Here is a 56,211-nt window from a genome sequence, read left to right as displayed (position 1 = left end):
CCCTTCGGTTCGGAATCGAGGAGGAGTACTTCGTCGTCGACCCGGTCTCCCGCGCGGTCGTCCCCCGCGCCGCCGCGGTGGTGCGGCGCGCGGGTGGGACGCTCGGCGACCGCGCCTCGACCGAGCTGATCGCCTTCCTCGCCGAGGCCAAGACCTCTCCCTGCGACGATCTGGACAAGCTGACCGAGCAGATCCACGCGATGCGCGCGGCGATGGCCGCCGCCGCCGAGGCCGAGGGGGTGCGGCTGGCCGCGACCGGCACGCCGGTGCTGGGCGAGCTGGTGCCGCCGCCGATCGCGGCGGGCGGCCGGTACGCCGACAGCCTGGCGACCTACCGGGCGTTGGACGACGAGCAGTGCATCGCCTCCTGCCACGTGCACGTCGAGATGCCCGACCTGGACCACGCGGTGCGGGTGAGCAACCACCTGCGGCCCTGGCTGCCGACGCTGCTGGCGCTGGCCGCCAACTCCCCCTACTGGGCGGGCCGCGACACCGGCCACGTCTGCTGGCGGGTCATGGCGTGGGCGCGGTGGCCGGTGGCCGGTCCCCCGCCGTTCTTCCGGTCAACCGCGCACTACGAGGAACTGGTCGCCGTGCTGCTGGGGTGCGGGGCGTTGATGGACGCCGGCACGATCTTCTGGGACGTGCGGCCGTCGGCGCGGTTCCCGACGCTGGAGGTCCGGCTCGGGGACGTCGCGCTGACCGCCGACGAGGCGGCGCTGTTCGCCGCGCTGGTCCGGGGGCTGGCGCAGGCGGCGCTCGGCGACGTCGAGGCGGGCCGTCCCGCGCCCGACCCGGCCCCCGAGATGCTGCGGGCCGCGTACTGGCTGGCGGCCCGTTACGGGCTGGCGGGCGACGGCGTCGACGTGTGCACCGGACGCCCCGCCCGGTTCGCCGACCTGGCCCGCGCCATGATGGCGCGCGCCGCGCCCGCGCTGCGCGACAACGGCGACCTGGCGCGCGTCCGCGCCGGGCTGCGGTCCCTGCTGACGCGCGGGACCGGCGCGGACCGGCAGCGCGCCGCCTACCGCGACCGGGAACGGTTCTCCGACGTGGTGGACGCCGCCCTGCTGCGCCCCTGACATTCCGTCCCGAAGTGCCGGTTTCCGGGGTTTTCCTCGGGGTAGCGGTCACGGTGACGACGGCTCACGCGGGGGTCTCCGTACCGCGAGGGGAGGTCCCGCGTCGCCTTCTGTCACCGGAAGTGCGTACTCTCGACAAGGTGTCCCCGCAGACTCCCCCACCCGAGGTGACGAACCCATGATGACCCGGTCGGCCCCACTGACCGGTGCCCCGTTCGTCCATCCGGCGCTGTTCTACGGGAACGATGACGAGTACCTCGCCGGGACCGTGCCGTTCCTGAGCGCCGGGCTGGCGGACGGCCAGCCGGTCGCGGTCGCGGTGCCCGGACGCCAGCTGACGCTGCTGCGCGACGCGCTCGGCGCGGACGCCGTGCGGGTCGTGTGGCTGGACATGACCAGGGCCGGGCGCAACCCCGGCCGCATCATCCCCGGCGTGCTGCGCGCGTTCGCCGACCGGCACCCCCGCGACCGGCGGGTCCGGATCATCGGCGAGCCGATCTGGCCGGGCCGCTCGGCGCTGGAGTACCCGGCCTGCGTGACCCACGAGGCGCTGATCAACCTGGCGTTCAGCGGCCGCCGGGTCTCGATCCTGTGCCCCTACGACACCAAGGGGCTGCCCGAGCCCATCCTGGAGGACGCCCGGGCGACCCACCCGACCCTCCTGGACCGGGACGGGTCCCACGACAGCGACGCCTACGCGCCCGAACGGATCGTCGCCGCCTACAACCGGCCGCTGCCCGCTCCCCCGGCGGACGCCAACCGGCTGCGCTTCGACCACGACGCGCTGCCGCGGGTCCGGCAGTTCGCCCGCGACCACGCCGCCGCGCTCGGCCTGTCGGCGCGCCGCGCCGACGACCTGGAGCTGGCGGTCAACGAGCTGGCCGCCAACTCGATCGTCCACGCCGACGGCACGGGCACCCTGCTGGTCTGGGCCGAGGGCGGGCAGGTGGTCTGCGCGGTCCGCGACACCGGGACGATCACCGATCCGCTGGTCGGGCGCATCCCCGCCGAGCTGGCGACCAACGGGGGGCGCGGCCTGCTGATGGTCAACCACATCGCCGACCTGGTCCGGCTGCACACCGGCCCCGAGGGCACCGAGGTCCGCGTCTACCTGTCGTCCTAGGGCCCGTTCCGACGCGGGCCTCGACCACGCACGCGAGCGCGTTCCCTGACCTGCGGGCCCGAAGCCGGAGGCGAGGGCTTGGAGACACGCCCTAGTCGCGCGCCGCCCGGCCGATGCCCGCCAGGGACTCCCGCAGCAGCGCGGCGCGGCCGGTCGCGGCGGCGTACTCGGCGAGCGCCGCGCACAGCATCACCGCCAGCACCCGCGCCGCGTCCTCCCGTTCCCGGGCCACCGGTCCGTAGGCCTCCAGGAACGCCCGCCGGGCGGGCCCGGCGAACCCGCCGTAGGCCAGCGACAGATCGACGGCGGGGTCGGCCAGGCACAGGTCGCCCCAGTCGATGACGCCGCACGCCCGGCCCTCCCCGTCGACCAGCAGGTGCCGGACGTGCAGGTCCCCGTGGCTGACCACGGCCGGGCCGGAGGGCTCCGGCATCGTCCGGGCGGCGTCCAGCAGGGCCTCGACGGCGCGGTCGCGCTCCCAGGCGCCCCGCCGGGCCAGGCGGCCGAGGCGTTCGGCGGCCCGGGCGGCCCGTTCGGACGGGACACCCCGCCGGATCGGGTCGTACGGCAGCCGGTCGCCCAGCTCGGCCGCCAGGTCCGGGGCGTGCAGGGCACGCAGGAACGCCCCGGCGTCCGCCGCCGCGCGGGCGCGCCGGTCCTGCGGCAGCCCGCTGTCGGCCAGCTCCCGGCCGGGGATCATCCGCGCGCCCCAGAACGGCCAGGGGAACTCCGGGGACGGTTCCCCCACCAGGTCGGGGACCGGGACGGGCAGCGGCAGCCGCCCGGCCAGCGCGGGCAGCACGGCGATCTCGCGTTCGACGCCGGGGACCGCGACGGCGCGGCGCGGGAAGCGGAACAGCCGGTCGCCGACCTGGAAGACGGTGTTGTCCCAGCCGGTGGCCAGCGGTCGCGCCGGGACGCCGCGCAGCCGGGGGAACCGCGCGCCGACCAGGGCGGCGGCCTGCGCGGGCGTGGTCTCGCGTTCGGGGGCCCATTCGGCGTTCATCGCGCGAGGTTAACCGGGCCCGGCCCGGCAGCTATTGGACGGATGGTCTACTCTGGCCCGGGCCGGTGGGTTACCGGCAGGTAGGCAGTGCGATGTCGAGGCGGTGTGCGTTGGGCGGGAACACGAACTTCGGGGGCGGGGTCGTCGTGGTGACGGGTGCGGCGCGCGGGCTGGGCGCGATGCTCGCCCGCGGCGCGGCGTCGGCCGGGGCGCGGGTGGCGCTGCTCGGGCTGGAGCCCGAGCGGCTGGCGGCGGCGGCCCGCCGGTGCGGGCCCGGCGCGCGGTGGTGGGAGGTGGACGTCACCGACCCCGAGGCGCTGGCCCGGGTCGCCGCCGAGGTCGCCGCGCACTACGGCCGGATCGACGTGGTGGTCGCCAACGCCGGGATCGCCACCGGCGGCCCCGTCGAGCACTCCGACCCCCGCACCTTCAACAAGGTGATCGAGGTCAACCTGCTCGGCAGCGTCAACACCGCCCGGGCCTTCCTGCCCGCGCTGCGCGAGAGCCGGGGCCACTTCTTCCAGGTCGCGTCGCTGGCGGCGCTGACCGCCGCGCCGATGATGGCGGCCTACTGCGCCAGCAAGTCGGGCGTGGAGGCGTTCGCGCACAGCCTGCGCGCCGAGGTCGCCCATCACGGCGTGACCGTCGGGATCGGCTACCTGAGCTGGACCGACACCGAGATGGTGCGCGGCGCGGACCGCAACGCGGCGCTGCGCGAGATGCGGGCGGGCCTGCCGTTCCCCGCCAACCGCACCTACCCGCTCGGGCCCACGGTGGCGCGGCTGCTCGCCGGGATCGCCGCGCGCCGCCCGCACGTGTACGGGCAGGCGTGGCTGCCCGCCATGCAGGTGGTGCGGGCCGCGCTGCCCGCGACCGTCACCCGGCAGGCGCGCCGGATGATGCCCCGGCACGAGGCCGCCTGGCTGGCCGCCGGGGCGAGCAACGACCTGGTCGGCGCGGGCGGGGCGGCCGCCGCGCGGACCGGCGGCTGACCCCGCCCGCGGGCGCGCTCGCCGGAGCGTTGCAGTGACCTGACTCGCCCGCTGCGAACGCCCGTGAAGCGGTAGCGTTTTCCTGGTCCATTGACCACTATTGTTCGATCATCGTGTCGTCCGCGATCCGGCGGCCGACGCGAGGGACGACGCGAGGGCGGGAGTGGATGTGACCGGGACGGCCGGAGCGCCGGGAGGACCCGTGACGGCCGCATGGGCTCCCGGTGCGCTCGAGGGCGGTGGGCTCGGCCGTCTGCTGCTGGTCGAGGACGACGCGGGCGACGCCCTGCTGATCGAGGAGTTCCTGGCCGACAGCGGGCTGCGCGCCGAGCTCACCTGGGTGCGCTCGCTGGCGCAGGCCCGCGAGGTGCTGGCCGGCGGCGATTCGCCCGGCTGCGTGCTGCTGGACCTGCACCTGCCCGACGCCCAGGGCCTGGAGGGGCTGCACGCGATGCTGGCCGCCGCGCCCCGCGCGGCGGTGATCGTGCTGACCGGGCTGGCCGAGGAGGAGGCGGGCCTGACCGCCGTCGCGGTCGGCGCGCAGGACTACCTGGTGAAGGGGCAGCTGGAGCCCCAGTGGCTGGGCCGGGCCATCCGCTACGCCGCCCAGCGCAAGCAGGTGGCGCTGTCGGCGGCGGAGCTCCAGGCCGAACGGCTGCGCGCGGCCGAGAACGCCCGGCTGGAACGCGGCCTGCTCCCCCGCCCCCTCATCTCCAGCGACCGGCCCGACGTGGTGACCCGCTACCGTCCCGGCCGCGCGCACTCGCTGCTGGGCGGCGACTTCTTCGACGTGGTGGAGTCCGCCGACGGCGCGCTGCACGCGGTGATCGGTGACGTGGCCGGGCACGGCGCGGCCGAGGCCGCCATGGGGGTGTGCCTGCGGGTGGCCTGGCGGTCGTTCGTGCTGGCCGGGCTGAGCGGCGCGCGGCTGGTCGGGCTGCTGGAGGACCTGCTGCTGGCCGAACGCGACGACACCGAGGCGTTCGTCACCCTCACCAGCGTCACGCTGCCGCCGGAACGGGACCGCGCGCTGATCGTGCGGGCCGGGCATCCGGGGCTGCTGTGCTACGACTCGGCGGGCGGGGTCCACCTGGTGGAGCCGCCCGGCGGGATCGCCCTCGGCATGGTGCCGGGCCTCGGCGGCTGGTCCGAGGAGGAGGTGCCGCTGCCTCCGGGCGGCGGCCTGGTGCTGTTCACCGACGGGCTGTTCGAGGGCCGGACCGGTCCGGACGGCGAGCGGCTGGACCTGACCGGGCTGCTGGGGCTGGCGCGCGCCGCCGCCGGGCCCGGCATGGACTCCGAGGCGTTCGTGGACGCGCTGGTGGACGGGGCCGAGGCCGCCTCGGCCGACCACGACGGCCTGGAGGACGACGTCGCCGTGATCCATCTGGGCTGGCGCCGGCCCTGACCGCCGCCGGGCCCGGGGAGGGGTCCGGATCAGGGGCGCAGTTCGGCGATCAGGCGCGCCCACCGCGGGCCGATGCGGTCCAGACGGTATTCCTCGGCGGTGCGCAGCGCGCGTTCGCCGAGGCGGTCCCGCAGGTCCGCGTCGCCCATCACCCGGCGCAGCGCCGCCGTGAGCGCGGCCACGTCCTCGGCGGGCACCAGCAGCCCGTCCTCGCCATCGGTGATCATCTCGGCGGGGCCGGTGGGGCAGTCGAACGCCACCACCGGCAGCCCCTTGCTCATCGCCTCCAGCACCACCATCGGCATCCCCTCGAACCGCGAGGACAGCACGTAGACGGCGGCCCGTTCCATCTCCGCGCCCAGTTTCGCGGTGCGCCCGCCCACCTCGGCCCGTCCGGCCAGCCCCCGGTCGGCGACGCGTTTGCGCAGCTGGTCGCGCATCGGCCCGGCGCCGAAGATGCGCAGCGTCCAGTCCGGGTACTCGGCCGCCAGCGGCGCGTAGGCGTCCAGCAGCAGGTCGAACCCCTTCTGCCGGGTGTAGCGCCCGGCGGCCAGCAGCACCTTGTGCTCGCGCCGGGACGGGCCGCCGCCGAGCTCGGGCAGCGCGTTGGGCACGACCTCCAGCCGGGTGGGCGCCCCGGCCAGGGCGGCGGCGTACTCGGCGCGGGTGCGTTCGGTCAGCACCGCCAGCAGCGCCAGCCGCCGGTAGGCGCGCTCCAGCCGGCGGCGCAGCGCGGGCCGGTAGGAGGCCAGGTTCATGTGGTCCTGCCCGACCGCCGCCGTGCCGCGCGGCGCCAGCTCGGCGACCAGCAGGTTGAGCGAGGGCCGGGTGCCGATCACCACGTCCGGGGGCCGCCGCCACAGCGCGCGCAGCAGCAGCAGGTCGGCGCGCAGGTTCATGGAGCGGAACGAGGCGTCGTCGACCGGGGTCAGCAGGCTCGGCACCCGGGCCAGCAGCCGCCCCGTCCGGCCGGCCGGCGGGGTCAGCCGGTCGTCGGCGACGACGATCCGGACGCCGTCGGCCACCGGGAAGAACGGGGTGGCGCGGCGGTTCAGCACGCTGACGATCTCCACGTCGTGCTCGCGGGCCAGGTGACCGCTCAGGTTGAGCACGGTGCGGATGGTGCCGCCGCTGCCGTGGGCGTGCTGGAGCAGGAACCGCACGCGCGGGCGGTCCCCGCGGCGGGGAGCGGGGCGCAGCAGCGCCACCGGCCGCAGCGCCCACAGCGCGGTCCGCCGCAACGCGTAGTGGGCCGGTCTCAGTCCTCGCCGCGTCAGGCGGCGCGCGCTCCCCTGCGTATCCATGATGTGCCCGTTCCCCGGGGAACGGGGTCTTCCCCGGGGGCGCCGTGGAAAAATCCGGTCAGCCGGTGGTGACGGTGCGGTCCAGCGCGCTGCCCTTCACCCACTTGGACCAGGGCATCTGGTAGTAGCTCCAGCCGTTGTTCCACGCCAGGCCGCGCTTGCTGCCGGTGATCACGACCACGTCACCGCGGTTGGTGACGCCGTAGTACCAGGCGGCGATGGGCGGCGGCATGTTGACGCAGCCGTGGCTGGCGTTGACGCGGCCGAACGCCCAGTAGCGGTCGGGGCTGGCGTGCAGGTACTCGCCCGAGTCGGAGATGCGCACCGCGTGCGGCAGCTTCAGGTCGTAGTACTCGGGGTGCTTCTTGTCGGTGACGCCCATCCACGCCGACGTCATCCGCTCGACCAGGTGCTTGCTCATGGTCAGGTGGATGCCGCTGGTGGTCAGGTAGGTGTCGACGCCGTTGCGGACCCGGCCGCCCTTGCCGGCACTGATCTTCCACTGCTTGCGGACCTTGCCGTTGACCTTCATCACGGCCCGCTTGGTCTTGGTGCTGACCGTGGTGATCTGCGAGTTGCCGATCTTGAAGGAGCGGGTGAAGTCGTTGGTGCCGTAGACCTTCGCGCCGGCCTTCACCCCGGCCAGCTTCGCCTTGAGGCTGACCCGCTGGTTGGGCTTCCAGTACTGGCCGTTCTGCGTCCGGAAGATCACCTGGGTGTCGCTCACCCAGTACCAGGCGCCGACGGCGGGCTTGGTGGACCTCACCTCCAGCGCCTGCTCGACGGCCTTGCGGTCGCCCACGGCGCGGTTGAACGTCACCATGATCGGCATCCCGACGCCGACGGTCTCGCCCGCGCTGGGCGTCACGTCGGTGACGGCCAGGGGGTTCGCGGCCTTGAGCGTGGAGAACCTGGCGGTGACCGTGGTCGTCTTGCCCTTGGGGCTGCGGGCGACCGCGTTCACCTGGTAGCTCGAACCGGGCTTGAGGGTCCGCGACTTCCACCCGGTCTTGTCGTTCGCCATCGCGCCCTCGACGGGCTTGCCGCCCCGCGTGACCGTGACCTGCTCCAGGGTTCCGCCGGTCACGGTGACCTGGACGCCCACCTCCGGCTTGGCCTTGCCGTCGCCGTTGCCGGGCGTGACGGTCACCTGTGGCGCACCCGCCTCGCCGTTGCCGCCGACGGTGACGCCGCCACCGTCCCCGTCACCCGAGCACGCGGTCGTCAGGAGCAGTACCGCTCCCGCCATGCCCGCACTCGCCCGCACCCCAGCGGCAAGCCTTCGCTGCACCGTGGACCTCCCCAGACCCCGCCTTGTCTGGGAGACATTAGCGACAAAAGTCGTTGCGCATGTCACTACTTGGGCATTTGCCCAGACTCCGAGATCAAAGCGTTGCAAGGACGCCCCGGAACGGCGCGCGGCCCGCCGCCCCGCGGTGGGGCGGCGGGCCGCGCGGCGGTCCGGACGGGGGCGTCAGTTGCCGGCGGCCCCCGTGGTGGGGGCGCCCGTGGTGGGCGCGGTGGGGGTGCCCGCGGCGGTCTGGTCCTTCAGGGCGCTGCCCTTCTTCCACTGGGAGAAGGGCAGCTGCCAGAAGCCCCAGCCGTTGTTCCACTCGACCTCGCGGGAGGTGCCGGTCAGCTTCAGCACGTCGCCGCGCTGCATGATGTCGTAGTACCACTTGGCGTTGGCCGGGCTCAGGTTGAGGCAGCCGTGGCTGACGTTCGCCGAGCCCTGGGAGCCGACCGACCAGGGGGCCGAGTGGGTGAACTCGCCGCTGTTGGAGAACCGGACGGCCCACTGCACGACGGTCTTGTAGTAGCCGGGGTCGCCCTCCTTGCGGCCGGGCGAGACCATGGTGACCGGGCTGGCCTTCTCCATCAGCAGGTGCACGCCGCTGGTGGTGGTGTACTCGCGCGTGGTGCCGTTGCCCGCGCTGAACGGGATGGTGCGCAGCTTCTTGCCGTCCCGGCGGACCGTCATGTGGTGGCCGTTGATGTTGCCGGTGGCGATCTGCGCGGCGCCGATGTTCAGCGTCGCCTCGGCGTCCTTGGCGCCGTAGACGCCGCCGCCCGCGTTCACACCGGCCAGGGCGGCGTTGAAGCGCACCTTCTGGTGCGCCTTCCAGTAGGTCCTGGTGCGGTAGATGACCTGCTGGGAGTCGATCCAGCGCCAGGCGCCCTCGACCGGGTGGTCGGGGGTGACCTTCAGCGCCCGCTCCACGGCGGCCCGGTCGGTGACGGGCCGGTTGAAGCGCACGAAGATCGGCATGCCGACGCCGACCTCCTCGCCCTTCTGGTTCGGCGTGATGTCGGTGATCGTCAGCGTCTTGGACGGCCGGAGCGTCTTGAACGTGCTGGTCACCGTGTTGACCTTGCCGTCCAGACGGGCCTGCGCGGTGACGGTGTAGGACGTCCCGGGGGCCAGCGTGCGGTCCGAGCGCCACGACTTCTTGTCGGCCGACAACTGGCCGGTGACCGTCACGCCCTTGCCCTGGACGGTGACGCCCTCCAGGGTGCCCTCGCCGGCCCGCACCTCGATCGGCGCGTCCGGCTTCACCTTGTCGGTGCCGTTGCCGGGCGTGATCGTCACCGTGTTCTTGTCGGCCGCCGACAGCTCGCCCGACCCCTTGTCTCCTCCGCCGCTGCACGCGGTCGCCAGCATCAGCACCGCGCCCGCGCCGCCGGTCACCGCAAGCCCGACACGACCCTTGAAAGCCACAAACTCTCCCATATACCCAGATTCACCCCGTGCGCCGTGAATCTATCCGAGAAAGAGAGACGCCCCAAAAGCCGCAGAAGTTCGCTCCTGCCGCAAGAAAGATCAGGACGGGGTCAGGCCGTGACCGCGTTCACCTGGTGGAGGCAGCGGCGGAAGCCCCAGACCGACACCGCCACCGCCGCCGCGCCCAGCGCGGCGACCAGGCCGGTGCGCACCCACAGGTACACGCCGATCGACTGGTGGAACAGCATCCAGAGGCTGACGGCGGCGTTGACGAAGAAGACCAGCGCCCACAGCAGCGAGATGCGCCGGAAGAAGCGCCGGACGCGGGCGTGCCGCAGGAACGCCTCGGGCATCGGCACCATGTCGGTGGCCACCTTCTGGGCGAGCGGCCGGCCGAGCGGCACCGAGGCCAGGAACGAGACCGCCACCATCAGCGTGCCGAGGGTCGGCTGGAGGAAGTAGAGGACCGCGCTGTGGGTGAACGCCGCCAGCCCGGCGCGGGCCGTGACGCCGAGCCCGGCCAGCAGCAGCATCGCCGAAACCCCGTGCCCGCGCAGCCAGCGCCAGGCGATGCCGCCGTAGACCCAGGCGACGGCGGCGACCAGCGCGCCGTTCAGGCCGAGCAGCGCGAACGCGGCGTAGAAGACCGCGACCGGGGCGATGACGCCCTCGACGAAGCGGGGCAGCGCGTGCCGGAGCATGGCCGTCAGCCGGGGCAGTTCGAACGCGCCGTGCCCCGCGCGGTCGGCGGGGACGGCGGCGGGAACCGCCGCGGGCGTGGTGACGGGCATGCCGGCGGGCGTGCCCGCGGGCATGGTGACGAGCGTGGTGGAGGGTGATTGCATCGAGCGCTGTGCCCCCGCGTCGGTGCTTCGGCGGCCGCGCCGCCCCGGAGAGGTCAGGACCCGCCCCACGGTACGTCATGATCTGCCCCTCTTCTCGCCGGTTCGGCGAGGTCGGCCGCGCCGCCCCCTCTTGACCTTATTAGATCCATTGTTAATAGTTCGGGGGGACGACGGGTCTCGACGAGGAGGCGCACATGAGCCAGGCCCACCCCCCGGAGCCGGACGACCCCGGGTCTCCCCAGGACATGCTCAACGCCGTCGGCACGCCGGGCGAGCTGCGGCAACTGCTGAACGCCGAGGGCGTCGACGACAAGGTCATCGAACAGTTCGTCGCCGAGATCGGGGTGGACCCCGTCCTCGACCGGATCTTCGGCCTGATGGGGACCCGGCTGGTGCCCGAGAAGGCGGGCGGGGACGGGGGCGTCGTCCAGTGGGAGATCAAGACGCCCGAGGACCGGAGGACCTACCAGCTGGTGATCGCCGACGGCAGGGCCGAGGGCCGCCGGGGCGCGCCCGACAAGCCCCGGGTCACCCTCCGGATGTCGCTGCCCAACCTGCTGCGGCTGTGCGCGGGCGAGCTGAACGGCGTCACCGCCGTCATGACCGGCAAGATCAAGATCTCCGGCGACATGATGTTCGCCGCCAAAATGCAAAGCTGGTTCGACTACGGCTGAGGGGACGCGGGCGGCCGTCCCCGCCGGGGGTGGGCCGCCCGCGCCGCGTCCGCGGCCGGGCGATCTTGATTCCGGCGATCTCCGCAAACATGCGACTACAAACAGATACTGATTGATTACGCACGGGGATGATCGAGGTGGTCCTATCGGGCATCGAAGGAGGAATCATGATCAAGTCCCTCGGCCGCGTGGCGGCCGTCGCAGCCCTGGCCACCGTGAGCGTGGCGCCGCTGGCGGGCACGGCCACGGCCCAGGCGCCGGAGCGCGCCACGGTCGCCCAGGCTTCCGCCGCGTCGCATCCCTGCTACTGGAAGCCCTGGCACCCCTACTGCTACCACCACCATCACGGTCTTCTCGACCTCCATCTCGGGTTGCTGTAGAGACGGGGATCGCAACCGCGATGACGACGGCCCGCCCCCTTCCGACGGGGGGCGGGCCGCCTCGCGTGTCCCTCCAAGGGCCGGTCAGGGCCGGTCAGGGCCCGTCCGCTCGTGGCCGGTCGCCGGGCGGCGCGGGCCAGGCGTCCCGCGCCGCCGTGTAGATCGCGCGCAGCGTCACCGCCACCGAGGGCCGCCGCACGCTCGCGGCCCGGGTCACGGCGTACACCTCGCGCGCCAGGGTGCAGCCGGGGATGGCGCGCACCACCAGGCCGTGGTCACCGGCGGCCAGCGCCAGCGCGGGCACGGCCGTGATGCCGATGCCGCGCGCCACCAGGCTGAGGATGGTGTGCAGGCCCTCGAACTCCCACGGCATGTTCCGCGCCCCGCCGACGGTCTCCAGCAGCCGTTCCACCGCCTGCCGGGAGGACTCGCCCGGCGGGGCCGCCATCCACGGCTCGTCCCGCAGCTCGCGCAGGTCCACCGGCCGCTCCGGGTCGGCCAGCCGGTGGTCCCCGGGGACGACCAGCACCACCGGATCGCGGCGCAGCCGGAACAGCTCCAGCGTCGCCGGGATCCTCTCCGGCAGGTTGCCCGACCAGTCGTCGACCAGCGCGATGTCCACCTCCCCACCGCTGACCTGCCGTATCCCGTCGCCGGGACGGGTCTGCCGCAGCACGAACGTCAGCTCCGGGTGGTCGGCCAGGCTCTGCACCAGCACCGGGGCGAACGCCACCGCGGCGGTCGGGAACGCGGTCACCACCACCCGGCCGCTCGGCATGTCGGCCTGCGCCGACAGCTCGGTCTCGGCCGCCTCCACCAGGGTGAGGATCTCCTCGGCGCGGTCGACCAGGCGGCGTCCGGCGTCGGTGAGCTCGGCGCTGCGGGCCGTGCGGTCCAGCAGCGGCACCCCCGCCTCCCGTTCCAGCGCCGCCAGTTGCTGGGACACCGCCGAGGGCGTGTAGCCCAGCGCGGACGCCGTGGCGGCGATGCTCCCCCGGCGGGCGAACTCGCACAGTAAACGCAGCCGACGCACCTCAAGCATAAGAACAGCTTACGGTCGGCATCGATCAGACTCGCTTGTGATGATGCTTCTGCGGGGTAAAGCATGGAGCGAACCCGGCCGGGTCACTGACGGAATCGCCGTCGCCACCCAACGTCATAAGCCGCGGCGTCGTCCTCGTACGGCGCCGTTCGTCCCAGGAGCGTTCCATGCCCATCGACCCGCGTCCGGTTCCCCTGTCGCCCACCCTCGCCGTGAACGAGGCCATCGTCCGTAAGCGAAGAGAGGGGGTCCCCGTGCTCCCGCTCGGCTTCGGGGAGGCGGGCGTCCCCATCCATCCGGCCCTGGTCCGCGAGCTGTCCGCCGCCGCCGGCCGGGGCGCCTACGGCCCGGTGGCCGGTTCCGCCGCCCTGCGCGCCGCCGCCGCCGGGTACTGGAGCCGCCGCGGCCTGCCGACCGACCCCGAGACCGTGGTCTGCGGCCCGGGGAGCAAGGCGCTGCTGTTCGGCCTGCTGCTGGCGGTCGGCGGGCGGGTCGCCGTCCCCTCCCCCTCCTGGGTGAGCTACGCGGCCCAGGCGACGCTGGCCGGCCACGCGCCGGCGCTGGTGGCCACGCCGCCCGGCGAGGGCGGCGTCCCCAGCGCCGCGCTGCTGGCCGACGCGGTCGTGCGGGCCCGCGCCGAGGGCCGTCCCATCCGGGCCGTGGTGGTGACGCTTCCGGACAACCCGACCGGCACCCTGGCGTCGGAGGAGACCGTCCGCAAGCTGTGCGGGGTCGCCCGCGACCACGACCTGCTGATCATCTCGGACGAGATCTACGGCGACCTGGTGCACGACCCGGCCCGCCGGGTCTTCTCCCCGGCCCGGGTGGCCCCCGAGCGCACCGTCGTCACCACCGCGCTGAGCAAGCACCTGGCGGCGGGCGGCTGGCGGCTGGGGGTGGCGCGGCTGCCGGAGGGGCCGTTCGGGCGGGCGCTGCGCGCCAGCCTGGTCGGGCTGGCCAGCGAGATCTGGTCGGCGTCCCCGGCCCCGATGCAGCACGCCGCCGCCTACGCCTTCGGCGAGCCCCCGGAGCTGGTCGCGCACGTGGAGCGCAGCCGCCGCCTGCACGCGGCCGTCACCGGCGCGGTCGCCGACCGGTTCGCCGCGGCGGGCGCGCGGGTGCGGCGGCCGGAGGCGGCGTTCTACGTCTACCCGGACCTGGAGCCGCTGCGGGACCGGCTGCGGGCGGCGCACGGCGTCACGACCGGCGCCGAGCTGACCGGGCTGCTGCTGGAACGTTACGGGGTCGGTGTCCTGCCCGCCTCGGCGTTCGGCGAGGCGGACGGCGTCCTGCGTGTGCGCGTCGCGCCGACGATGCTGTACGGGGACGACGACGACCGGCGGCTGGAGGCCCTGGGCTCCCCCGACCCGGTGTCGCTGCCGTGGATCGCCGGGGCGCTGGACCGCCTGTCGGGGGTCCTGGCCGACCTGACCGACCTGACCGACCTGGCCGCCCCGGCGCCGGGGCGGGCGTGTGGGGCGGGTCACCGGACCGGATCCGGCCACTCCCCCGTCGCGGCGGCGGCGTCCTGACGGTAATGCGCTGAGCGTCGCCCGCCGACGCGAAAGGCTCCGGCCGGTTTTCCACCGGCCGGAGCCTCATTCCGCGGGAAGCGGAGGAATCGCTTTCCGGCCGGTTCGCCGGCCGTTCGAGCCGTAGCCGGGAGTCGAACCCGGTTGTACAGGTTGGAAGCCTGTCGCCTCACCGCCAAGGCCTCTACGGCGTGGACCCGCAGGGACTCGAACCCTGATCCTCTCCTTGCAAGGGAGAGATGTTCCCCTTCACACCACAAGCCCGTCGTGTCCTCGCAGGAGTGGCAGGAATCGAACCTGCATTCCGCTGGTTTTGGAGACCAGCCGCCTATCCAGTGTGGCTCACTCCTTCGGCCCGGGTGCTTTTCCCGTAGGCCCTTTCGCCTTTCTTCGACGCCTCCCAGGATGCGCCGGTTCATGATCGGTCGCAACGTTTTTTCCGGTGGCCCCGCGTCACCCCCGCGGCACACCCCGTTCCCGCCCGTGACCGGGGGCGGGACGACCTCGGCGACTTCCGCCCAACCTGCGTTAAGCGTGGTGTAAGGTCCAACGTCGCACGGGCAAACGTCACAAAGCACCCGAGTGCCGACCAAGGGAGGTCGTGTCACGCTTCCCCGTGGTAAACCCAGAACAACGTCGCGACACCCGACGTGACCGTTACGTAAGAAGGCTAGGGGGCCCGCCATGAGGCACGCACGGGACGGGGCTGCCGCGGCCATGAACGCCGCCTCCCGGATCCTCGTCGCCCGCGGTAAGCACGAGCCTCAGGAGCTCGACAACCCGGACGTGGCCTGGGGGCAGCGCGCCCGTGACGGGGTGTGGGTCCCCACCAAGGACGGCCAGCGCATCCACGTCGGCATCGACGTCGCCGCCGGGGACACCGTCCACCAGGTGCTGCGGCCGACGCTGCGCGTGCTGGTGGGGGTGGACGTCGACACCGACATCGTCGCCCAGACCACCGCCAGCGGCATCCGGCTGCTGACCGTGGTGCACGGCCCCGACGCGCCGGCGGAGTTCCGCTTCCCGGTCTCGCTGGCCGACGGGCTGGCGCTGGAGGCGATGCCGTCGGGCGGCTACGACGTGGTGCACCTGCGGTACGGGGCGACGGTCGGCCGGTTCTACAACCCCTGGGCGTGCGACTCGATGTTCCGTCAGGTGAAGGCGGACTACGCCCTGGAGGGGCAGACGGTCGTCATGCGGGTCCAGCACGAGGGCGCCTACTACCCCGTGGTGGCCGACCCGCACTACTCACGCTGATCGCCTTTCCCGCGCCCCGCGGTCAGGTCAGGGGCCGGACGAGCGACACCGGGCCCGCGAGGTCCAGCTCCCTGCCGATGGCCTGGTAGGTGTCACCGTCGATGCGTCCCTTCCCGTAGAGCTCCTTGAGCTTGGCGCGCTCGGCCTCGGCGAGGGCGGCGCGCACGCGCCGGCCGCCGGGCGGCTCGCCCTCCGCGTTCTCCTCGTCCTTGAAGTAACGCAGGCGTTCCAGCCGGAGTTCCATCATCTGGCGGAACGCCTCGGCGGTGCGTTCGTCCACCTCGGCGGCGTCGGCCATCGCGTCCAGCCGCGCCAGCGCGGCCCGCACCATGTCCTCGCGGGCCGACATCGCCGCGACGCGGCGGTCGCCGGCCTCCAGCAGGCCGAGGCGGCGCAGCAGCGGCGGCAGCGGCGGCGCCTGCCCGACCAGCGTGGCCAGCACGACCAGGGCGGCCAGCAGCACCAGCACGTCGCGGCCGGGTCCGGCGTCGCGGGGCAGCGACAGCGCGATCGCCAGCGTGATCGCGCCGCGCATCCCGGCCAGGCCCATCACGGTGCGCTCCCGGAACCCCAGGCCGCGCAGGTGGCGGCCGCCGGGCAGCAGCACCAGCAGCGGCCCGTGCCCCCACTGCCACAGCAGCCGGACCCCGACGGTCACGCCCGTGACGGCCAGGGCGGTCAGCAGCACGGTGCCCCAGGTGTAGGCGCCGAGGTCGCGCAGCACCTCCCGGATCTCCAGGCCCAGCAGCACGAACAGCGCCGACTCCAGCAGGAAGATCAGGATGCGCCAGAACAGCTGCCCGGCCACCCGGGAGGCGGGCTGCAGCACGCCCTCGCCGCGGGTGCCGAGGTGGAAGCCGGTCACGACGGTGGCCAGCACGCCCGAGGCGCCCAGGTTCTCGGCGGGCACGTAGGCCGCGTAGGGGATGATCAGCGAGACGATGACCTGGCTCATGGGGTCGGAGACCCGGCGCCGGACCCGGCGGGCCACCACGGCGACCAGCAGGCCGTAGACCACGCCGCCGACCACCACCTGCACGGCCCGCAGCACGCCGTGGCCGGGGCTGAACCCGCCGGTCATCGCCTCGACGGCCAGCCCGAACACCGTCAGCGCCACCCCGTCGTTGATGAGGCTCTCGCCCTCCAGGATGGTGACCATGCGGCGCGGCGCGCCCAGGCGCTTCAGCACCGAGGTGGCGGCGACCGCGTCGGTCGGGGCGACGGCCGCGCCGAACGCGATGGCGGCGGCCCAGCCGACCGAGGGCAGCAGCGCGTAGGCGGTCCCGGCGACCGCCAGGGTCGTCACCGCGGTCAGCCCGAACGCCATCGCGAAGATCGGCACCGCGTCCGCGCGGGCCTCGCGCGGGGAGGTGAAGAACGCCGCGTGGTAGATCAGCGGCGGCAGGAAGCCCAGCAGCACCAGGTCCGGCGAGATCTCCACCGCGGGCAGCGCGGGCACGAACCCGGCGGCCATGCCGAGCACGACCAGCCAGATGGCGTCGGGAACGCCGCCCCGCGCGGCCAGCGTCCGGGCGAGCAGCACCACCACCGCGACCACCAGCAGGACGACGAACAGGCGTTCAGGCTCCACCCCATGATCGTTTCCAGCGGGACCGGGGGGTACACGCGGCGGCTCGGGCCGCCGTAGGGTGAGAGGTGGTCCGCGCGAGACTGGAGCCACCTGTGATCTTCACGCATGACACCGAGTACGCGCTCGGCACCGTCGTCGATCTGATCAACACCGGCCCCGCCGCGGCGGGGACCGAACTGCTCGGCGACCTGGCGGCGCTGCGGGCGTTCGTGCGCCGCAACCGGTTCAGCGACGTGGGCGACCTGACCGGGGCGGACCTGGCGCGGGTGCGCGGGCTGCGCGAGCGGTTCCACGCGGTGTTCCGGGCCGAGGACGTGCCGGCCGCCGTCCGGCTGATCAACGAGGTCGTCGCCGAGGTCCGCGCCCGGCCCCACCTGACCGACCACGACGGCTACGACTGGCACGTGCACTTCTTCGCGCCGGGCGCGCCGATGGGCGAGCACCTGGCGGCCGACTGCGGGATGGCGCTGGCCTACGTGGTGTCGGCCGGGGAGCTGGACCGGCTGCGCACCTGCGCCGCCCCGGACTGCGAACGGGTGCTGGTGGACCTGTCGCGCAACCGGTGCCGCCGGTACTGCGACAGCCGCACCTGCGGCAACCGCATGCATGTGGCGGCCTACCGGGCGCGCCGCCGCGAGGCCGAGCCGAAGGCGGTCGGCTCCACCGAGCACTGAGCCCGGACACCGGCCCCGACCCGGGTCTGAGCACCGGAAGGCCGGAACAGAAGCAAATTCGGTGGAAAGTCGCCCCTGTCTCGTCAGTGGCGCTCCAGGGTCGCTAACCTCATGGTTCACGCTCGTCGTGGTCCACCCCGCCGAGCCGCAACGTCTGACCTATTTCAGCCTTGGAGGATCCGCTGTCCAGGCGAGCACTCATCACCGGCATCACCGGGCAGGACGGCTCTTACCTCGCCGAGCATCTGCTCGCCGAGGGGTATGAGGTCTGGGGCCTGGTACGGGGTCAGGCCAATCCGCACGTGTCGCGGCTGCGCAAGCACATCGGCGACGTCCGGATCACCACCGGTGACCTGCTGGACCAGGGCAGCCTGATCTCGGCGGTGGAGCGGGTGCGGCCCGACGAGGTCTACAACCTCGGGGCGATCTCCTATGTGCCGATGTCGTGGCAGCAGGCGGAGCTGACCGCCGAGGTCACCGGCATGGGCGTGCTGCGGATGCTGGAGGCGATCCGCGTGGTGTCGGGCATCAGCCAGTCGCGCACGCCGGGCGGCGAGCAGATCCGCTTCTACCAGGCCTCCTCGTCGGAGATGTTCGGGATGGTCCGGGAGACCCCGCAGAACGAGCGGACCCCGTTCCACCCGCGCAGCCCCTACGGCGTCGCCAAGACCTACGGGCACTACATCACCCAGAACTACCGCGAGTCCTACGGGATGTTCGCGGTCAGCGGGATCCTGTTCAACCACGAGTCGCCCCGCCGGGGCGCGGAGTTCGTCACCCGCAAGGTGACGCTCGGCGCGGCCCGCATCAAGCTGGGGCTGGCCTCCGAGCTGCGGATGGGCAACCTGGAGGCCCGCCGCGACTGGGGTTACGCCGGGGACTACGCGCGCGCCATGCGGATGATGCTGGCGCAGGAGGCGCCCGAGGACTACGTCATCGGCACCGGCAAGATCCACTCGGTGCGGGACCTGGTGGAGTTCGCCTTCCGCACCGTGGGCCTCGACTGGCAGGACCACGTGGTGCTGGACGACCGCTACACCCGGCCCGCCGAGGTGGACCTGCTGTGCGCCGACCCCAAGAAGGCGCGCGAGCAGCTCGGGTGGGAGCCGCGCGTCACCTTCGAGGAGCTGGTGACGAGGATGGTCGAGTCGGACCTGAGGCTGCTCAGCGGGTCGGCGCGGCCGGAGGACGAGCCGTTCAGTCCCGACCACTGGTGACGGCCGGGGGCGTGCGATCATGCTGTCATGGCTACATGTGACCATGTGAAGGACCTCCCCGACGCCGCCCCGGAACCGCGCACGCCGCGGGGTTGCGAGGAGTGCCTTCGGGACGGCACCCGCTGGGTGCACCTGCGGTTGTGCCTGACGTGCGGGCACGTGGGGTGCTGTGACTCCTCGCCGCAACGGCACGCCACCCGCCACTTCCACGACAGCCGCCGGGAGGATCCCGCGCACGCGGTCGTCCGGTCGTTCGAGCCGGGCGAGGACTGGCGCTGGTGCTTCGTCGACGAAATGATCGTCTGATGGCCCAGGTGCGGCTGGGCACCCCCGCCGGCCGGTGGATCCTGCTGGCCACCGTGCTGGGCTCCAGCGTGGCGATGCTCGACGCGACCGTGGTGAACGTGGCGCTGCCGAGGCTGGCCGACGAGCTGGGCGCCGACATGGCCGGGTTGCAGTGGACGGTCAACGCCTACACGCTGGCGCTGGCCGGGCTGATCCTGCTCGGCGGCGCGCTGGGCGACCGGTACGGGCGGCGCCGGGTGTTCGTGATCGGCGTGGTGTGGTTCGCGGTGGCGTCGCTGCTGTGCGGGCTGGCGCAGAACGTGCCGATGCTGGTGGCGGCCCGCGCGTTGCAGGGCGTGGGCGGGGCGCTGCTGACCCCCGGCTCACTGGCGATCATCCAGGCGTCGTTCGCGCCCGACGACCGGCCGCGCGCGGTCGGGGCCTGGTCGGGGCTGGGCGGCGTGGCGGGCGCGATCGGGCCGTTCGCCGGGGGCTGGCTGGTGGAGGCGGCGGGCTGGCGCTGGGTGTTCCTGCTGAACCTGCCGCTGGCGGCGGTCGTGGTGCTGGTGGCGGTGCGGCACGTGCCCGAGAGCGTCGACCCCGGTACGCACGGCCGGTTCGACGTGCTGGGGGCGGTGCTGGCGGCGACCACGCTGGCCGGGACGACCTACGCGCTCACCGAGGGGCCCGCGAGCGGGTTCGGCGCGGCCGTGGTGGCGGCGACGGCCGTGGGGCTGCTGTCGGCGGTGGCGTTCTGGTGGGTGGAACGGTCCCGGGGCCGCGCGGACGGAACGCGTGACCGGACGCGCGCGGACGGCCGGGAGATCCCGCCGATGCTGCCGCTGGGCCTGTTCGGGTCGCGGCAGTTCTCGGCGGTCAACGCGGTGACGTTCCTGGTCTACGGCGGCATGAGCGTGATGTTCTTCCTGCTGGTGCTGGACCTCCAGGTGGTGGCCGGGTTCTCGCCGGTCGCGGCCGGCACGGCGCTGCTGCCGGTGACGGTGCTGATGCTGCTGCTGTCCTCGCGCGCCGGGGCGCTGGCGCAGCGGATCGGGCCCCGGCGGCCGATGGCGGTGGGGCTGCTGGTGGCGGCGGCCGGGATGCTGATGGCGAGCCGGTTCGGGCCCGACACCTCCTACGTGCGGGACGTGCTGCCCGCGGCGGTCGTGTTCGGGCTGGGCCTGTCGGCGATGGTCGCGCCACTGACCGCGACGGTGCTGGCGTCGGCCGACGAGCGGCACGCCGGGATCGCCAGCGGCGTCAACAACGCGGTCGCGCGGGCGGCGGGCCTGCTGGCGGTCGCGGCGGTCCCGCCGCTGGCGGGGCTGACCGGCGACGCCTACCGGGATCCCGGGCGGTTCGCCGACGGCTACCGGATGGCGTTGACGGTGTGCGCGGTGCTGCTGGTGGCGGGGGCGGCGCTGACGTTCGCCGCCGTGCGCGACGACGTGCTGCGCGCCGCCCCCGCCGAGAAGGAGCCGCAGTGCCGCAGCCACTGCGCGGTCGGGGCCCCTCCGCTGGAGCCCGCCCGGGCTAGCGCGTCGGGAGGGGCGCCGCCGACGGGTGCGTCCAGTCCCCGTCCAGCGGGGTGACCGAGACGTAGTCCTGGGCGAGGGCGGTGGTGTCGGCGTTGCGGACCGGCTCGGGCTCGCTGGAGATCCGCCCGCCGATCACGTACTGCCCGTCGCCCGCCGGGGTGTAGGTCAGGGTGAACTGCGCGGTCCTGCCGAGGCGGGTGTGCCTGGTGCCCCTGGGCCCCGCCTCGGTGATCGGGTAGTTGACGTTCAGGGCGGTGCCGGGCGGCAGCACCGCCCGCCCGCCCGACGCGCGCCGCAGCCTGGCGATGAGGTCGGCGGTGTACCGCGCGGTGGCCGGGAACGTCCGGAGCGTCGCCTCGTTCCCGGCCCTCGGGTCGTACTCGGTGCTGACGGCGATGGCGGGGATCCCGCGCTCCAGCGCGGTGATCGCCGCGCCGACGGTGCCGGAGTGGTTGGCGACCGTGCCGGTGTTCTGGCCGAAGTTGGTGCCCGACACCACCAGGTCGGGCGCGCGGTCGGCGAACACCACGGCCAGGGCGAAGTAGACGCTGTCGGCGGGGGTGCCGCCGACCGACCAGACGCCGGGCGACTCCTGCCGGGCGGCCAGCCGCGCGCCGAGGGCGGCGGTGATCGCGGCGCTCCGGCCGGACTGGTCGGTGGCGGGCGCGACGACGGTGACCCGGTGCCCGGCGTCGGTGAGGGCCTGCCGGACGGCGGCCAGGCCGGGCGCCCGGTAGCCGTCGTCGTTGGTGAGCAGGATGTTCAGCGGGGCGGGGGCGCGGTGCCGGGGCGCGGCCGTCCCGGCGGACGCGGTCTCGGCGGACGCGGTGGCGGGCGCGGCCAGGGCGAGGGCGGGCAGCGCGGCCAGGGCCAGGACGGTCCGGGGACGGGGGCCGGCTCGTGTCATGGGACACCTCACGGGGGCTGGGCCCGGCGGCCGGTGGGGGCCGGTGCGCCGGGCCGGTGAGCGTTGCCTGCAAATCTCCGGGCCTATTCCGGCTATGTCCAAGACCGGATCGGTTCGTTGTCATACGGTCAGGGCATGAATCTGCGGCAGCTCCGCTACGTCGTGGCCACCGCCGACCACGGCACGATGACATCGGCGGCCCAGGCGCTGTACGTCGCCCAGCCCGCGCTGTCGCGGGCGGTCCGCGAGCTGGAACGCGAGCTCGGCGTGGAGCTGTTCGCCCGTTCGGGGCGGGGCGTGGTGCTCACCGCGGTCGGCGAGCAGGTGGTCCGCCAGGCGCGGGTGGCGCTGGACGCGGTCGACGCGATCGAGGGCCTGTCGGTGGCGCGGGCCAACGGCCGCGGCGGTGAGCTGCGCATCGCCACCACCTCCTCCCTGGAGCCGGAGCTCACCGGCCGGCTCATCCCCCGCTTCGCCCGCGACCAGCCCGCGGTGCGGGTGCGGGTGGTGCGCTGCGACGGCCGCGACCACGTCGCCGCCGCGCTGCGCGCGGGCCGCGCCGACCTGGCGCTGACCGACCTGCCGGTGCCCGGCGACCTGGCGGCCCACCCCTTCGAGCAGCGCGAGGTCGTGCTGATCTCGCCGCCGGCGCTGAAGCTGCGCGACCCGGTGCCGCTGACGGCGCTGGACGGGATGCGGCTGGTGCTGCCGGCGCGCGGCAGCGCCCGCCGCGCCGAGATCGACGCGATGCTGGACCGGGTCGGGGCGCGGGTGGTCCCGGCCGTGGAGTCCGACGAGCGCGGCTCCTGGCTGGGCTGGGTGCGCGCCGGGATGGGCTCGCTGGTGTGGTACCGCAACCAGATCGACGACGCCGAGGGGCTGGTGGTGCGGTCGTTCATGCCACCGATCACCCGGATGATCGGGCTGGTGCACCCGCACCGGCACCTGCCCCCGGTGGCGCGCGACTTCCTGGCGTTCGCCAAGGAGACGGCCCGGGAGACGCGGGAACGCAAACCGCACTGAACGCCTCGCCCCGTCCATCTGCCATGATCGGTTTCGTGGGAGCGACACACGCGTTGTGGCTGTTGGCGGTACCCGTCTGCGCGCTGGGGGTGGCCGCGCTGGCCCGCCGGTACGCGATCTCGGCACCGCTGGCGCTGGTGGTCGCCGGACTGCTGGTGTCCCTGGTGCCGGGGGTGCCGGAGTTCAGGCTCGACCCCGAGTTCGTGCTGTTCGTGTTCCTGCCGCCGCTGCTGTTCTCGGCGGCGTGGCAGAGCTCCTACTACGACCTGCGGGAGAACCGCCGGCCGATCGGGCTGCTGTCGGTCGGGCTGGTGCTGTTCACCACCCTGGCGGTCGGGTACACGGCGCACCTGCTGGTCCCGGACCTGCCGCTGGCGGCGGCGCTGGCGCTGGGCGCGATCGTGGCGCCGCCGGACGCGGTCGCCGCCGTCAGCGTCGCCCAGCGCCTGGGGCTGCCCCGGCGGGTGGTGACGATCCTGGTCGGCGAGAGCCTGTTCAACGACGCCACCGCGCTGACGGCGTTCCGGGTGGCGCTGGCGGCGGCGGTCGGCGCGGGCTTCACCCTGGCCGACGGGATGGGGCGGTTCCTGTTCGCGGCCGGGGTCGGCGCGGCGGTGGGGCTGCTGCTGGGGCCGCCGCTGCACTGGCTGCGGACCCGGCTGAACGACCCGCTGGCGGAGAACTCGGTGGTGGTCGTGGCGCCGTTCGCCGCCTACCTGACGGCCGAGGCGGTGCACGCCTCCGGAGTGATCGCGGTGGTGGTGAGCGGGCTGTACCTGGGACACCGCTTCACCGAGTCGCCCGCGGTGAGCCGGCTGATCGGCCACTCCTTCTGGAAGGTCATGGTCTTCCTGCTGGAGTCGGTGGTGTTCCTGCTGATCGGGCTCCAGCTCCCGTCGGTGCTGAAGGGGTTGTCCGGGTACGGGTGGGGCTCGCTGACCTGGTGGGCGCTGGCGGTGTTCGCGGTGACGGTCGTCGCCCGGTTCGTGTGGGTGTTCACGGGGTACCTGCCGTTCCGGCTGACGCCCGCGGGGCGCCGCCGTCCCCGGACGCTCGACTGGCGCGCCAAGATCGTGGTGTCGTGGGCGGGCATGCGCGGGGTGGTGTCGCTGGCGGCGGCGTTCGCGGTGCCGGCCACCGTCGCGGGCGGCGCGCCGTTCCCCGGCCGCGACCTGATCGTCTTCCTGACGTTCACCACGGTGCTGGGCACCCTGCTGGTGCAGGGGCTGACGTTCCCGCCGCTGATCCGGTGGCTGGGCGTGGCCGCCGAGCGGGAACGCTACGAGGACAGCGTGGCCGAGGCGGGCGCCCAGCACGCCGCCGCCAACGCGGCGATGGCGCGGCTGGAGGAGCTGGCCGCCGACACCGGCGACATGCTGGACCCGACGGTGGTCGAGCGGCTGCGGGCGATGGCCGAGCACCGGCAGCTGCGGGCGTGGGAACGGCTGGGCGGCGGCACCGGCCCGGAGGGCGAGGAGGTGCCGACCGCCGTCTACCGGCGGCTGCGCCGGGAGATGCTGGCCGCCGAACGCGCGACGCTGGTGCGGATGCGGAACGAGCGCCGCATCGACGACGAGGTCCTCCAGCGGATGCTGCACGAACTGGACCTGGAGGAGGCCGCGCTCAACCGCGACTAGCCGGTGCTCCCAGCCCTGGCCTGCGGCCGGGGTCTACCCTGAAACAGGTCTTGCTCCCCGTCTCGCGAAGGGTGGTCACGTGTCGTCCCCAGCGCCTCCCGGGGGCCGCCCGCGGGCGATCGCGGCGTTGCTGCTCTGGCCGGTCTTCTGCATGCTGATCTTCTTCGGCCTGCTCATGGTCCTCGTCGGCGTCCAGGGCCTCCACCAGGCCCACCGGCCGGTCGGGTGCGGCGGCGAGGCGATGCCCGACGACGGCCGCTTCACGTGCTTCACCGGATACGGCCCCGCACGCGCGACGACCTCGTGCGGGAGAGGCGGGAGCGGCGGGAGCGGGCGCCGTACCTGCTGGCGTTTGGGGCCCTCGGCGTGCCCGGCGTGCGGCGCGCCACGCGCCACGCGCCATCTGGGACGCGTCCAGCGAGCGGTCCGCGAGGGATAGACCGTCAGGCGGGGGTGAACAGCTCCGCCAGCAGGTCGGCGGCCTCCGCCGGGGCGCGCGCCTCCAGGTGCACCGCCGGGCCGTCCAGATGGAGCCGGAAGTCGAAGAACGGGCAGCACCGCTGCTCGTCGGCGGCGAGCGCGGCCAGCTCGGCGGCGCGGTCGGCGGGCAGGGTGACCCGCACGCCCTCGTCGATCTCCCGCGGCTCGGCGCCGTCCAGGACCCGCCGCCACCGGCCGACCCGTTCGGCCGCCGCCTCGCCGGTCAGCGAGCAGGCCACCGGGGCGCCGCGCCACCGTTCCTCCTCCCCCTCCGGGGCGAGGAGGCCGCACCGCGGGTCGCACCGGCCCGAGCGGTCGGGCAGGGCGTCCAGGTGGGCCAGCGCCCGCCGCAGCGAGGCGGTGAAGGCGGTCAGCTCGGCGATGCGGGCCTCGGCCTCGCCCAGCCGGGCGGCCACGCGCGGCCGCAGGTCGGCCTTGACGTCCGCGCAGGCGCCCGTGGCCCACACCCGCAGCAGCTCGGCGATCTCCTCCAGGGGCAGGCCCAGCCGCTTGGCCTCGCGGATGAACGCCAGCCGCTCCACCGCGTCCCGGCCGTAGAGGCGGTACCCCGACGGGGAGCGCTCGGCCGGGATCAGTCCCGCGGTGTCGTAGAAGCGCAGCGTGGTGGCCGGGACACCGGTCCGTTCGGCGAGCTGGGAGATCCGCATACCGTCCATGCCCCCGACGGTAGGCCTTCGACCCGGCTCGAAGGTCAAGCCCGCGGGGGCCTGGCGGCGGTCAGTTCCCGTTCAGCGGCTTGTCCGGGAGCTCGACGGCGTAGGACTCCTTCACCACGTCCAGGTGGTGCCACGACTCGCGGACGGTCGCGCCGGGGATGGCGCGGATGGCGTCCAGCACCGCGACCAGCTCGGCGCGGGAGGCCGCCTCGGCCTGCCCGACGATGTCGTAGCGGCCGAACCCGGTCGCCAGGTAGCGCACGCCCTCCTGCTCGGCGACGGCCTCGGCGACCCGGCGCAGCCCCCCGGTCACCACCAGCCCGAACCCGCCCAGCTCGGCGGCGCCGAGGGCGTGCGGGTCGGCCAGGCCAGTGACCTGGATGACCCCCGAGCGCATCAGCCGCACCACCCGGGCGCGGGTCGCGGCCTGCGACAGCCCGATGATCTGCGCGAGCCTGGTGTAGGGGGCGCGGCCGTCGCGCTGCAGCTCCTGCAGCAGCCGCCAGTCGATGTCGTCGAGGGTGATGTCGCCCAGCTCGCGCACCACCGCGTGGGTGTCGCGCACCGTCGACACCGAGCGGAACACCTCGGCCGACCGCACGCCGGGCACCGACCGGATCTGGTCGATCTCGGCGGCCAGGGCGGCGTCGTCGCGGGTGCGGACCTGGACGACCAGGTCCTGGGGTCCGGCGGTGAGCGCGGTGAAGCTGACGGCGGGGCGCTCGGCGATGGCGGCGGCGACCTCGCGGGCCGACCCGGTGACCGTGACCGACACGTGCCCCACGGCCTCGGCCCCGACGACCGCGGCGTGCACGATGCCCACGACGCGGACGACCCCCGTTTCGAGAAGGTTCTGCACGCGTGCCCGCACTGCCGTGCGGGAAAGCCCGACCCGGTCGGCGAGGGCCTGGAAGGTGGCCCTGCCATCCCGCTGGAGCTCGCGGACGAGCACGGCGTCGACCGCATCCAGCACGGCTGTCCTCCTCGACATCCCTTGAAGATCGTTTTGTCGCAACTGCAAGATCATTCCATTTCGGGGCGGTATCCCGTCAAATATTGATCCTGCTCGTGTTCGGCACGGCGCGCCGCCGTCGAAGCGTCGGCGAAAAGTCCGTTGGGCGCCGAATAGGGGGCCCTGCCACACGACGCGGGAACGCAACGCGCACAGCCCTCCCCCGAAGGCGGATCGGGGCCCGCGGGGCATCGGCGGCGAGGGGGGTGGCGATGGTCACTTCGGCGGCGTCCGCACGGACGCGGAAAGGCAGCCTTCACCGGGCCTGCCAGCGTGACCTGCATGCGCGTCTCCCCGGTGTTCTGCTGTGCCGCCTCTACGGGCGCACGTCCGTCCGCGCGAGGCACATGTAAGAAAAGTGCATCGGGGGCGCTGCGACGTCAAGAGGTAACTTTACAGAGAGCCAACCCTGCCGTGGCCATCGATTCCGCCGCTCGGCGGGGTCGCGCAGGTCAGCGATGTCCGCCGGTCGCGACCGTTCGATCTTCGTAGCGGTGCGTGCTTGGTCACAGCACCCTGGGGTATGGCTCACAATGTACGGTGGCCCAGCCACTCCTGATCGCGATTGGTGTGTAAGACAGCCGTGCGACTGCTGAATGGTGAGCACAACGCTCACGACCTCACCTACAACGACGTCTTCATGGTCCCCAACCGCTCCTCGGTCGGGTCCCGCCTGGAGGTCGACCTGGCCACCTTCGACGGCAGCGGAACGACCGTCCCGCTCGTCGTCGCGAACATGACGGCGGTGTCGGGCCGCCGCATGGCCGAGACGATCGCGCGGCGCGGCGGCATCGCCGTCATCCCGCAGGACATCCCGGTCGACGTGGTCTCCGACGTCATCGGCTGGGTGAAGCAGCGCGACCTGGTCGTCGACACCCCGATCACCCTGGCGCCCACCTCCACCGCGGGCGAGGCCCTGGCGCTGCTGCCCAAGCGCGCCCACAACGCCGTGATCGTCGTCGAGGACGACCGGCCGGTCGGCGTGGTCACCGAGGCCGACTGCCACGGCGTGGACCGCTTCGCCCAGCTGCGCGACATCATGTCCAGCGACCTGGTGACGCTGCCCGCCGGGGTCGACCCGCGCGAGGCGTTCAACCGGCTGCACGAGCGCGGCCACCGCCTGGCCCCGGTCGTGGACGGCGACGGGCGCCTGGTCGGCGTCCTGACCCGCACCGGCGCGCTGCGCGCCACCCTGTACAAGCCCGCCGTGGACGCCGGGGGCCGGCTGCGCGTCGCCGCGGCGGTCGGCGTGAACGGCGACGTGGCCGGCAAGGCCAAGGCGCTGCTGGAGGCCGGGGCCGACCTGATCGTGGTGGACACCGCGCACGGCCACCAGGAGAAGATGATCGGCGCGCTGGGGGCGGTGCGCGGGCTGGACCCGCAGGTGCCGATCGTGGCCGGCAACGTGGTCACCGCCGAGGGCACCCGCGACCTGATCGAGGCCGGGGCCGACATCGTCAAGGTCGGTGTGGGCCCGGGCGCGATGTGCACCACCCGGATGATGACCGGCGTGGGCCGCCCGCAGTTCTCGGCCGTGCTGGAGTGCGCCGCCGAGGCACGCCGCGTGGGCCGGCACGTCTGGGCCGACGGCGGGGTGCGCCACCCCCGCGACGTGGCCCTGGCGCTGGCGGCGGGCGCGGCCAACGTGATGGTCGGCTCCTGGTTCGCCGGGACCTACGAGTCGCCCGGCGACCTGCAGCGCGCCGCCGACGGCCGCCTGTACAAGGAGAGCTTCGGCATGGCCTCGGCCCGCGCGGTCCGGCTGCGCACCGCCGAGGACTCGCCGTTCGACCGGGCGCGCAAGGCGCTGTTCGAGGAGGGCATCTCGACCTCCCGGATGTTCCTGGACCCGCAGCGTCCGGGCGTGGAGGACCTGATCGACTCGATCGTGGCGGGGCTGCGCTCGTCGTGCACCTACGCGGGCGCGCGCGACCTGGAGGAGTTCCACGCCAAGGCCGTGGTCGGTATCCAGGGCTCGGCCGGTTACGCGGAGGGTATGCCGCTGGCCACCAGTTGGTAGCGGAGCCGCACGTTTTCCCCCAGGACGCCGTGGTCGCGCTGTCGGCCGCGGCGTCCGGCCGTCCACCCTTGCCCCTCAGGGGCGCCGGTGGGGGCCGCCGCCCCTGAGGGGGGCGGCACATGTACGACGGCGGACCCATCCGCGCGCGTCTGGAAGCACCACGACCGGCCGGGGACGGAATCGGACCCGGGGAACCGGATCTCGATCCGATCCCGCCGTGGTGGGCGCGCCCGCGCCGCTCTCCCGCCCTGCCGCGGCTGGCCGAGGCGCTGGCGCTGACCGCGCTGTCGGTCGTGATGCCGGGCCTGGCGCACCTGCGGGCCGGACGGGTCCGCGCCGGGGCGGCGCTGCTGACCGGGTACGCCCTGGCACTGACCGCCCTCGCCGTCGTCGCCGGGCGCGCCCGGGGACGGCTGCTGGAGCTGCTGGTGAGCCCGGAGTGGCTGGCGGGACTGATCGCCGGGTGCGCGGTGGCCGCCGTCGCCTGGGTCGCGCTGGTGGCGCGTTCGTACGCGGTGCTGCGCCCGGCCGCGCTCTCGGCGCGGGAGCGGCGGGCGGGCCGGGTCGTGGTGGCGGCGCTGTGCGCGCTGGCGCTGGCGCCGCCGCTGACCGTCGCGCGCTACGGGCAGCTCCAGCGGGACCTGGTCGGCAGCGTCTTCGCCGACGACCCCGCGGCCCCCGCCCCCGGCGCCGTTCCGGCCGCCCCGGCCGCTCCCCCGGCCGACCCCCTGCGCCGCCTGGAGCGGCTGAATGTCCTGCTGGTGGGCGGGGACGCCGACGTGGGCCGTCCCGGCGTCCGCACCGACAGCATGACGGTGGCCAGCATCGACACCCGCACCGGCGACACCGTCCTGCTGAGCCTGCCGCGCAACCTGCAGAACGTCCCGGTCTGGTCGGGCCGCCGCCGCGTGCCGTTCCCCCGCCGCGAACTGCTGAACGCCGTCTACCAGCACGGCCTGGCCCATCCGGAGCTGGTGGGGGGCGGGGCCCGCAACCCCGGGGCCGAGCTGCTCAAACGGACCGTGGGCCACATCCTGGGCCGCCGCGTCCACTACTACGCGATGGTCGACATGCGCAGCTTCCGGCAGATCGTCGACGCCGTCGGCGGGGTGCGGGTGTGCGTGGACCGCGCGGTGCCGGTGCCCCGGCAGCAGATCCCCGGCGGGGTGCTGCGGCCCGGCTGCCGCAGGCTGAACGGCCGCGAGGCGCTGTGGTACGGGCGCTCGCGGACCGGCGGCGACGACTACGGCCGGATGGGCCGCCAGAAGTGCCTGATGTGGGAGATCGCCCGGCAGGCCGGCCCGTGGACGGTGCTGCGCAGCTTCCAGCGGCTGTCGCGGGTGTTCCGGTACTCGGTCAACACCGATCTGCCGCGCGGGACGCTGCCGCACCTGGTCGCGCTGTCGGCGCGGATCAGGAACGCGCGGGTCACGAGCCTGCAGTTCGTGCCGCCGCTCGTGTCACCGGCCCGGCCGGACTATCCGGCGATCCGGCGCACGGCGGAGCGAATGATCGAAAACCGGGGGGCGGCCGTGCGTACCCGGGCCCGATTGCATATCCTGAACCAAAGCTGCATCTGACAACACCACAGCTCGTATTCGGTCGACTACCACGCAACCCTTACCCGGTTTTGCGCGTCCATAATGTAGTTCGGAGCCTGAAATCACCGTGCGTGGGGGATCGGAGCGTACATGGCGAGTCGATCGGCCGAGCGTACCCAGGAGGAAAGGGACGCCGACCGCAGCACCAGCGACGACCCCGGGCTGCCCCGCGCGCTGGGGTTGACCCTCGCGTCCGCGCTGGTGTGGGGGGTGGCCCACCTGGTCACCGGCCGCCGGCTCACCGGAGGTCTGCTGCTCGCCCTGTACGCGACGCTGGGCGCGGCCGGAGTGGTCGCCTGGACGGTGTTCCAGGACGACCTGCGGCAGCTGGCGGTCCAGCCGGACTGGATCACCGGGCTGTCGGCCGGGTTCCTGGTGCTGGGCCTGGTCTGGATCAGCGTGGTGGTCCGCTCCTACCAGCTGGTCCGGCCGGGCGGGCTGCGGCTGCCGGCCCGCACCGCGGGCGCGGCGGCGGTGGCGGTGCTGTGCTTCGCGGTGGCCGTCCCGGTCTCGTGGGCGGCGCACCGCACCTACCTGTACCAGGACGCGCTGAGCAGCATCTTCCGGGTCGGCGGCGCCAACGGCCGCCAGGTCGACACCCGGGACCCGTGGAGCGGGCAGTCGCGCGTGAACGTGCTGCTGCTCGGCGGCGACGCCGCCCGCAACCGGGAGGGCGTGCGCACCGACAGCATGACCCTCGCCAGCGTCGACACCCGCACCGGCGACACCGTCCTGCTGAGCCTGCCGCGCAACCTGGAGAGGTTCCAGATGCCGCCGGGCCCGGCCCGCGACCGGTTCCCCTACGGCTTCACCGGGGACGGGCCCGAGACGCCGGGACTGCTCAACGAGGTGTACCAGTACGCCGAGGACCACCCCGACATCATTCCGGGCGTGCCCAAGAACAGCCGGGGCCCCGAGCTGCTCAAGGCGACGATCAGCGGGATCCTCGGGCAGCGGGTGGACTACTACATCCTGGTCGACATGTTCGGCTTCGCCGACCTCATCGACGCGATGGGCGGGGTGAAGCTGCGCATCCCCGAGCCGATCCCCTACGGCACCGACGGCGGGGTGCTCCAGCCGGGGCACCGGACGCTGAAGGGCAAGGAGGCGCTCTGGTACGGGCGCTCGCGCACCAACAGCGACGACTACACGCGGATGGGCCGCCAGAAGTGCCTGCTGCGGGCGATCGCCCAGCAGGCCGACCCGCAGACGGTGCTGACCAAGTTCGACCGGCTGGCGGCGGCGGCCAAGCGGACCCTGTCGACCGACATCCCGCAGGAGCTGCTCCCGGCGCTGGTGCGGCTGTCGGGCAAGGTCAAGAACGGGGCGCGGATCGACAGCCTGCAGTTCGTGCCGCCGCTGATCGCCACCGGCTCCCCGGACTTCGCGCTGATCCGCCGGCTGGCCGCCCAGGCCGTCAGCAGGCAGGAGGCGGGTGCGACGTCCTCCCCCTCGGCCACCCCCTCCCCCTCGGCGTCCCCCTCGACCTCGGCGTCCGCGTCGCCGGGCGCGTCCCGGACGCCGCGCGCGGACCGGACGCCGGCCGGGAGGCGCGCCTCCGACGCCAAGCCGGTGTCGCTGGACGCGACCTGCCCGTCCTGACCGGCGGTCCGGACGTGACGGGCGGCCCCCGGCGTGCCGGCGTGCCGCGCCGGGAACGCTCCCTGACGTGAACCGCGCGCTCCGGGCCCGCCGGGTGGTGAACCTGGTCAACCTGTCGACCCCGCTGGGGCTGCTGCTGGGAGCGGTGGGGACGCGGGGCCGGGACACGGTGCGGGCCCCGGGCGGGCTGCTGGTGCGGGGCGGGTACCGGCTGCCGTTGCCGGACGCCCCGGCGTTCACGGTGGGCAACGTGATCCTGGTGCGCGGCGCGGCGGGCGACCTGCTGGCGCGCCCGGCGCTGCTGCGGCACGAGGGGCGGCACGCCACGCAGTACGCGTTCTGCCTGGGCCCGGTGATGCTGGTGGCGTATCCGGTGTGCGCGGGGGTGTCGTTGCTGCTGTGCGGCGACCACGCCTCCTACAACCCGTTCGAGCGGCTGGCGGGCCTGGAGGAGGGCGGTTACCGGCGGCGTCCGCCCTGGTTCGCCCGGCGGTGAGCCGGATCGGCGGTGTGCGGGCCGGTCCGGGAAGGGGGGATCATGGAAGGGAACGTCCTCAGGCGGAAAGGCGGACCGAGTGCCCCAGATCCAGGGTTGTGAGGCCTTCCACGTGGCGATGCCGCGCGGCAGGCGACCCGAGAGCATCCTGGTACGGGTGACCGGCGACGACGGTGTGGTGGGCTGGGGCGAGGTCGCCCTGATGGACCGTTCCGACGGGCCGGGGGCGTGGGCCGACCTCACCGAGCGGATGGGCCCGGCGCTGATCGGGCTGGAGTGGGAGCGGCCCGAGGACGTGTCGGCGGCGGCCGAGCTGGGCGGCAGGGGCGCGGCGGCGGCCGTGGACACCGCCTGCTGGGACCTGTGGTGCCGGACGCGGGGGCTGCCGCTGGCGCACGCGCTGGGCGGCACCCGCACGTCGCTGGTGACGGGCGCGCGGATCTCGCCCGAGCCGATCCTGGACACGGTCGCCGAACGGGTGAACCGGGCGGTCGGCGCGGGCCACACGCGGGTGACGGTGGAGGTGCGGCCGGGCTGGGACATCGAGCCGGTCCGGGTGGTCCGGGAGGCGTTCCCGGCGCTGGCGGTCGTGGCGGACGCGGGACACGCCTACCGGGAGACGCCCGAGCACCTGGCGGCGCTGGAGGCCCTGGACGGCTACGGGCTGCTGGCGATCGAGCGGCCCTTCCCCGCCGGGGACCTGGCCGCGCACGCCCGCCTGCAACGGCGGACCGGCACGGCGGTGGGCCCGGCGATCGGGGACCTGGACACCCTGGAGGCGGCGGTCGCGCTGGAGGCGGGCCGGGTGCTGGACCTGCGGATCGACCTGCTGGGCGGGCTGACCGCCGCGCGCGGCGCGCACGACCGCGCCTACGCGGCGGGCTGGGACATCTGGTGCACCGGGCCGGGCGCGTTCGGGATCGGGCAGGCGGCGACGGTGGCCCTGGCGGCGATGCCGGGGGTGACGCTGCCGAGCGACGTGACCGACCCGGCGGGCGGCCCGGTGTTCGTCACCCCCCCGGTCCGCTCCTCCGGCGGGGTGGTCGGGGTCCCGCTGACCCAGCCGGGCCTCGGGCACCAGGTCGACGAGGAGCGCATCGAGCGGCTGGCGAGCCGCCGCATGCGCCTTCCGGTCTGATGCCCGGCACGGTGCCCGCCCCGGTCTGGGTGGTGGCGGGCCCGCCGGGCGGCGGCAAGACGACGGTGGCGGACCTGCTGCTGGCGCGGCTGGACCCGACGCCCGCGCTGCTGGACAAGGACACGATGTTCGGGTCGTTCGTGGCGGCCGTCCTGGCGGCGGGGGGCCGTGACCCGGGCGAGCGCGAGGGCCCCTGGTACGACGAGCACGTCAAACGGCACGAGTACGCGGGCATGACGGCCACGGCGGCGGAGATCCGGTCCCACGGCTGCCCGGTGCTGCTGAGCGGCCCGTTCACCGCCCAGATCCGTGACCCGGAACGCTGGGCGGCATGGGCGGCGGAGCTGGGCGGCCCGCCGGTGCGCCTGGTCTGGATCCGCACGGACCCCGCGACGCTCCGGCACCGGCTGGGGGCCCGCGGCCTGCCCCGGGACGCGGGCAAGCTGGCGGCGTTCGAGGCGTTCGTGGAGCGGATGCGCCCCGAGGAGCCGCCGCCGGTCCCGCACCGGGAGGTCGACAACCGCCTGGCCGCGCCGGCGCCGCTGGCGGCGCAGGTCGAGGCGCTGGTCAGAGCCCGGGCTCAGTAGCTCTTGGGCAGGCCCAGGGAGTGCTGGGCGACGAAGTTGAGGATCATCTCGCGGCTCACCGGGGCGATGCGCATCAGGCGGACCACGCCCGCCAGCATGCCGACGCCGTACTCGGTGGTCAGGCCGTTGCCGCCGTGGGTCTGGATGGCCTGGTCGACGCAGTGGACGGCGGCCTCGGCGGTGGCGTACTTGGCCATGTTGGCGGCCTCGCCCGCGCCCATGTCGTCGCCGGAGTCGTACAGCCAGGCGGCCTTGTGCGCCATGAGCCGGGCCAGCTCCAGTTCGATCTTGGCCTGGGCCAGGGGGTGGGCCAGGCCCTGGTGGGCGCCGATCGGGGTCTTGAAGACCTGGCGGTCCTTGGCGTAGTTCACGGCCCGGCCGAGGGCGAGGCGGCCGATGCCCGCGCCCATCGCCGAGGCCATGATCCGCTCGGGGTTCAGGCCCGCGAACAGCTGGAGCAGGCCGCCGTCCTCGTCGCCGACCAGGGCGTCGTAGGGCAGGCGGACGTCGTCGAGGTGGCAGACGAACTGCTTCTCGGGCGAGACGATCTCCATCTCGATCGGCGTCCACGTGAAGCCGGGGGCGTCGGTCGGCACGATGAACAGGGAGGGCCGCAGGTTGCCCTTCTGGTCGGCGGTGCGGGCGACGAACAGCACCGCGTCGGACTCGTCGACGCCGGAGATGAACGTCTTCTGCCCGTTGACGATCCAGCCGTCGCCGTCGCGGCGGGCGGTGGTGGTGATGCGGTGGGCGTTGGACCCGGCGTCGGGCTCGGTGATCGCGAACGCCATCTTGACCGACCCGTCGGCGAACCGCGGCAGCCAGTGCTTCTTCTGCTCCTCGGCGCCGGAGCGGGCGATGATGGTGGCGCAGATGGCCGGGGAGACCACCATCAGCAGCAGCGGGCACCCGGCGGCGGCCAGTTCCTCGCAGACGGCGGCCAGGTCCCCGATGCCGCCCCCGCCGCCGCCGTACTCCTCGGGGACGTTGACGCCGAGGTAGCCGAGGCGGCCCGCCTCGTTCCACAGCTCGTCGGTCTTCTCGCCCGCCCTGGCCTTGGCGACGTAGTAGTCCACGCCGTACTTGGACGCCAGCTCGGCGACGGCGGCGCGCAGGGCGCGCCGCTCCTCGGACTCGATGAAGCTCACTGGGGTGTTCCTTCCGAGATGACGGCGAGGACCGCTCCGGCCTCGACCTGCTGACCGGCGGTGACGGGGAGTTCGGCGACGGTCCCGGCGGCGGGGGCGGCGATGCGGTGCTCCATCTTCATCGCCTCCAGCACCAGGAGGGTCTGGCCCTCGGTGACGGTCGCGCCGGGCCCGGTCTCGACGCGCACGACGGTGCCGGGCATGGGGGCGAGCATCGAGCCGGGGGCGACCAGGTCGCTGGGGTCGGCGAAGCGGGGCACCGCGCGCAGCGCGACCGGGCCGAGGGTGGAGTCGACGTACACGCGGTCGCCCACGGTGTGGATCGCGAACGCGCGGCGCACGCCGTCGTGGTCGACGACCACGCCGGTGGGGGTGGCCTCGACGAGGGTGACGCCGGGGTGGCCGTCGGCGCGCAGGCCGTCGCGGGTGTGGCGGTAGGCGACCTCGATCGTCCCGTCCGGCCCCTCGTAGGTCCTGCGCTGCGGCTGGGAGGGGACGTTGCGCCAGCCGGACGGCAGCCCGCCGAGGACGGGGGCGGCGGCGCGGTGGGCGGCGGCGCCGGCGAGGGCGGCGGCCAGCGCCGACAGCTCCACCGCCGCGGCGTCGGCGAGCGGCGCGGCGAGGACGTCCAGGCCGACCTGGTCGAGGTAGCCGGTGTGGGTGTCGCCCGCCTGGAAGGCGGGCTCGGCCATGACGCGGGCGAGCAGGTCCCGGTTGGTGGTGACGCCGTGGATGCGGGCGCCGGTGAGCGCGGCGCGCAGGCGCCGGACCGCGGCGGCGCGGGTCGGGCCGTGGGCGATGAGCTTGGCCAGCATCGGGTCGTAGTGGACGCCGACCTCGCTGCCGGACTCCACGCCGCTGTCCAGGCGCAGCCCGTGCCCGGCGGGGACGGCGAACGCGGCGTCCACGCCGGGGATCGCGAAGGCGTGCAGCGTTCCGCTGCCGGGCCGCCAGCCGGCCGCGGGGTCCTCGGCGTACAGGCGGACCTCGACGGCGTGGCCGCGCGGCTGCGGGGGCGAGGCGGGCAGCCGCGCCCCCTCGGCGACCTCGATCTGGAGGCGGACCAGGTCCAGGCCGTAGACGCACTCGGTGACGGGGTGCTCGACCTGGAGGCGGGTGTTGACCTCCAGGAAGAAGAAGCGGCCGTCGGCGGCGAGCATGAACTCCACGGTTCCCGCGCCGGTGTAGCCGATGGCCCGGGCGGCGTTCACGGCGGCCTCGCACAGCTCCGCGCGCAGGGCGTCGCCGACGGCGGGCGACGGGGCCTCTTCGATGATCTTCTGGTGGCGGCGCTGGACCGAGCACTCGCGTTCGCCGAGCGCCCAGACGGTGCCGTGGGCGTCGGCGAGGATCTGCACCTCGATGTGGCGGGCGCGCTCCAGCAGCGGTTCGCAGAACACCGCCGGATCGCCGAACGCCGACCGGGCCTCGCGGCGCGCGGCGGCGACGGCGTCCGGCAGGTCGGCGAGGGCCCGCACGACCCGCATGCCGCGTCCGCCGCCGCCCGCCGACGCCTTGACCAGGATCGGCAGGTCGGTCTCGGCGACGGCGCCGGGGTCGAGTTCGGGCAGCACCGGGACCCCGGCGGCGGCCATCAGCTTCTTGGCCTCGATCTTGGAGCCCATCGCGGCGATGGCGTCCGGCGGCGGGCCGACCCAGGTCAGCCCGGCCTCGGCGACGGCGCGGGCGAAGTCGGCGTTCTCCGACAGGAACCCGTAGCCGGGGTGGACGGCGTCGGCGCCGGCGGACCGGGCGGCGCCGATCAGCAGGTCGGCGCGCAGGTAGGTGTCGGCGGGCGCGGCGCCGGGCAGCCGTACGGCGGCGTCCGCCTCGGCGGCGTGCGGGGCGTCCCGGTCGGCGTCGGAGAACACCGCGACGGTGCCGATCCCGAGGTCGCGGCAGGTGCGGAAGACACGGCGGGCGATCTCGCCGCGGTTGGCCACCAGCAGATTGTCGATCATCAGCTCACATCCGGAAGACGCCGAAGCCGTCGGCTCCGCGCACGGGCGCGTTGTGGATGGCGGACAGGCACAGGCCGAGGACGGTGCGGGTGTCGCGCGGGTCGATCACACCGTCGTCGTACAGCCTCCCGGACAGGAAGAACGGCAGCGACTCGGCCTCGATCTGCGCCTCGACCATCTCCCGCATGGCGCGGTCCTGCTCCTCGTCGTAGGCCTGGCCGCGCGCCTGGGCGGCCTGCCGGGCGACGATCGACAGCACGCCGGCGAGCTGCTGGGGGCCCATGACGGCGGACTTGGCGCTCGGCCAGGTGAACAGGAAGCGGGGGTCGTAGGCGCGGCCGCACATGCCGTAGTTGCCCGCGCCGTAGGAGGCCCCCATGACCACGGTCAGGTGCGGCACCCCGCTGTTGGCCACCGCGTTGATCATCAACGCGCCGTGCTTGATGATCCCGGCCTGCTCGTACTCGCGGCCGACCATGTAGCCGGTGGTGTTGTGCAGGAACAGCAGCGGCGTGTCGGCCTGGTTGGCGAGCTGGATGAACTGGGCGGCCTTCTGGGCCTCCTCGCCGAACAGCACGCCCTGGGCGTTGGCGAGGACGCCGATCGGGTAGCCGTGCAGCCGCGCCCAGCCGGTGACCAGGCTCGTCCCGTACAGCGGCTTGAACTCGTCGAACTCGGAGGCGTCCACGATCCGGGCGAGCACCTCGCGCGGATCGAAGGGGATCTTCAGGTCCTCCGGGACGATGCCGGCCAGCTCCTCGGCGTCGTACAGCGGCTCGCGGACCGGGCCGGGCGCGGGCCCGAGCTTGCGGTGGTTGAGCCGCCGGACGATCTGGCGGCCCAGGCGCAGCGCGTCGTGCTCGTCGGCGGCCATGTAGTCGGCGAGGCCGGAGGTGCGGGCGTGCATCTCCGCGCCGCCGAGGGACTCGTCGTCGGACTCCTCGCCGGTCGCCATCCTCACCAGCGGCGGGCCGCCGAGGAACACCTTGGCGCGCTCCTTCACCATGACGGTGTGGTCGCACATGCCGGGGATGTAGGCGCCGCCGGCGGTGGAGTTGCCGAACACCAGCGCGATCGTGGGGATCCCGGCGGCCGACAGGCGGGTCAGGTCGCGGAACATCCGGCCGCCCGGGATGAAGATCTCCTTCTGGGAGGGCAGGTCCGCGCCGCCGGACTCCACGAGGTTGATGACCGGGAGCCGGTTCTCCAGGGCGATGTCGGAGGCGCGGAAGCTCTTCCTGACCGTCCAGGGGTTGCTGGCGCCGCCGCGCACCGTCGGGTCGTTGGCGACGATCATGCATTCGACGCCCTCGACGACGCCGATGCCGGTGACGACGCTCGCGCCGACCGGGAAGTCGCTGCCCCAGGCGGCCAGCGGGCTGAGCTCCAGGAACGGCGAGTCGGGGTCCAGCAGCAGTTCGATGCGCTCGCGGGCCAGCAGCTTGCCGCGCTTCCGGTGCCGGGCGACGTACTTGTCGCCGCCGCCGGCCAGGGCCTTGGCGTGCTCGGCCTCCAGGTCGGCGAGCCGGGCCAGCATCGCCGCGCGGCGTTCCCGGTACTCGGGAGCGGTGGGGTCGAGCGTGCTCTTGAGGGTCAAAGGACGGCCTCCGGGATGTCGACGAGGCGGGACCGCAGCCACTCCCCGAGGGCCTTGCCCTGCGGGTCGAAGCGGGTCGAGGCGGACACTCCCTCCTGCAGCAGCCCTTCGACGACGAAGTTGACGGCGCGGAGGTCGGGCAGGACGTGGCGGGTGACCCGGTGCCCGCGGGTCTCGGGGAGCAGCCCGGTGAGGCGGTCGGCGGTCAGGAACGCCTCCAGCCAGCTCCACTGGGCGTCGGTGCGGGCCCACACGCCGATGTTGGCGTCGCCGCCCTTGTCGCCGCTGCGGGCTCCGGCGACGCGGCCGAGCGGGGCGCGGACGGTGGGCCCGGGCGGCGGGGCCGGGACCGGGGCGTTCTCCGGTTCGGGCAGTGGCGCGGTGACCGGGACGGGCGGGATGACCACCTGCTCGCCGCCGGGCAGGACCGCGACGTGCTCGATCTCCCCGTTCGGCACGAACGCGGGCGTGTAGACCCCGTACGGGCTTCCCTTCCCCGGTGGCGACGTCATCGTGAACCCCGGGTACCCGGCGAGCGCCAGCTCCACGACCGCCCCGCTGAACGCCCGCCCGACCCGGTCGGCGTCGGGGTCCAGCACCGCGCACCGCAGCAGCGCGGTCGCCGCGCCCTGGGTGGCGGGATCGGGCGCGGCGGCGCCGACCAGGGTCCACTCCACCCGCGCGGGCCGCCGGTCGCCGAACGCCGCCTCCACCTGCTCCCGGGCGAACGCGGCCTTGGCCTCGACGTCCAGCCCGGTCAGCACGAACGTCATCTCGTTGCGGTGCCCGCCCAGGTGGTTGAGGCAGACCTTGGTGGTGGGCGGCGGGGGCGTCCCGCGCACCCCGCCGATCGCGACGCGGTCGGGCCCGTCCGGGCGGAGCCGGACCGTGTCGAACCGGGCCGTCACGTCCGGTCCCGCGTAGTGGGGCGGTCCGATCTCGTACAGCAGTTGCGCGGTGACGGTCTCGACGGTGACGGCGCCGCCGGTGCCCTCGTGCTTGGTGACGACGCTGGAGCCGTCGGGGTGGATCTCGGCGAGCGGGAAGCCCAGGGGCCTCGCCCGGTCGATCTCCCGGAAGAAGGCGTAGTTGCCGCCGGTGGCCTGCGCGCCGCACTCCAGCACGTGCCCGGCGACCGTGGCCCCGGCCAGGGCGTCCCAGTCGTCGCGGGCCCAGCCGAAGTGCGCGGCGGCCGGGCCGACCACCAGCGAGGCGTCGGTGACGCGCCCGGTCACGACGATGTCGGCCCCGGCGCGCAGGCACTCGGCGATGCCCCAGGCGCCCAGGTAGGCGTTGGCGGTGAGCGGCCGCCCGTACCGGGGGTCGGCCAGGCCGAGCTCCTCGGCGCGCGGCAGCAGGTCGTCGCCCTCGACGTGGGCGACCCGCACCGCGACGCCGAGGCGGCCGGCGAGCTCCCGGAGGCGGTCGGCCAGGCCGCGCGGGTTGAGCCCGCCCGCGTTGGTCACGATCTTCACGCCGCGTTCGGCGGCCAGCCCGAGGGTGTCCTCCATCTGCCGCAGGAACGTGGTCGCGTACCCGCCGCCGGGGTCCTTCAGCCTCCCGCGTCCGAGGATCAGCATGGTGAGCTCGGCGAGGTAGTCGCCGGTGAGGACGTCCAGCGGGCCGCCCTCCAGCATCTCCCGGACGGCGGTGAGGCGGTCGCCGTAGAAGCCGGAGGCGTTGCCGATCCGCAGCGGTGGGCTCATGGCTGAACCATGGCAGCCCGCCTCGAAAAAATCAATCGTGCTTGATTTTTTCTTGGGGACGCGGTCTGGTTGACTGGGACGCCACCCGAACCGAGGACGCGATGACCACCGATGCGACGGCCCCCCGGGCCCTCCCCCGCGAACCGCGCCAGGACCGCAGCCGCGCCACGCGGCGGCGGCTGCTGGAGGCGGCCGTCGACTGCCTGGCGTCGGCGGGCTGGGCCGGGACGACCGTCGCCGTCGTCGCCGAGCGCGCCGGCGTGTCGCGCGGCGCGGCCCAGCACCACTTCCGCACCCGCGAGGAGCTCGTCACCGCCGCCGTCGAGTACGGCGCCGACGTGCGCATGACGCAGATGCGCGAACGCCTGCGCGCGCTCGCCGACCGCCGCCTGTCCACGCTGGAGGTCCTGGAGCTGCTCGGCGAGATGTACACCAGCCCGCTGTTCCGCGCGGCGCTGCAACTGTGGGTGGCGGCCAGCTCGGACGAGGCGTTGCGCGCCCAGGCGGTGCCGCTGGAGACGCGGGTCGGCCGGGAGGCGCACCGGCTCACCGTGGAGGCCCTGGGGGCGGACGAGTCGGTGCCGGGGGTGCGCGAGACCGTCCAGGCGACGCTGGACCTGATGCGCGGCCTCGGCCTGGCGGACCTGCTCACCGACGACTCGGCGCGGCGCTCCCGGCTGCTGCGGCAGTGGGCCGTGACGCTGGACCTGGCGCTCGGCGAGGAATGCCGGAGCCCCGGGTGAGCGGCACCGAGGTCGGCTTCCAGGGGCCGGACCTGTCGTTCGGCTCCACGCTGAACGCCGTCAAGGCGCGCGGCCTGCGACGGGACGGCCGCCGCGCGATCCACGCGCACCCGGCCAAGGACGGCGACGCCAAGGTCGCCGGGATCGCCGTGGAGGTCACCGATCCGGAGGAGGGGCGGCGCCACACCACCGGGGGCGAGCCTCCCGGCGGCTTCCCCGCGTTCCGCCTCGACCCGCGGGAGGCGGTGCCGACCGGCGTCGAGGGGAACGAGACGGTCATCCGCCCGTGGCGGCCGGGCCGTCCGGTGGAGACGTTCCGGCGGACGTGAGGCGGGCGGCGGCCCGGTAGCGGTCGGCGAGCTCGACCAGGTACCCGCGCAGCTCCGGCGGGTCCAGCACGGTGAAGCCGACGCCGAGACCGCCCAGGAACCCGGCGAGGTTGTGCAGCGTGTCGGAGCCGGTCTCCAGCACGCACCCGTCCGCGCCGTCGGCGTGCAGCAGCCCGGCGGCCGGCGGGAGCATGCCCGCGATCGTCTCGGCGGAGGCGTGCAGCCGCACCCTCGCCGGGTACCGCCAGGCGCTGGAGCTCGTGCCGCGGATGACGCGGGCGACGGCGTCCTCGTCGGGCATCTCCCGGGGCGTGAACCGCGGCCCGTTCGGGACGCGCGGGCGGATCCGGTCGGCGCGGAAGGTCCGCCAGTCGCCCCGGTCCGGATCCCAGGCCAGTAGGTACCAGCGGTATCCGGTGTAGACGAGGCGGTGCGGCTCGACGTCGCGCACGCTCGCGCCCCCCTCGTGGCCGACGTAGTCGAAGCGCAGCCGCACCCGGTCCCGGACCGTCCCGGCGATGGCGGTGAGGGTCTCGGCGTCCACGGTGGGCCCGCGCCCGCCCACCGCGACGGTGGCCGCGCCCAGCGTGTCGACGCGGTGCCGCAGCCGCGACGGCAGCATCCGCCGCAGCTTGGTCAGCGCCCGCAGCGAGGTCTCCTCGATCCCGGTGACGGTGCCGCCCGCCGCCGCGTGCAGCCCGACCGCGACCGCGACGGCCTCCTCGTCGTCCAGCAGCAGCGGCGGCAGCGCCGCGCCCGCGCCCAGCCGGTACCCGCCCGCCGTCCCCGTCGTCGAGCCGATCTCGTACCCCATGATCCGCAGCCGCTCGATGTCGTTGCGGACCGTCCGGGTGGTCACGCCGAGCCGCGCGGCCAGCTCGCCGCCCGACCAGACCGGCCGGGACTGAAGCAACGACAGCAGGCGCAGCAGCCGAACCGATGTCTCCAACATGGTCCAAGCCTGCCATCCCTTGAGGAAACGTACGTTCCGCAAGGCCGCCTAACGTGGTGCCCATCAGCCGGAACGAAGGGAACAGCACATGCTGCGAGGAATGGCCACCATCAACATCTGGGCCGACGACGTGGAGGAGGCGGGCCGCTGGTACGCCCAGTTCCTGGGCGCCCAGGCGTACTTCCGGCGTTCCAACCCCGACGGCACCACGGCCTACCTGGAGTTCCGCGTCGGGGACTACGAGCACGAGCTCGGCATCATCGACAACCGCTACGCCCCCACCCGGACGGCGCCCGGCGGCGCGGTCACGCACTGGCACGTCGACGACCTGGAGGCGGCGGTGGCCCGGCTGCTGTCGCTCGGGGCCAAGGAGCACATGCCGGTCACCGAGCACGGCGAGGGCTTCGTCACCGCCTCGGTGGTCGACCCGTTCGGCAACGTCCTCGGCGTCATGCGCAACGTCCACTACCTGGAGATCCTGGAGCGGACCGGCCCGGCCTGAACGACGGAAAGGACGTCTCCGTCCCGCGTCGCGGGGCGGAGACGTCCTTCTTTCCGCTGTTCTGTTTTCGGATTCAGTTGTTCTTGATGGCGTCGGCGAGCCGGCGGAAGATGCCGAACTCGACGAACACCTTGGGCCCCTCGGGGTCCTTGCTGTCGCGGATGGCGACGACACCGGGCACGGCGGCGACCTCCACGCAGTTGCCGCCGTTCTCGCCACTGCGGGCACCCTTCCGCCACGTGGCGCTGCTCAGGTCCATAGTTCCTCGATCACCTTTCTTACGGCGTCTCGCGACATGTCAACGGGCAGTGCCCTGCCTCTCAGCGACCGCAGTGACCGGGCGATCCCCGAGAGGTCCTGGGGGTCGTCCGACGTGATCCCCCGCACGACCGTCTCCAGGTACGCCACCTCGCTCCGGTCCTCCATGGTCGCGACCACGAACGCGCCGCCCGTCCCCGCCGGGCGGCCGTCGTTCACGACGATCTGAACGGTGACGTTGGGAAGCGCGCTCACCTCGACCAGGTACTCCAGCTGCTCCCGCATCACCTCCCTGGAGGTGACCAGGTTGCGCAGCGCGGTCTCGCTGATGAGCGCGACGAGGGCGACCGGGTTCTCCGGTCGGGTGAGGATGCGCTGGCGCGCCAGCCGCGCCTCCAGCGCCTCGTCGGAGCCGAGGAAGGCGCGCGCGTAGTTCGGCGTCTGGAGCAGACCCGGGATGATGGTGTGCTCCCAGGTGGTCAGCTCGGCGGCCTGGCTCTCGACCTCGGGCCAGTCGAACCAGGTCGGGTAGGCGGCCTCCTTCACCAGGTCGTGCCAGAGCGCCACCAGCTCCCCCCGCGCCTCCAGCTCGCGGTCCATGATCTCGACGAACTCGAGGGTGCAGCGGGTGCGGCCGTTCTCGATGGCGCCGATGTACTGGTACTTGACGCCGGCGCCGTTGTTGGCGCGCGCGGCGCACGCCTCCTGGGTCCAGTGCTTCGCCTCGCGGTAACTGCGGAACCGCTTGCCGAAGGCGAGCAGGCTGGGGGACACGGTGGCCTTGTTGCGCTTAGGAGCCATGATCTCGCCCTCTCCTCCCACCAAAGTACGACCCAAGTCGCCCCCAACCAAGAGGGGCCGCACCCACCGAATTACACCCCCGCACGCTGCGCTTTGTTACACACGGTACCGACATGATGCCTCAATGGTCAGAGAAACTTCGCCTCTCTCGAAGGCACCGGCCATGTCCACAGCGCGCACCTGCCCGCCGCCGCCCGTCCCGCGCGGCGCCCCGGCCACGCTGCTGCTCGCGTCGACCCCCGAGGCGATCGGGGCCGCACGGGACTTCACCCGCGGCTGGTTCGCGGCGCGGGGCTTCCCCGAGGACACGGTCTTCCTGGCGGCCCTGGTGGTGACGGAACTGACCACCAACGCCCACCGGCACGGCTCCCGTCCCGGCGAGGTGATCTCCCTCCACCTGTACCTCGCCGACGCCGGCCCGGTCGTCGAGGTCCGCGACACCAGCACCGCCGCGCCGGCCGTCCATCCCCTCACCCTCGACGGCGTGTCGGGCCGAGGCCTGGCGACGGTCGAACGCCTGGCGCGCCGCTGGGGCTACCGGCTCCTGGCCTCCGGGGGCAAGACCGTGTACGCCGTGCTGAACGCGACCTGAGGCGGCGCGACGGGGCGCCATGGGAGGCGACGAAGGAGCGGACGTCGCCTCACCGCGACCGGAACTCCTGGCCGACGCCGGTTTCACCGTCGAGCAGGAGGGCGATCTGCGCCCGCTCGTCCGCTACGTCACGGCCGTGAAGGCTTAACGCGCGGCTTTGCGGGCAACAGTGTGGTTCGAGATGACGTGGTGAGCGGTCGTCGGGTCACCTCCCCTGGTCAGGACCCAACGGCCCTCCCCTAGAGTGCTGGCGTTCCCGCACACCGGACCGAACGAGGAGCAACCGTGACCGACCCGGCGTCCATGCAGCAGGAGATCGCCCGGGATCTCCAGGTGAGCGCGTCCTTCGACGCGCGGCGGGAGATCGAGCGCCGGGTGTCCTTCCTCGCCGGCCAGCTGACCTCCACGGGCCTGCGCTCGCTGGTGCTGGGCATCAGCGGCGGTGTGGACTCCACGACCGCCGGGCGGCTGTGCCAGCTCGCGGTCGAACGGGTCCGCGCCGAGGGGCACGAGGCGACGTTCTTCGCGATGCGGCTGCCCTACGGCGTCCAGGCCGACGAGAAGGACGCGCGGCTGGCGCTGGAGTTCATCCGCCCCGACCGGGTCCTGACCGTCGACGTGAAGCCCGCCAGCGACGCCGCGCTGGCGGCGCTGCTGGCCGGCGACACGGTCTTCCGCGACGAGCACCACCAGGACTTCGTGCACGGCAACATCAAGGCCCGGCAGCGCATGATCGCCCAGTACGCGGTGGCGGGCGCGCACGAGGGCCTGGTCGTGGGCACCGACCACGCCGCCGAGGCGGTCTCGGGCTTCTTCACCAAGTTCGGCGACGGCGCGGCCGACGTGGTCCCGCTGACCGGCCTGACCAAGCGGCGCGTGCGGGCCGTGGCGCAGGCGCTGGGCGCGCCGCCCGAGCTGGTCGGCAAGGTCCCGACCGCCGACCTGGAGACGCTGAGCCCGGGTAAGCCCGACGAGGAGGCGCTCGGCGTCACCTACGAGGAGATCGACGGCTTCCTGGAGGGCGAGCCGGTCGGCGAGGCCGCCTTCGAGGCCATCGTCCGCCGCTACCGGCTCACCGAGCACAAGCGGCGGCTGCCGATCGCCCCCTGAGCCGGCCCGGCCGGTGCCCCGGCTCACCGGTCGGCCGTCGGCGCGGTGACGATGTCCCAGAAGCCGGCGTAGCGGCCGCCCCGGCGCAGCAGCTCGTCATGGGTGCCGTCCTCGACGATGTGGCCGTCGTCGAGGAAGACGATGCGGTCGGCGCGCTGGACGGTGCGCAGCCGGTGCGCCACCATCACCACCGTGCGCCCGGCCATCAGGTGCTGGACGCCCTGGTGGACGGCGGCCTCGTTGACCGGGTCCAGCGCGGAGGTCACCTCGTCCAGCAGCACGATCGGGGCGTCCTTCAACAGCGCCCGGGCGATCGAGACACGCTGGCGTTCCCCGCCCGACAGCAGCGCGCCGCCCTCGCCGACGCCGGTCGCCCACCCCTGGGGCAGGCGCTGGACCACCTCGTCCAGCCGTGCGGCGGTCGCGGCCGCCCGCAGCTCGGCGTCGGTGGCGTCCGGGCGGCCCAGCCGCACGTTCTCCTCGATGGTGCCGTCGAACAGGTACACGTCCTGGAAGACGATGGCGATCCGGTCCATCAACCCCCGGGTGCTGGTCTCGCGCACATCCACCCCGCCCACACGCACCGCGCCGGCGTCCACGTCGTGGAAGCGGGCCAGCAGTTGCAGCAGGGTGCTCTTGCCCGCCCCCGACGGTCCGACGACCGCCAGCCGCTGCCCCTCGGGGATCGTCAGCGACAGGTCGTCGAACACGGTGCGGTCGCCGTGCCGGAAGGTGACCGACTCCAGCTCCAGGCCCTGGTGGGCGGGCTGGACGGGGTCGGCGGGCTCGGGCAGCGGCTCGGTGCGCAGCACCTGGTCGAGCCGGTCCAGCTCGGCGCGGGCGGCGCGGAGCTTGCCGCCGAGGTCCGACAGCGACAGCAGCGGGTCGGCGCAGCGCGCGGCCAGCACCAGGATCGTCAGCACCTCGGCCGCGCCGATAGCGCCGCCGAGCGCCAGGTAGGCGGCCAGGGCCAGCAGCACGGTGAACGCCGCCTGCACCACGAGCGTCAGGCCCACCGCGCCGGGCAGGGTCGCCAGCGTCTGGCGGCGCGACGCCTGCTGGACCTCCCGCAGCGCCTCGTCGAGCATCCCGAAGCGCTCGCGGGTGCGGCCGCCGGCGCGCAGCACCGGCTGGGCCTGGAGGAACTCGATGACGCGGCCGGTCGCCTGCTGGTCGCGGGCGTGGCGTTCGGTGTCGGTGGCGGCCGTCGCGCGGGCCGTCCACCGCTGGGTGGCCGCCACGACCGGCGCGGCGGCCAGCGCGGCCAGTCCCAGTCGCCAGTCGAAGGCCAGCATCACCACCACGATCGTCGCCGGGGTGACCAGGGCGGAGATGAACGGGGCCAGCAGGTGGGCGATGATGCTCATCGCCTGGAGCAGGCCGCGGCCGGCCAGCACCGACACCTGCCCCAGGCGGTCGGTGTGGTACCAGCCCAGAGGGAGCCGGGCCAGGTGGTCGCCCAGGCGGTGGTACATGCCGCGCAGCAGCGTGGTCCCCACCCGGAACCCGGCCAGGTCGCTGGCGTAGCGCAGCGCCGCGTAGGCCGCCACCGCGGCCCCCAGCGCCCCCATCCACGGCCAGGCGTCCGCGGGCGCGTCGCCCAGCAGCGCGCGCAGCACCGGGACCAGCAGGGCGTAGGACAGGCCCTCGGCGATCGCGGCGGCGGTCATCAGCGCCACGGTGGCGCGCACCGGGCGGGCGTACCGGTCGCCCAGCACCCGTAGCAGCGTGCCGATCATCGGGTCACCTCGGTGGGGATCGCGGTTCGCTGGGAGCGCCAGAACGCGGCGAACCGTCCGTCGCGGGCCAGCAGGTCGGCGGGGGCGCCGTGCTCGACGACCGCGCCGCCGTCCAGCATCACCACGGTGTCGGCGTCGGCGATGGTCTCCAGCCGGTGCGCGATGACCACCAGGGTCCGTTCGCCCCGCAGGGTGGCCAGGGCGTGGCGCACCGCCTGCTGGGTGTGCGGGTCGGCGAAGGCGGTCGCCTCGTCCAGCACCAGCACCGGGGTGTCGGCCAGCAGCGCGCGGGCCAGCGCGATCCGCTGCGCCTCGCCCCCCGACAGCCGGGTCTCCTCCCCCAGCACCGTCTCGTAGCCGCGCGGCAGCTCCAGGATGCGGTGGTGGATGTGGGCCAGCCGGGCGGCGCGCTCCACGTCCTCGCGGCCGGCGTGCGGCACCGCCAGCGCGATGTTGTCGGCGACCGAGGCGTTCAGCAGCCGCACCTGCTGGAACACGAACGACACCCGCTGGTACAGCTGGCGGCTGCCCAGCTCGCGCACGTCCACCCCGCCCACGGTGATCGATCCCTCGGTCGGGTCGAAGAAGCGGGGCAGCAGCTGCACCAGCGTGGACTTCCCGCTCCCGGACGGGCCGACGATCGCGGTGACCGTTCCCGGCTCCAGAACCAGGTCGATCCCGCGCAGCACCTCGTGGTCGTCCCGGTAGCCGAACCTGACCCCGCGCAGCTCCACCCGGTGTCCCCGGGGCGTGGCCGGGTGCTCGGGTTCGGGCAGCGGTGGCACCGCCAGCACCTCGCGGATCCGGTCGAGGGCGCGCCGGGCGGCCTGGAGGTCGTCGAACCCGTGGCCCAGCGCCGCCACCGGCGCGGTCAGGCCCAGTCCGAGCAGGACGAACGGCAGCAGGTCCGAGGGGGCCAGGGAGCCGTCGGTGATCAGGACGGTGCCGCCGAGCAGCACCACCAGCAGCACGAACGGCGGCGACAGCGCCAGCTGCATCCCGGCGGCGATCGGCGCCATGCCGCGCGCCCACCGGGCGAAGACGCCGACGAACTCCTCGGTGGCGGTACGGAAGCGGCGGTGGGCGCGCTCGGCGCCGCCGAACGCCTTGACCACCGCGATGCCCTGCACGAACTCCACCGCGGCACTGGCGATCTGGGCCATGGCCGCGTCGAACCGCCGCTGCTCGCGCAGCCGGGCCGGCAGCATCAGCAGCGGGACCAGCAGGACCGCCAGCACCACCGGGACCAGCGTGATCAGCGTCAGCCGCCAGTCGACGGTCAGCAGGTAGACCAGCGACACCAGCGGCACCACGAACGCCGCCACCAGCTCGCCGGGGGCGTGGGCGATGAACGGGTGCACCGCGCTGACGTCCTCCCCCACCACCTTGGCCAGCTCGCCGGTCCGGCGCCGCGACAGCCAGCCGATCGGCACCCGCCCCAGCCGCGCCGCCAGTTGCCGGCGCAGCGCCAGCTGCACCCTGCCGTCCAGCAGATGCCCGATCCCGGAGGAGGCGGCCGTGAACAGCAGCCGGACCAGCAGCCCGGCCGCGCCCACGACCACGACGGCCCGGACATGGCCGTGGTCGACCGGGCCGGGCGCCAGCAGCGCGCGGCCCAGCTCCACCACCGCCAGCAGCGGCGCCAGCCCCGCGACGGCCCCGACGACCTGCGACACCACCACGGCCGCGAAGCCCCATCCATAGGGGCGCAGCAGCCGCGCCATGCTCTGTCCCGCCTCGGGGTCGGCGTCCGACGGCGGTGGGGACTTCTGTCTCGCCTGGGCGGGGGCGGTGGCGTTCATCGTCTTCTCGTCTTCGTCGAATCCGTCACGACCGGGCGTCCGGCCGAGCCGAGGGTGGATGAGGGCGGCGTTCGGGTTCTCCGGCCGTGGACGGCGGTCTCACCCGGCCAGGGCGCGGCGCAGGACGGCGGAGAGTTCGGCGATCTGCCGCTGGGACACCTCGGCGGACAGGATCGCCTGCGAGCCGTGGAAGGTACCGGCCCACTGGTGCAGCTCCACCGGCACGCCCGCCTGCAACAGACGGACCGCGTAGTCGATGTCCTCGTCGCGGTTCGGGTCGAACTCGGCGGTGGCGACGTAGGCCGGTGGCAGGCCGGACAGGTCGGTGGCCCGTGTCGGGGCGGCGTACGGCGTGGCGGTCTGTGAGCCCAGGTAGTGCCGCCACATGGCGGCGATCGTGTCGTGGTTCATCCATGGCGTGTCGGTGAAGTTCCGCGCCGACCACGTCTGCTGCCGGTCGTCGAGCCCAGGCTGGTTGAGCAGCTGGAAGCGGATCGGCGGCCCCTGCTCGTCGCGGGCCCGCAACGCCATCGCGGCCGCGAGGTTCCCACCGGCGCTGTGCCCGCCGACCGCGATCCGTTCCGGGTCGACGCCGAGTTCGGCCGCGTGCTCGACCGTCCAGGCCAGCACGGCGTAGGCGTCGTCCAGGGCCGCCGGAAAGGGGTGTTCGGGAGCCCGGCGGTAGCCCACCGAGACCACCACCGCGCCGGAGCCGTCGGCGAGCCGGGCGGCCCACAGGTGCTCGGTGTCCAGGTCTCCCATCACGAACCCGCCGCCGTGCATCCAGACGAGGGCGCCCTGGGCCTGGTGCGGGCGGTAGATCCGCACCGGCACCTCCGGATCGGCGGGCACCACGCGGTCCTCGACCTCCAGGCCCGCGACGTCCGGCGTCGGCCGCGCGGCGGCCAGCTCGGCGAGGTGCTTGCGCGCGGTGAGCGGATCGTTCAGATCGACCTGCGGGAGAAACGGGATGAAGGCTTCCAGCTCGGGATCCATGCCCCCATCCTCCAGGTCCCGTCCCCGGCGATCATCCGCCATTCGTCGGGCATCCCGCCCCGATGACGCGCCGATCGGCGCGCCGGGCGGCCTCTATGCTGATGCCATGGAGGCCCTGGCCGAACGGCTGTCACAGCTGGACTCGCACGTCCAGGGCGCGATCCGCGTCGTGGCGTTCTATGACACGTTGATGCGCCGGCGGGTGGACCTGCCGGCGCTGGCCCGGGCCACGGCGGGCCTGGCCGAGTGCGTGGCCGGGATCGGGCTGCACGGCACCGGGCGGACCATCCGCATGGCCCCCGACGGCGCCTCCGCCCCCACCCCGCAGGCCCCCGCCTCCAGCACCGCCCCCATCACCCTGGACGACGAGCGGATCGGCACGGTCTGGCTGGAACGCTGCGGCCCGCCCAACCCCCTGGACGAGGTCCTGCTGGACCGGCTGGCCATCGCCACCGCCGCCAGCGTCGAACGCTACGGCCCGGCCCGCACCACCATGGCCGACCCCGCCCTGGTCGAACTGGTGATCAGCGCCGACAGCGACGAGGCCGCCCGCGCCCGTGCCCTCCGCCTGCTGGGCTTCGCCGCCGACCTGCCCGTCCACGTCGCCGCCGTCCACACCCGGCTCCCCCTGGACCGGCTCGGCACGCTGATCTGCCCGTCCCGTCCGGTCAAGGCCGCCCCGCTGGCCGAGGTGGGCGTCATCCTGGCCACCACCCTGGACCCCGCCGGCTTCCCTCCCGGCGTGCGCGCCGGCATCGCCTCCACCCCCCGCCCCGACCGCTCCTGGAGCGACGCCCGCACCGCCCTGCGCTTCACCACCGCGCGCCAGCCCGTCCTGCACCACCATGACCTGGGCTCCCTGGCCCTGCTGGCCGACCTGCCGCCGCACACCCTGCGCGCCAACCCCGACGTCATCGCCGTCGCCCACCTGGCCACCGTCCCCCAGGACCTGGACACGCTGGAGGCCTACTGCGCCACCGGCTCCCTGCGCCGCGCCGCCGGCCTCCTCCACCTGCACCACAGCAGCGTCGCCCGCCGGCTCGACCACATCAGCAAGACCCTCGACATCGACCTCACCCGGCCCGCCGGCCTGACACGGGCCAAACTCGCCCTCACCGCCTGGCACCTCCTCGACAACTGAACGACCGTCTCCGGTCCCCCGCAAGGTCGCTGGAGTGGAGCGAGGACCCGGAGAGTGGCGCGGTCTGGGTGAAGGTGACGCTGGTGGCGACGGCGCCGGGGTGGCGGCCGTCAGGGTCGGTGTAGCGGCACAGCGGTCGGCTGGCGCCGGGAAGGACCTGCCCGCGCGGTTGAAGGAATCGCGGGGTGAGTCGGTTGCCACAGCTCGACGGTCCGTTCCAGTGCCCGCGGTGGGGGCTTCCAGGGTTCGCAGGACGCCGGCGGCCAGGGCGGTGAACGGGTGGAGGCCGGTGCCGGCCGGTCCCTCATCGCATTGGGCGTCGTCGAGCAGGAACATCAGCGTGCACCAGTCCACGGCCAGTCGCAGGCGATCGGTGGGGCGGCGGGCATGATGCGGCCGTAGAAGCCGGGACGGTCGTTGCCGCGCATCCTGGCCGAAGCGGCGCCGGGCTTGAACGAACAGGGCCGGCATCCCGGCCGGGCGGCGGGGAAGCCGGGGCTAGCGGGTGAAGTAGACGCGGACGGTGGTGGCCTGCGGGGTGGTGTGGATACGGACCAGGTCGGCCAGTTGGTTGACCAGCAGCACGCCGCGGCCGCCGGCGGTGTCGGGCGGCACGGGGCGGCGTCCCACCAGCGGGTCGGTGAGATGGCCCTGGTCGGAGACGTCCAGGATCAGGTGGGTGGGTTCGATCCACATCCGCAGGGTGCCCGTGCCGCCGCCGTGGATGACCGAGTTGGAGATCAGTTCACTGATGGCCAGCTCCACGTCCAGCACGCGTTCGGGGTCCAGCCCGGCGGTGCTGGCGTGTTCGATGGCCAGCGCGCGGGCCCGCTCCAGGGCGTCCACGTCGAACGGCAGCGTCGTGGCCTGCCCGGGGGCGGGGTCGGGCAGCGGCTGGTTGTAGGCGGCCACGATCGCGTCGGGCGCGTAGCGGTCGCTGGGGGTCTCGCCGTCGGCGTCGATCAGCACCGGGTGGGTGGCGGCGGCGTCGGCCACCACCCGCTCGTCCAGCCCGTCGAGGTCGTAGGGGCACAGGATCGCCACGTCGCGACCGGTGAAGGCGTGGTTGATCAGCGCCTCGTGCTGGGCGCAGGCGGGATACTCGCTGGCCGAGCGGCCCGGCCAGATCGGCTCGCCGATGATGCGGACGCGGGCCTGGGGGTGGCGGTCGGCGAAGGCGCGCAGCACGCCGGGGATGATGCGGCCGGGGTTGCGGCCGGCCCGCGTCATGTCCAGCAGCGTCACCGCGTCGGCCGCCGCGCCCAGCTCCTCGCGCAGGGCCCGGCTCAGGGGCTCCAGCCGCCAGGTGGGAACCGCCACCGCGACCGGTTCCCCGGCCCGCACGCCGTCGACGACGAACGGCACGGTACCCGCCAGGTACTGCTCCGGGCCGCGGTAGAACAGCGCGGGATGCCAGAACGGGTCGGCGGGACGGGAGGCGTGAGAGGTCGGGACGGTCACGGCGCGAGCACCTCGATCCCCGGGGTGTCGGGCCACATGACCTGCAGGATGCGCCGCAGGGCCGGGGGCGGGCTGTGCAGGACCACTCGGCCGGTGGGGGCCAGGCGATGGGCGACGGCGGCGACCGCCGCGGCGCCACCGGCGTCCACGCTCACCAGCTGTGACAGCTCCAGATGCACCACGGCGGCGTCGGTGCTGGTACCGATGGGGGGCAGCTCCGACAGGGTGGACTCCCAGATGTCACGAGTGAGCACGTTCACCTCCCCGACGGCGCGTACGCCGACCAGCTCGGTCAACGGCTGCACGCGCAGGCCGGACACGGCAACCCCCTCGGAAGTGAACTGGGGACGAGACTGATTGGGGTCAGCGTCAAACATTACCGAGCATCAAGTCTCGGCAAGTATAGGGGCGGCCACAGGGTCACGGGACTGAGGCGTCGAGCCCGGCGAGGAGGATCTTCAGACCGGAGCGGAACTCGGATCGGGGATCGCCGGTGGCCGCGTGGGCCATCTCGATCAGCCTGGGGAACCGCCGCGCCGGAAGGTCGGCCATCCGCGCGGTGATGGTCCCGGCGTCCTGTCCGGCCACGGAAACAGGAAGGCCGGTGAGCTCGGCCTGGGCGAACCCGGCGATGAATCCGGAGACCACGCGGAAGGCGGCCAGCAGGTCGGCTCCGGACCTTCCGCTGTCGGCGAGGGCCTGCACCAGGGCTTCGGTGGGGACGAGCGCGTCCTCGTCGAGGCTGCGTGCGGTGAGGATGAGGGGGATGGCGTTGGGGTGCGCGCGCACGGCGCGCCAGATGGCCTCGGCGATCGCCTCCACCCGCGTCCGCCAGTCGCCCGAGGGGTCGTCGGGCCAGTGGGCCTGGGCCATGACCGCGCTGGTGACGAGGCGTTCGAGCCCTTCCCGGCCGTCGACGTAGTTGTAGATGGTCATGGGGCCGGTGCCGAGCCTGGTGGCCAGGGCGCGCATGGTCAGCCCCGTCAGGCCCTCCTGGTCGATCAGCTCCAGAGCCGCGGCCCGCAACTGCTGATGGGTGAACTTGCGCGGTGCCGGCACGGGTCCCTCCACTTGATTACGTACAAGGTACGTGTTTAACTCGCCTCGTTCACGTACAAGGTACTTGATGGGGAGATCATGACGACACGCACCTCCTTCACCTCCGGCGGCGACCGGTGCGCCGCCTGGCTCACCGTTCCCGAGCGTCCCGGACCGCATCCGGTCGTCGTCCTGGTGCACGGCGGCGGGGCGACGCACGAGATGATGCTCGGCCAGTACGAGAAGTGGTTCTCCCAGGCGGGCCTGGCCGTGCTCGCCTTCGACCTCCGCCACCTGGGCGAGTCGGGCGGCGAGCCGCGCCAGCTGGTCAGCGCGCGCCGGTACGCCGAGGACATCGACGCGGCGCTGGAGTTCGCCCGCTCGCGGCCCGAGCTGGACGCCGGGCACATCGCGCTGTGGGGGACCTCGTTCGGCGCCAGCCATGTGGTGGCCGCGGCCGCCCGGCATCCGACGTTGTCGGCGGCGGTGGTGCAGTGCCCGGTGCTGAGCGGACGCGCCGTCGCCCTGCGGGCCGGCCTGCGGCACCTGGCCCGGCTCACCGTCCCGATCACCTCCGACCTGGTGCGGGCCTCGCTGGGGCGGTCGCGGCGGTACGTTCCGCTGGTGGGCCGCCCCGGCGAGCCGGCCTTCGTCAACCAGCCGGGCGCCCTGGAGGGCTGGCGGTCGGTGTGCCCGCCGGGCTACGAGTTCGACAACCGCGTCACCGCCGCCTCCGGGCTGGGGATGCTGTTCTACAACGCCGCAGCCCGAGCCGCCCGCGTGCGGTGCCCGCTGCTGGTGTGCCAGAGCGACCGGGAGAACCTGGTCGACACCGCGATCGCGGAGAAGGTCGCCGCCACGGCGCCGCGCGGCGTGCTCAGGCACTACGACGCCGACCACTTCACCGTCTACCATCCGCCGCTGGTCGAACGGCTCGTCGCCGACCAGATCGAGTTCCTCACCACCCACCTGCGGGTCCGGTCATGAACCGGCAGGGCCGCAGGACGTATCGATGATCCACCGTGCACGGCGGCGCGGACGCCCGGAGGCCGGGCCCCTCTGGTCGGGGGTGTTCTCGTCCTCCGTGGGCGCGCCCTAGCCGGTGCTGGGAACACATGGCGCCGGACGGATGGCGCCGGGCACGAGACGTGCCCACGGAGGCGGCCGACCGACCGGGCACCGGACGCCGGTCCCGATCCCCTCACCTGGGCCGCGTCGCCCCGGGCCGGTTGGTCGACGTCCAGAAAACTAGCCCGGTCGGCGGATGCCCGCGCACCGGACACGACCAGCGGTTGCGGCTTCGCGACGAACGGCCGCAACGGTCCTGCCGGCCCTCACGCGTGGCGACCCTGCGAGATACCACCCCGCGTCCGCCGGACGCCGCGTCGCGTTCCCGGTCGGAGGGTCCGGATGCGCGAGCAGACCGACGATCTCCGGGCACAGGTTCCGGAACCGTCGTGAGCGGGTGCCGTGCATGGCGGTATGAGGCGTTCCAAGTGCGAAATGATCGCTCTGCGGGGCGTCGGCGGAGCTGCGCCCGCATCGAGGTGACCAGGCCGCATATCGCGCGCAGGAGTGACGTCCGGTGAGATGCCGCGCTCCTGGCTTTGCGCGCATGACAATGATCGAGGCCGGGGACAGGCGTCGCGGAGCGGGCCGCTCGGGGCTCTCGCCACTCACACGAACGACAGCGTCCGTGGTCGCTGCGGGACTGGTGCTGGCCGCGGGTGGGGTGCAGGCCCGGGCGGCCGCGGCCGACCGGAAGCTCCCTGCCCGCACCGCCTCTTCCGCGGGGGCGCCGGCACGCTTCCACGACCAGTCGATCACCTGGCGCGGCTGCCAACTGGACGCGGCTGACGAGGTCGGCAAGGCACTGGACGCGGCCGGGGCGCAGTGCGCGCAGGTCACCGTCCCGGTGGACTACGGCAGGCCCGACGGCCCTACGACCACGGTGGCGGTTACCCGGCGCAAGGCCACCGACCGAGCCCACCGGCTGGGCACCCTGGTGGTCAACACGGGCGGGCCCAATGAGTCACTCTCCGGCGTGACCTGGATGGCGCAGGGCATGCCACCGATCGTCGTCGGATCACCGCAGATGGCCGCACGCTCCGTGACCTTCTTCGAGGACAACCCCTGCATCGACGGCCTCGCCAACCGCTACCTACTCACCGGCCTCCTGCCGGGCGACCGCGCCGACTGCACCAGAACCAGCCCCTGCCCCGACACCTCCGCCCCCGGCACACGCGGCCCCAAAGGACGGTGAGGTCTGCGCGCCCATCCCATTGAGCGATTCCGTCGGAAATGTTGGCGGCGGCAAGGCCGACTGGCAGCCTGCTCACCTGGAGACACCGGCATACCTGCCACCGAGCACACTTGTCCTAAAACAAGAAAGGCCCCGCCGGTAACGGCGGGGCCTTTCCTAATATGAGTCCGGCGGCGTCCTACTCTCCCACACAGTCTCCCATGCAGTACCATCGGCGCTG

Annotated in this window: 52 protein-coding genes and 3 tRNA genes (1 of these 55 only partly in view); 29 read left to right on the top strand and 26 right to left on the bottom strand. The window is 74.0% G+C overall.

Annotation, left to right across the window (positions count from 1 at the left end):
* Window positions 1–1,082, top strand: partial view of a carboxylate-amine ligase gene (locus HNR61_RS20015; RefSeq protein WP_182844712.1) — the 3' portion only. 4 nt of this gene lie to the left of the window's left edge; the window shows 1,082 of its 1,086 coding nt (coding positions 5–1,086); the start codon falls outside the window, past its left edge; the stop codon is at window positions 1,080–1,082.
* A gap of 178 nt (window positions 1,083–1,260) precedes the next feature.
* On the top strand, window positions 1,261–2,205 hold the full coding sequence (locus tag HNR61_RS20010) for an anti-sigma factor RsbA family regulatory protein (protein WP_246443238.1): 945 nt from the start codon (window positions 1,261–1,263) through the stop codon (window positions 2,203–2,205).
* Between the two features lie 91 nt (window positions 2,206–2,296).
* Here HNR61_RS20010 and HNR61_RS20005 read toward each other — a convergent pair whose 3' ends face one another.
* A complete protein-coding gene (locus tag HNR61_RS20005; protein WP_182844711.1) occupies window positions 2,297–3,211 on the bottom strand; it encodes a phosphotransferase in 915 nt (304 codons plus the stop codon).
* A gap of 110 nt (window positions 3,212–3,321) precedes the next feature.
* Here HNR61_RS20005 and HNR61_RS20000 point away from each other — a divergent pair, with 110 nt between their 5' ends.
* A complete protein-coding gene (locus HNR61_RS20000; RefSeq protein WP_281400518.1) occupies window positions 3,322–4,203 on the top strand; it encodes an SDR family oxidoreductase in 882 nt (293 codons plus the stop codon).
* 202 nt (window positions 4,204–4,405) lie between these two features.
* Window positions 4,406–5,611 (top strand): PP2C family protein-serine/threonine phosphatase, encoded by a 1,206-nt coding sequence (locus tag HNR61_RS19995; protein ID WP_182844709.1) that lies wholly within the window; start codon window positions 4,406–4,408, stop codon window positions 5,609–5,611.
* 29 nt (window positions 5,612–5,640) lie between these two features.
* On the opposite strand, the gene HNR61_RS19990 is transcribed toward HNR61_RS19995, so the two are convergent.
* From HNR61_RS19990 to HNR61_RS19975, 4 genes are all read right to left on the bottom strand, one after another.
* Window positions 5,641–6,915, bottom strand: coding sequence for a glycosyltransferase family 4 protein (locus HNR61_RS19990; RefSeq protein WP_182844708.1), 1,275 nt, complete (start codon window positions 6,913–6,915; stop codon window positions 5,641–5,643).
* 58 nt (window positions 6,916–6,973) lie between these two features.
* Complete coding sequence (locus HNR61_RS19985) at window positions 6,974–8,164, bottom strand: L,D-transpeptidase (RefSeq protein WP_182844707.1); 1,191 nt, start codon at window positions 8,162–8,164, stop codon at window positions 6,974–6,976.
* A gap of 225 nt (window positions 8,165–8,389) precedes the next feature.
* Complete coding sequence (locus HNR61_RS19980) at window positions 8,390–9,634, bottom strand: L,D-transpeptidase (RefSeq protein WP_182844706.1); 1,245 nt, start codon at window positions 9,632–9,634, stop codon at window positions 8,390–8,392.
* A 113-nt stretch (window positions 9,635–9,747) separates the two neighbouring features.
* The gene (locus tag HNR61_RS19975) at window positions 9,748–10,452 is read right to left on the bottom strand and encodes a VC0807 family protein (protein ID WP_246443235.1); all 705 of its coding nucleotides are present in this window, start codon (window positions 10,450–10,452) and stop codon (window positions 9,748–9,750) included.
* Between the two features lie 224 nt (window positions 10,453–10,676).
* On the opposite strand from HNR61_RS19975, the gene HNR61_RS19970 reads away from it, so the two are divergent.
* Together HNR61_RS19970 and HNR61_RS19965 are read left to right on the top strand one after the other, a co-directional pair.
* Window positions 10,677–11,156, top strand: coding sequence for an SCP2 sterol-binding domain-containing protein (locus HNR61_RS19970; RefSeq protein ID WP_182844705.1), 480 nt, complete (start codon window positions 10,677–10,679; stop codon window positions 11,154–11,156).
* A gap of 167 nt (window positions 11,157–11,323) precedes the next feature.
* Window positions 11,324–11,536, top strand: a complete 213-nt coding sequence (locus HNR61_RS19965) for a hypothetical protein (RefSeq protein ID WP_182844704.1) — start codon at window positions 11,324–11,326, stop codon at window positions 11,534–11,536.
* 94 nt (window positions 11,537–11,630) lie between these two features.
* On the opposite strand, the gene HNR61_RS19960 is transcribed toward HNR61_RS19965, so the two are convergent.
* Entirely contained in the window at window positions 11,631–12,578 is a 948-nt protein-coding gene (locus HNR61_RS19960; RefSeq protein ID WP_182844703.1) for a LysR family transcriptional regulator, read from the bottom strand.
* A 167-nt stretch (window positions 12,579–12,745) separates the two neighbouring features.
* Between HNR61_RS19960 and HNR61_RS19955 the strand changes: the two genes are divergently transcribed.
* Window positions 12,746–14,110, top strand: a complete 1,365-nt coding sequence (locus tag HNR61_RS19955; protein WP_182844702.1) for a pyridoxal phosphate-dependent aminotransferase — start codon at window positions 12,746–12,748, stop codon at window positions 14,108–14,110.
* A 119-nt stretch (window positions 14,111–14,229) separates the two neighbouring features.
* Here HNR61_RS19955 and HNR61_RS19950 read toward each other — a convergent pair.
* The 3 genes from HNR61_RS19950 to HNR61_RS19940 all read right to left on the bottom strand — a co-directional run bounded on the left by HNR61_RS19950 (window position 14,230) and on the right by HNR61_RS19940 (window position 14,460).
* Window positions 14,230–14,301: transfer RNA gene (locus tag HNR61_RS19950), tRNA-Gly, on the bottom strand.
* Between the two features lies 1 nt (window position 14,302).
* Window positions 14,303–14,374 (bottom strand) — tRNA-Ala (locus tag HNR61_RS19945).
* A gap of 12 nt (window positions 14,375–14,386) precedes the next feature.
* Window positions 14,387–14,460, bottom strand: a tRNA-Trp gene (locus HNR61_RS19940).
* Window positions 14,461–14,794: 334 nt separating this feature from the next.
* On the opposite strand from HNR61_RS19940, the gene HNR61_RS19935 reads away from it, so the two are divergent.
* A complete protein-coding gene (locus HNR61_RS19935) occupies window positions 14,795–15,367 on the top strand; it encodes a hypothetical protein (protein ID WP_182844701.1) in 573 nt (190 codons plus the stop codon).
* A gap of 22 nt (window positions 15,368–15,389) precedes the next feature.
* On the opposite strand, the gene HNR61_RS19930 is transcribed toward HNR61_RS19935, so the two are convergent.
* Window positions 15,390–16,958: a Na+/H+ antiporter gene (locus HNR61_RS19930; RefSeq protein WP_182844700.1), complete on the bottom strand. Its 1,569-nt coding sequence runs from the start codon at window positions 16,956–16,958 to the stop codon at window positions 15,390–15,392.
* A 92-nt stretch (window positions 16,959–17,050) separates the two neighbouring features.
* Here HNR61_RS19930 and HNR61_RS19925 point away from each other — a divergent pair, with 92 nt between their 5' ends.
* From HNR61_RS19925 to HNR61_RS19910, 4 genes are all read left to right on the top strand, one after another.
* Complete coding sequence (locus tag HNR61_RS19925; RefSeq protein ID WP_182844699.1) at window positions 17,051–17,632, top strand: CGNR zinc finger domain-containing protein; 582 nt, start codon at window positions 17,051–17,053, stop codon at window positions 17,630–17,632.
* A 182-nt stretch (window positions 17,633–17,814) separates the two neighbouring features.
* Window positions 17,815–18,849: a GDP-mannose 4,6-dehydratase gene (locus HNR61_RS19920; RefSeq protein WP_182845172.1), complete on the top strand. Its 1,035-nt coding sequence runs from the start codon at window positions 17,815–17,817 to the stop codon at window positions 18,847–18,849.
* 27 nt (window positions 18,850–18,876) lie between these two features.
* Window positions 18,877–19,155, top strand: coding sequence for a UBP-type zinc finger domain-containing protein (locus HNR61_RS19915; protein WP_182844698.1), 279 nt, complete (start codon window positions 18,877–18,879; stop codon window positions 19,153–19,155).
* Entirely contained in the window at window positions 19,155–20,726 is a 1,572-nt protein-coding gene (locus HNR61_RS19910; protein WP_182844697.1) for an MFS transporter, read from the top strand. Before HNR61_RS19915 ends, HNR61_RS19910 begins: the two co-directional genes overlap by 1 nt.
* Here HNR61_RS19910 and surE read toward each other — a convergent pair.
* Window positions 20,668–21,579: a 5'/3'-nucleotidase SurE gene (gene surE / locus HNR61_RS19905; protein ID WP_182844696.1), complete on the bottom strand. Its 912-nt coding sequence runs from the start codon at window positions 21,577–21,579 to the stop codon at window positions 20,668–20,670. The genes HNR61_RS19910 and surE overlap by 59 nt on opposite strands.
* 135 nt (window positions 21,580–21,714) lie before the next feature.
* Here surE and HNR61_RS19900 point away from each other — a divergent pair, with 135 nt between their 5' ends.
* The 3 genes from HNR61_RS19900 (at window position 21,715) to HNR61_RS19890 (ending at window position 24,678) form a co-directional block, all read left to right on the top strand.
* A complete protein-coding gene (locus HNR61_RS19900) occupies window positions 21,715–22,602 on the top strand; it encodes a LysR family transcriptional regulator (RefSeq protein WP_067815905.1) in 888 nt (295 codons plus the stop codon).
* 35 nt (window positions 22,603–22,637) lie between these two features.
* Window positions 22,638–24,239, top strand: a complete 1,602-nt coding sequence (locus HNR61_RS19895; RefSeq protein ID WP_312897991.1) for a Na+/H+ antiporter — start codon at window positions 22,638–22,640, stop codon at window positions 24,237–24,239.
* A gap of 79 nt (window positions 24,240–24,318) precedes the next feature.
* The gene (locus tag HNR61_RS19890) at window positions 24,319–24,678 is read left to right on the top strand and encodes a hypothetical protein (protein ID WP_182844694.1); all 360 of its coding nucleotides are present in this window, start codon (window positions 24,319–24,321) and stop codon (window positions 24,676–24,678) included.
* 4 nt (window positions 24,679–24,682) lie between these two features.
* On the opposite strand, the gene HNR61_RS19885 is transcribed toward HNR61_RS19890, so the two are convergent.
* Together HNR61_RS19885 and HNR61_RS19880 are read right to left on the bottom strand one after the other, a co-directional pair.
* Complete coding sequence (locus HNR61_RS19885; protein ID WP_182844693.1) at window positions 24,683–25,396, bottom strand: MerR family transcriptional regulator; 714 nt, start codon at window positions 25,394–25,396, stop codon at window positions 24,683–24,685.
* A gap of 61 nt (window positions 25,397–25,457) precedes the next feature.
* On the bottom strand, window positions 25,458–26,369 hold the full coding sequence (locus tag HNR61_RS19880) for an Lrp/AsnC family transcriptional regulator (protein ID WP_067815897.1): 912 nt from the start codon (window positions 26,367–26,369) through the stop codon (window positions 25,458–25,460).
* 622 nt (window positions 26,370–26,991) lie between these two features.
* Here HNR61_RS19880 and HNR61_RS19875 point away from each other — a divergent pair.
* From HNR61_RS19875 to HNR61_RS19850, 6 genes are all read left to right on the top strand, one after another.
* A complete protein-coding gene (locus tag HNR61_RS19875) occupies window positions 26,992–28,428 on the top strand; it encodes a GuaB1 family IMP dehydrogenase-related protein (protein WP_182844692.1) in 1,437 nt (478 codons plus the stop codon).
* 119 nt (window positions 28,429–28,547) lie between these two features.
* Window positions 28,548–30,008 carry an LCP family protein gene (locus HNR61_RS19870; RefSeq protein ID WP_182844691.1) on the top strand — a complete coding sequence of 487 codons (1,461 nt, stop codon included), beginning with the start codon at window positions 28,548–28,550 and terminating at the stop codon, window positions 30,006–30,008.
* A gap of 111 nt (window positions 30,009–30,119) precedes the next feature.
* On the top strand, window positions 30,120–31,631 hold the full coding sequence (locus tag HNR61_RS19865) for an LCP family protein (RefSeq protein WP_182844690.1): 1,512 nt from the start codon (window positions 30,120–30,122) through the stop codon (window positions 31,629–31,631).
* A gap of 67 nt (window positions 31,632–31,698) precedes the next feature.
* Window positions 31,699–32,127 (top strand): hypothetical protein, encoded by a 429-nt coding sequence (locus HNR61_RS19860; protein WP_182844689.1) that lies wholly within the window; start codon window positions 31,699–31,701, stop codon window positions 32,125–32,127.
* 79 nt (window positions 32,128–32,206) lie between these two features.
* Window positions 32,207–33,265, top strand: a complete 1,059-nt coding sequence (locus HNR61_RS19855) for an enolase C-terminal domain-like protein (RefSeq protein ID WP_182844688.1) — start codon at window positions 32,207–32,209, stop codon at window positions 33,263–33,265.
* The gene (locus HNR61_RS19850) at window positions 33,265–33,852 is read left to right on the top strand and encodes a P-loop nucleotide/nucleoside kinase family protein (protein WP_182844687.1); all 588 of its coding nucleotides are present in this window, start codon (window positions 33,265–33,267) and stop codon (window positions 33,850–33,852) included. The genes HNR61_RS19855 and HNR61_RS19850 overlap by 1 nt, the downstream gene beginning before the upstream one ends.
* Here HNR61_RS19850 and HNR61_RS19845 read toward each other — a convergent pair.
* From HNR61_RS19845 to HNR61_RS19830, 4 genes are read right to left on the bottom strand one after another with little or no spacing between them, the layout of a single operon-like run.
* Window positions 33,846–35,000, bottom strand: coding sequence for an acyl-CoA dehydrogenase family protein (locus tag HNR61_RS19845; protein WP_182844686.1), 1,155 nt, complete (start codon window positions 34,998–35,000; stop codon window positions 33,846–33,848). The genes HNR61_RS19850 and HNR61_RS19845 overlap by 7 nt on opposite strands.
* Window positions 34,997–36,961 carry an acetyl/propionyl/methylcrotonyl-CoA carboxylase subunit alpha gene (locus HNR61_RS19840; RefSeq protein ID WP_182844685.1) on the bottom strand — a complete coding sequence of 655 codons (1,965 nt, stop codon included), beginning with the start codon at window positions 36,959–36,961 and terminating at the stop codon, window positions 34,997–34,999. The genes HNR61_RS19845 and HNR61_RS19840 overlap by 4 nt, the downstream gene beginning before the upstream one ends.
* A 4-nt stretch (window positions 36,962–36,965) precedes the next feature.
* On the bottom strand, window positions 36,966–38,498 hold the full coding sequence (locus HNR61_RS19835; RefSeq protein ID WP_246443287.1) for an acyl-CoA carboxylase subunit beta: 1,533 nt from the start codon (window positions 38,496–38,498) through the stop codon (window positions 36,966–36,968).
* Window positions 38,499–38,554: 56 nt separating this feature from the next.
* Window positions 38,555–40,264, bottom strand: a complete 1,710-nt coding sequence (locus tag HNR61_RS19830; RefSeq protein WP_182844683.1) for an acyclic terpene utilization AtuA family protein — start codon at window positions 40,262–40,264, stop codon at window positions 38,555–38,557.
* Window positions 40,265–40,365: 101 nt separating this feature from the next.
* Between HNR61_RS19830 and HNR61_RS19825 the strand changes: the two genes are divergently transcribed.
* Complete coding sequence (locus HNR61_RS19825; protein WP_182844682.1) at window positions 40,366–41,007, top strand: TetR/AcrR family transcriptional regulator; 642 nt, start codon at window positions 40,366–40,368, stop codon at window positions 41,005–41,007.
* Window positions 41,004–41,336, top strand: a complete 333-nt coding sequence (locus HNR61_RS19820; RefSeq protein WP_182844681.1) for a pyridoxamine 5'-phosphate oxidase family protein — start codon at window positions 41,004–41,006, stop codon at window positions 41,334–41,336. The genes HNR61_RS19825 and HNR61_RS19820 overlap by 4 nt, the downstream gene beginning before the upstream one ends.
* On the opposite strand, the gene HNR61_RS19815 is transcribed toward HNR61_RS19820, so the two are convergent.
* Window positions 41,284–42,288: a helix-turn-helix transcriptional regulator gene (locus HNR61_RS19815; RefSeq protein ID WP_182844680.1), complete on the bottom strand. Its 1,005-nt coding sequence runs from the start codon at window positions 42,286–42,288 to the stop codon at window positions 41,284–41,286. The two genes, HNR61_RS19820 and HNR61_RS19815, sit on opposite strands and share 53 nt — an antisense overlap.
* Window positions 42,289–42,376: 88 nt before the next feature.
* On the opposite strand from HNR61_RS19815, the gene HNR61_RS19810 reads away from it, so the two are divergent.
* The gene (locus tag HNR61_RS19810; RefSeq protein ID WP_182844679.1) at window positions 42,377–42,790 is read left to right on the top strand and encodes a VOC family protein; all 414 of its coding nucleotides are present in this window, start codon (window positions 42,377–42,379) and stop codon (window positions 42,788–42,790) included.
* A gap of 73 nt (window positions 42,791–42,863) precedes the next feature.
* On the opposite strand, the gene HNR61_RS19805 is transcribed toward HNR61_RS19810, so the two are convergent.
* The gene (locus HNR61_RS19805; protein WP_067815854.1) at window positions 42,864–43,049 is read right to left on the bottom strand and encodes a DUF397 domain-containing protein; all 186 of its coding nucleotides are present in this window, start codon (window positions 43,047–43,049) and stop codon (window positions 42,864–42,866) included.
* Window positions 43,040–43,849 (bottom strand): helix-turn-helix domain-containing protein, encoded by an 810-nt coding sequence (locus HNR61_RS19800; RefSeq protein ID WP_067815852.1) that lies wholly within the window; start codon window positions 43,847–43,849, stop codon window positions 43,040–43,042. The genes HNR61_RS19805 and HNR61_RS19800 overlap by 10 nt, the downstream gene beginning before the upstream one ends.
* Before the next feature lie 163 nt (window positions 43,850–44,012).
* Here HNR61_RS19800 and HNR61_RS19795 point away from each other — a divergent pair, with 163 nt between their 5' ends.
* Both HNR61_RS19795 and nadE read left to right on the top strand, forming a co-directional pair.
* Window positions 44,013–44,441, top strand: coding sequence for an ATP-binding protein (locus tag HNR61_RS19795; protein ID WP_182844678.1), 429 nt, complete (start codon window positions 44,013–44,015; stop codon window positions 44,439–44,441).
* 303 nt (window positions 44,442–44,744) lie between these two features.
* Complete coding sequence (gene nadE / locus HNR61_RS19790) at window positions 44,745–45,551, top strand: NAD(+) synthase (protein WP_182845171.1); 807 nt, start codon at window positions 44,745–44,747, stop codon at window positions 45,549–45,551.
* Window positions 45,552–45,574: 23 nt separating this feature from the next.
* Here the strand turns inward: nadE and HNR61_RS19785 are convergent, their stop codons facing one another.
* From HNR61_RS19785 to HNR61_RS19775, 3 genes are all read right to left on the bottom strand, one after another.
* A complete protein-coding gene (locus HNR61_RS19785; protein ID WP_182844677.1) occupies window positions 45,575–47,290 on the bottom strand; it encodes an ABC transporter ATP-binding protein in 1,716 nt (571 codons plus the stop codon).
* Complete coding sequence (locus tag HNR61_RS19780) at window positions 47,287–49,092, bottom strand: ABC transporter ATP-binding protein (protein WP_182844676.1); 1,806 nt, start codon at window positions 49,090–49,092, stop codon at window positions 47,287–47,289. Before HNR61_RS19780 ends, HNR61_RS19785 begins: the two co-directional genes overlap by 4 nt.
* Before the next feature lie 99 nt (window positions 49,093–49,191).
* Window positions 49,192–50,088, bottom strand: coding sequence for an alpha/beta hydrolase (locus HNR61_RS19775; protein ID WP_182844675.1), 897 nt, complete (start codon window positions 50,086–50,088; stop codon window positions 49,192–49,194).
* Window positions 50,089–50,194: 106 nt separating this feature from the next.
* Here HNR61_RS19775 and HNR61_RS19770 point away from each other — a divergent pair, with 106 nt between their 5' ends.
* Entirely contained in the window at window positions 50,195–51,229 is a 1,035-nt protein-coding gene (locus HNR61_RS19770) for a helix-turn-helix domain-containing protein (RefSeq protein ID WP_182844674.1), read from the top strand.
* 498 nt (window positions 51,230–51,727) lie between these two features.
* Here HNR61_RS19770 and HNR61_RS19765 read toward each other — a convergent pair whose 3' ends face one another.
* From HNR61_RS19765 to HNR61_RS19755, 3 genes are all read right to left on the bottom strand, one after another.
* A complete protein-coding gene (locus HNR61_RS19765) occupies window positions 51,728–52,690 on the bottom strand; it encodes an anti-sigma factor RsbA family regulatory protein (protein WP_312897989.1) in 963 nt (320 codons plus the stop codon).
* Entirely contained in the window at window positions 52,687–53,010 is a 324-nt protein-coding gene (locus tag HNR61_RS19760; RefSeq protein ID WP_220509577.1) for an STAS domain-containing protein, read from the bottom strand. The genes HNR61_RS19765 and HNR61_RS19760 overlap by 4 nt, the downstream gene beginning before the upstream one ends.
* A gap of 100 nt (window positions 53,011–53,110) precedes the next feature.
* Complete coding sequence (locus HNR61_RS19755) at window positions 53,111–53,749, bottom strand: TetR/AcrR family transcriptional regulator (RefSeq protein ID WP_182844671.1); 639 nt, start codon at window positions 53,747–53,749, stop codon at window positions 53,111–53,113.
* Between the two features lie 78 nt (window positions 53,750–53,827).
* Between HNR61_RS19755 and HNR61_RS19750 the strand changes: the two genes are divergently transcribed.
* Together HNR61_RS19750 and HNR61_RS19745 are read left to right on the top strand one after the other, a co-directional pair.
* Window positions 53,828–54,715: an alpha/beta hydrolase gene (locus HNR61_RS19750; RefSeq protein ID WP_182844670.1), complete on the top strand. Its 888-nt coding sequence runs from the start codon at window positions 53,828–53,830 to the stop codon at window positions 54,713–54,715.
* Between the two features lie 709 nt (window positions 54,716–55,424).
* On the top strand, window positions 55,425–55,991 hold the full coding sequence (locus HNR61_RS19745) for a hypothetical protein (protein ID WP_182844669.1): 567 nt from the start codon (window positions 55,425–55,427) through the stop codon (window positions 55,989–55,991).
* Window positions 55,992–56,211: the final 220 nt, after the last annotated feature.

This window comes from Actinomadura kijaniata (assembly GCF_014138665.1).
GTDB classification, from domain to species: Bacteria; Actinomycetota; Actinomycetes; order Streptosporangiales; family Streptosporangiaceae; genus Spirillospora; species Spirillospora kijaniata.
This window is presented reverse-complemented; position numbering and strand designations above follow the sequence as displayed.

Coding starts and splice junctions, on each gene's coding strand:
- HNR61_RS20010 (WP_246443238.1), top strand. CDS start 1,261: ATGATGACCCGGTCGGCCCCACTGACCGGTGCCCCGTTCGTCCATCCG.
- HNR61_RS20005 (WP_182844711.1), bottom strand. CDS start 3,211: ATGAACGCCGAATGGGCCCCCGAACGCGAGACCACGCCCGCGCAGGCC.
- HNR61_RS19990 (WP_182844708.1), bottom strand. CDS start 6,915: ATGGATACGCAGGGGAGCGCGCGCCGCCTGACGCGGCGAGGACTGAGA.
- HNR61_RS19985 (WP_182844707.1), bottom strand. CDS start 8,164: ATGGCGGGAGCGGTACTGCTCCTGACGACCGCGTGCTCGGGTGACGGG.
- HNR61_RS19975 (WP_246443235.1), bottom strand. CDS start 10,452: ATGCCCGCGGGCACGCCCGCCGGCATGCCCGTCACCACGCCCGCGGCG.
- HNR61_RS19970 (WP_182844705.1), top strand. CDS start 10,677: ATGAGCCAGGCCCACCCCCCGGAGCCGGACGACCCCGGGTCTCCCCAG.
- HNR61_RS19965 (WP_182844704.1), top strand. CDS start 11,324: ATGATCAAGTCCCTCGGCCGCGTGGCGGCCGTCGCAGCCCTGGCCACC.
- HNR61_RS19960 (WP_182844703.1), bottom strand. CDS start 12,578: ATGCTTGAGGTGCGTCGGCTGCGTTTACTGTGCGAGTTCGCCCGCCGG.
- HNR61_RS19955 (WP_182844702.1), top strand. CDS start 12,746: ATGCCCATCGACCCGCGTCCGGTTCCCCTGTCGCCCACCCTCGCCGTG.
- HNR61_RS19935 (WP_182844701.1), top strand. CDS start 14,795: ATGAGGCACGCACGGGACGGGGCTGCCGCGGCCATGAACGCCGCCTCC.
- HNR61_RS19915 (WP_182844698.1), top strand. CDS start 18,877: ATGGCTACATGTGACCATGTGAAGGACCTCCCCGACGCCGCCCCGGAA.
- HNR61_RS19910 (WP_182844697.1), top strand. CDS start 19,155: ATGGCCCAGGTGCGGCTGGGCACCCCCGCCGGCCGGTGGATCCTGCTG.
- surE (WP_182844696.1), bottom strand. CDS start 21,579: ATGACACGAGCCGGCCCCCGTCCCCGGACCGTCCTGGCCCTGGCCGCG.
- HNR61_RS19900 (WP_067815905.1), top strand. CDS start 21,715: ATGAATCTGCGGCAGCTCCGCTACGTCGTGGCCACCGCCGACCACGGC.
- HNR61_RS19885 (WP_182844693.1), bottom strand. CDS start 25,396: ATGGACGGTATGCGGATCTCCCAGCTCGCCGAACGGACCGGTGTCCCG.
- HNR61_RS19870 (WP_182844691.1), top strand. CDS start 28,548: ATGTACGACGGCGGACCCATCCGCGCGCGTCTGGAAGCACCACGACCG.
- HNR61_RS19865 (WP_182844690.1), top strand. CDS start 30,120: ATGGCGAGTCGATCGGCCGAGCGTACCCAGGAGGAAAGGGACGCCGAC.
- HNR61_RS19850 (WP_182844687.1), top strand. CDS start 33,265: ATGCCCGGCACGGTGCCCGCCCCGGTCTGGGTGGTGGCGGGCCCGCCG.
- HNR61_RS19840 (WP_182844685.1), bottom strand. CDS start 36,961: ATGATCGACAATCTGCTGGTGGCCAACCGCGGCGAGATCGCCCGCCGT.
- HNR61_RS19835 (WP_246443287.1), bottom strand. CDS start 38,498: ATGCTGGCCCGGCTCGCCGACCTGGAGGCCGAGCACGCCAAGGCCCTG.
- HNR61_RS19830 (WP_182844683.1), bottom strand. CDS start 40,264: ATGAGCCCACCGCTGCGGATCGGCAACGCCTCCGGCTTCTACGGCGAC.
- HNR61_RS19825 (WP_182844682.1), top strand. CDS start 40,366: ATGACCACCGATGCGACGGCCCCCCGGGCCCTCCCCCGCGAACCGCGC.
- HNR61_RS19815 (WP_182844680.1), bottom strand. CDS start 42,288: ATGTTGGAGACATCGGTTCGGCTGCTGCGCCTGCTGTCGTTGCTTCAG.
- HNR61_RS19810 (WP_182844679.1), top strand. CDS start 42,377: ATGCTGCGAGGAATGGCCACCATCAACATCTGGGCCGACGACGTGGAG.
- HNR61_RS19805 (WP_067815854.1), bottom strand. CDS start 43,049: ATGGACCTGAGCAGCGCCACGTGGCGGAAGGGTGCCCGCAGTGGCGAG.
- HNR61_RS19800 (WP_067815852.1), bottom strand. CDS start 43,849: ATGGCTCCTAAGCGCAACAAGGCCACCGTGTCCCCCAGCCTGCTCGCC.
- HNR61_RS19795 (WP_182844678.1), top strand. CDS start 44,013: ATGTCCACAGCGCGCACCTGCCCGCCGCCGCCCGTCCCGCGCGGCGCC.
- nadE (WP_182845171.1), top strand. CDS start 44,745: ATGCAGCAGGAGATCGCCCGGGATCTCCAGGTGAGCGCGTCCTTCGAC.
- HNR61_RS19785 (WP_182844677.1), bottom strand. CDS start 47,290: ATGATCGGCACGCTGCTACGGGTGCTGGGCGACCGGTACGCCCGCCCG.
- HNR61_RS19780 (WP_182844676.1), bottom strand. CDS start 49,092: ATGAACGCCACCGCCCCCGCCCAGGCGAGACAGAAGTCCCCACCGCCG.
- HNR61_RS19775 (WP_182844675.1), bottom strand. CDS start 50,088: ATGGATCCCGAGCTGGAAGCCTTCATCCCGTTTCTCCCGCAGGTCGAT.
- HNR61_RS19770 (WP_182844674.1), top strand. CDS start 50,195: ATGGAGGCCCTGGCCGAACGGCTGTCACAGCTGGACTCGCACGTCCAG.
- HNR61_RS19750 (WP_182844670.1), top strand. CDS start 53,828: ATGACGACACGCACCTCCTTCACCTCCGGCGGCGACCGGTGCGCCGCC.